Raw genomic sequence first — 56,720 nt, 5'->3', positions numbered from 1 at the left:
GAGCGTCAGCAGGATGGAAAATGCAGAATCAAAAGCCGTGAAGCTGGCGCTTCACATCGTGATGCCGTCAGGGGTTGACGGGGGAGTCCATACACATTGTTAGGCCGATACGCCAGTGAAGGGCTCGGCCACCCACACTACCGGCTCTCGGTGCGAAAGAACACTCACGCAATACTCCTCCCCGACGACAAGAAACTCCTTCGGAGCCGGCCAGTTAGGGCCATTTGATCTTGAAGTGGAAAATCCGTCCCTCTTCATTTCCTGTTCTAGCCAACCGCCTGCTTCGATTCGCCAGAGCCATCCGCTGGGTCTTGCACCCAAGTCCCAAAACTCCAGAAGATCACCCTCATCAAGCACACGAAATCCCACGCATGCGGAGAATAGACAGTACGCAGACACTCGGTACTCCGGTTCTGTAGCGTGAGTGAAGAAGCCCTGCACCTCAAGCCGCCGCGTATCAAACGTGACGTGAGCGATATCCGGCAAACCGACTAGCTGGGCTGAAGTTTGAATAGCGGATGCAATGATCATCGGCCTAACGCCTGAGTTAAGCGGCGCGCGGCTTTTCGCGCGTCCGCTTGGACGATTAGTTAGCCAAAAATTATTCGCTCGCGCTAACGCCTAAAATCGGATCAGTAATTTGCGCTCTTGCAGGACAGTCAAAACCATCTTGAAATATCTCACAAGAGGTCGCGGGCCGAAAACTCAGAACAAACTGATATGGATTACTAAAGACTATGTCGCATCGAGAACCACCTGCACAGCTTGTGACACGTATGTACAGAGTGGAAGGGCTTGTTACCCCAACCACGGCACGCCCTTGACCATTTGGCGCAAACACATCATCACCCGTAAGTAGATTGCCATTCGCATCTAGAATCTCAATCCTCGACAGAGTATATACATAATTATCGACTGGGCGCGTAAGGTGAACTAGCACGTCGCCAGGGCCTGGCACATCAAAGCGGAAGTAGTCAGCATCCGTTTTTGAGCTATGTTGAGCAAAAATCCACGCATTAGATCCGATTGGATCAGCTTGTGCGATTGAATTATTAGGTTCTGATTCAAATGTCGGAGTGGGCAATCCGATTACGATTAATTCATATTGTTCTGAGCGATGTTCTGGGCAGTCTTGATACTGCCCGACCTCTTGGCAGCCCGTTACCTCTATAAAATACGTTCCTTCGGGGTTAACGCCAACATCAAAACTCGTGAAGACGTCCGCCGCATATGCGTCGACGCTCGCAAGCTCTTGTGTTCCATCCGTAACCCGGATTCGCGCAAGATTGTATTGAAAGCTTCTTGGTGCGCGCATATACAACACACGAACGGACGAAGTAGACCCGACATCAAAGGTGAACATGTCAACATCCGAAAGAGTTGCTATGTTGCCGTAAACTGGAGCGCCGAAACGGATTGCTGTGGCAGTCGAGGTTGAATTGTTTGGCTCAACCTCGTAGCCCGCCTGAGCCGGTAGGACCCACAATGAGAGGAGCACAAGTAGCAACATTCTGAAACTCTTCATAACCCGCCCTCTTGCATCGATTGTCGGTGAAAGGCTAACTACTATTAGACCCCGAAGTGGGGCGTAGCGCATGTTGTAGCTTGCCTCGTCAGGTCGCGTCAATCCGAAATTATCCAATGGGATCAATGGCGCATGCGACCGAGGCTGGCGTCGACGTGGCCCCCGCTTTAGGAGTTATCCGGCATGGGTGCAGTGTTATGCGTTATCACGGTGAAGTCACCGTCATGACTGACGTCGCTGCCGTGCTGATGTGCAGCTGGTACGGCTTTCGTCGTTGGATGAAGTCCCCGACGTTTGTGCCTGAATTACCTGCATGAACGGGACACCCTGTATTGATCGAGAGGGCCCCGGGCACGGTCGAACAGGTACACCCACTGAGAAGGCCAGAATGCGGACATGGGAGCTGCCGAGGTTACTGGTGGTGCGTCCATCTCATGGCCGGGCGCACACCGGCTCCCAATCCGCATCGCGGCCCGCGCGCCTGGCTGCGATCTCAGTCCTTGCCAGCCATTCCTTCGACGGCGCCGCGCAGGTGCAGAATGAACTCCACGCCATTGCCGGCCGGCAGGTCGGCGGCCTCAACCCGCCCCCGGTGCAGGTCGGTGACGAGCTTGACGACGTAGAGGCCAAAACCAAGATGTACGCCGCCGTCGCGGCTCTTCTCGCGCAGGCTGACCAGCGAGTCGAACAGCTTGTCGCGCATGGCGGCCGGCAGCAGCGGGCCGCGGTTGGCGACGGAGAGGCGGGCGCCGTCGCCTTCGGCGGCGAGGCCGATGCGGATCCAGCCGTCGTCGGGGCAGAAGCCGATGGCGTTGTCGATCAGCTTGTCGAGCGCCTGGGCGACGAGTTCGGGCGCGCCATGCAGGCGCAGCGGCGTGGCCGGCAGTTCCAGGCGCAGGTCGCGCGGGGACAGCAGCGGCCGGTAGCCTTCGGCGCAGTCGGCGACCAGCGCGCGCAGGTCGAAGGTTTCCAGCTCGGCGCCGGCGATGGCGTGTTCGATGCGCGTCGCCTCGCTCATGGCGCGCACCAGTGCGCCGAGGCGTTCGATGCCGCCGCGCGCACGTTCCAGATAGGTGGCTGCGGACGGGCCCTGCGGGTCGGCCTCGAGGTTTTCCAGCGAGGTGCGAACGATGGCAATGGGCGTGTTGAGTTCGTGGCTGAGCTTGCCGGCCAGGCTGCGCAGGTAGCCGGTATAGACGCCGACTTCGCCGAGCAGCGCGGCGAAGCTGCGTGACAGGTCGCCGATCTCGTCGCGCGCGCTGGACACGGGGAACGCGCGTACGCGGCCGTCGCGGTCCAGCGCGGTGCCGGCGGCGTCGCGCAGGTGGCGGATGCGCGCGCTGAGCCGGCCTGCGAACAGCACCAGGCCGACGACCACCGCGGCCAGCGCCAGCAGCGTCAGCATCAGCAGGCCGGAGAAGGCCTGGTCGGTGAGGCGCATCAGCGCATCGCTGCGCCGCTGCACCTGCAGTTGCGCGCGCGTCTCGCCGGCCACGGTGACCGGCACGGTGACGGCGAGCACCGCGTGGTCGGCGCCGTCGCTGCGGTACCACGCCAGGGGATCGGCATCGTCGATATCGCTGTCGTGGTCATCCGACGCGGCGTAGTCATCTGCTTGCACCGGCGCTTCGGCATCGCCGAGCACGGGCTTGAACAGCACGCGCTGGTACAGCCAGCGCCGCCACGCCGGCACGGTGGGCGCCTGGCTGCGGTCGGCCAGTGAGCCGGCGCGGGCGATGCGCCATCCGCCGCGCTCGCGCAGCTGCGCCTGGGTGCCCGGTGGCAGCAGTTGCGACAGTGAACCGGCCAGTGCCGGTGACTCGGTCAGCACTGGCCAGCTCACCGGCGCATCGGCGCTGCCGGCGTTTACCAGCACCTGCGGCGGACGTTCTTCGGCAGCGTCGACGACGCGCACCGACAACGCGCGCAAGGCGTAGCCCTGCGGCAGCGCCAGTTCGATGGCGTAACCGTCCGGGGTGTCGAGCCAGGTGCCGCGCAGCTGCACCGGCAACGTCGCGCCGTCGCTGCCGGTGGCGATCAGCACGCCGCTGGCGGAATTGGCCAGGCGCAGTTCGACCACGCCCTGCCGGCCGTGCAGGTCGAGGCGGACATGGTCGAGGCGGTCGACGATCCGCCAGTGCGCGTCGCCGCGCTGGCGGCTGGCATCGGCGACGCGGATGAACAGGTAGAGCGTGTCGTCGACGCTGCCGAAACGGATCGAGGCCGAGGCGTCGCCGTCGCCCTGCAAGGCGTAGCTGGCATCGGCGCCAGACCAGTCATCGACGCGGCCGTCCAGTCGCGGCGCGCGCAACAGCGCCGGTGCGAATACGCCCTCGCCCGCCGCCGGCAACTGCGCCGGACGCAGCGACAATCCACGTGCCACCGCTTCGGCGGTCGCACGCAAGGCCTGTTCCTCGCCTTCACGCAGCACGTCGCCGAGCAGGTGCAGCAGCTGCCAGCCCGCCCATGGCAGGACGAGGACGCTGAGCGCCACCAGCAGCAGCTTGCCGCGCAGTTTCATGAAGGGCGTCGCGCCGTCACGGCCGCCAGCGGTAGCCGGCGCCGTGCATGGTCTCGATCTCGTCGAAACCGGCGTCCAGCGCTTCGAACTTGCGGCGGATGCGCTTCACGTGCGAGGTCACCGTGGCGTCATCGACGACGATCTGCGCCTCGCGCATCAGCTGTTCGCGACTCTTGACGTGGCCGGGGTAGCGCACCAGTGCGTGCACCATCCAGAACTCGGTCACCGTCAGCGGCACGTCCTGGTCGTTCCAGCTGACGCGCATGCGCTCGACTTCGACGCGCAGCGCGCGCAGGCGCAGCACCGACTCCTTGGCGACCGGCGCGCGCAGTGCCTCCAGGCGGCGGAACAGCGCCTGCACGCGGGCGGTGAGCTGCGGCAGGCTGATCGCCTTGCTGAGGTAGTCGTCGGCGCCGAGCCGCAGACCAGAGATCACGTCGAGATCGGAATCGCGCGCGGTCAGGAAAAGGATCGGCAGGTGCGGCACGCGGGCGCGCAGGTCGCGGCAGAGGTCGAAGCCGCCTTCGGCCTCGTCGCCCAGCCCGACATCGATCAGCACCAGGTCGGGCAGCGCCTGCGCGAAGGCCTGCAGCGCGCTGGCGCGGTCGGGGAAATCGCTGACCTGGTAGCCGTAGCGGCGCAGGGCCTCGGCGTAATTGGCGCGGATGGCCGGTTCGTCCTCGACGATGGCGATGCGGTAACTCATGGGCGGCAAGCATAACCGCCACCCGGCGGCGCGCGGCCGGCTGCCCGCAAATCGCCACAACTCGCCAGCGCCCTGCCCGCGACCGCCACGGTTGGGGCAGATGGCGGCGCTGCAATGGTCACGCCCCAACCGGAGACGCCGACCATGATGCAGACCCCGACCATCCCGATCGACACCGCGGCCCGCGCCAGGGCGGTCCATGTCGTTCCCAGGTGCATGCGCAGCCGGACGCCGGAACGGCGCGGCCTGCGCATCGCCGCCTGGCTGGCGCTGCTGGCGTCGGTCGCCGCGCAGGCGCGTGCCGCCGACGGCCCGGAAGGCCTGCTGGTGCGTCCGCAGGGCGGCGACTGGCGCGAAACCGTGGCGCTGGAAACCGAAGTCGACTACCGCATCCGCGGCCTGCTCGCGGAGGTGACGGTGACGCAGCGCTTCCACAACGACAGCGGCGAGTGGCTGGAAGGCCGCTACCTGCTGCCGCTGCCCGGCGATGCCGCCGTTGGCGCGCTGCGCCTGCTGGTCGGCGACCGCATCATCGAAGGCGAGATCCGCGAGAAGGCGCAGGCGCAGGCCGAATACGCGGCCGCCGCAGCGTCCGGCCGCAGCGCCAGCCTGGTCGAGCAGAACCGCCCGAACCTGTTCAACACCGCGGTCGCCAACATCGGCCCGGGCGAATCGGTCGAGATCCACATCGGCTACTGGCAGTCGGTGGACTTCAGCGACGGCGCGTTCTCGGTGGCGCTGCCGCTGACGCTGGTGCCGCGCTACCAGAGCAAGGGCCTGGACACGCTCGAGGCGCTGGACGTGCCGGCGGTGGTGCGCAACGCCGAGGACAGCGCCATCGACCTGGGCATGACCTACGAGCCGAACGTCAGCATCAGCGTCGATCTCGACGCCGGCCTGCCACTGGCCAGCGTCACCAGCCCCAGCCATGCCATCGAAGTGGAACCGGCCGGACGCGGCTACCGCGTGCGCCTGGCGAACCTGGTCGAGGCCAGCGACCGCGACTTCGAGCTGCGCTGGACGCCGCGCGCCAGCGCGGTGCCGCAGCAGTCGCTGTTCGTCGAGGAAGTCGAGGGCGAGTTCTACGCGCAGCTGATGCTGGTGCCGCCGACGGTGCCGGTGGAGCCGGTGCCGCGCGAGCTGATCCTGGTGATCGACAACTCCGGCTCCATGTACGGCGAGCCGATGGTCCAGGCCATCGCCGCGCTCGACCGCGCGCTGTCGCGCCTGCGTCCGGACGACCGCTTCAACGTGATCCGTTTCGACCACACCACCGAAGCGGTGTTCGAGCACGCCGTGCCCGCCAGTGCCGACAATGTCGCCCATGCGCGCCGCTTCGTGCAGCGGCTGAAGGCGGAAGGCGGTACCGAGCTGCTGCCGGCGCTGGAACTGGCGTTGGCCGATGCCGCGACGCCGGGCTACCTGCGCCAGATCGTGCTGATGACCGACGCCGGCATCGACAACGAGCAGCAGCTCCTGGCCTACATCGAATCGCGCCGCGACGAGGCGCGCCTGTTCGCGGTCGGCATCGGCAGTGCGCCGAACGAACACTTCCTGCGGCGTGCCGTCGAACTGGGCCGCGGTGCGCAGGTGATGGTGCGCGACACCGGCGAAGTCCGCGCGCGCACCGACGCGCTGCTGGCCCGGCTCGACCAGCCGGCGCTGCGAGACCTCGACATCCGCTGGCCGGGCGTCGCCGAGATGTATCCCTCGCGCCTGCCCGACCTCTATGTCGGCGAGCCGCTGCGCGTGGTCGCAAAGCTGTCGTCACCCGCCGGCCGCATCGAGGCGCGAGGCCAGGGCCGCCACCAGGGCTGGCGCGACGCGGTGGACCTGCTCACCGCGACGCGCGCCGACGGTCGCGGCATCGCCCGGCTCTGGGCACGCGCCCGGATCACCGAGCTGGACGACCAGCTGCGCGACGGCGCCAGCGAGGAGGACATCCGCGCCCGGATCCTCGAAGTCGCGCTGCGCCATGGCCTGGTGAGCCGCTACACCAGCCTGGTTGCGGTCGACCGCACGCCGGTGCGTCCGGTCGATGCCGACCTCGCTTCCGCCGCCTTCGCCAACGCGGCGCCGAACGGCCTGGCCTACGCGAACGGTTCCACCGGCGCGCGCCTGAGCCTGGGCCTCGGCCTGCTGCTGGCGGTGCTGGCGCTGGCCTTGATGGGTCGGCGTCGCGAGGAGACGCCCGCGCCCGGACGCCTGCGCAAGGACATTGACTGACCGCGCTGCGCGCGTCGCATCGACATGGATGGACGGAACAAGGAGAACACCATGGACCTCACCTTCGACACCCGCGGCATCGAAACCCTGAAGGGCGATACCGCCGAGACCCCGCGGCCGCATTCGCTGCAGCTGGCGCTGCGCCGCATGGGCTTCCGGCCGATGCCGGATCGCCAGCCGCAGCCGGGCTGGCCGCGGATCTGGCGCGCGCGTCGCGCCGAAGACGCGATGGCCGACTGGCAGCCGCTCTGAGCTTCACCCCTTCAACCGTCACAACGAACACCGGACCGGAAGGACACGCATGGGCCTCCTCACTGCGACGCGCCGCTGCCACCCCATGCCCGACGCGGCGATGCGCACCGGTCGCGGTCGGCACGCGGACAGGGACGTCCGTGCACGCAAGCCCGCCGGGAACAGGGACGTTTCCCGGCGGCGCCTCGCCGTCGTGCTGCTGTCGGCCGCCGCGCTGTCCTGCCTCGCCCATGCCGGCTGGATCCACGCCAAGGCGATGCTCGCGCAGGTGCTGCTGGAACGCGCCTGGAATGAAACGCTGGCCGAAGGCGGCACGCACCGGCCCTGGCCCTGGGCCGACACCTGGCCGGTGGCGAAGATCCATGCACCGCGCCTGCGGCAGGCGCAGATCGTGCTAGCCGGCGATGACGGCCGTGCGCTGGCCTTTGGTCCCGGCTGGGCGCAGGCCAGCGGCGTGCCCGGTCGCGGCGGCATCACCGTTATCAGCGGTCATCGCGACACGCACTTCGCCTGGCTGGCGCAACTGCAGGCCGGCGACCGCCTGCAACTCGACGGCGTCCACGGTACGCGCAGCTATGCGGTGACGGGCACGCGCGTCGCCGACTCGCGCCACGAACGCATCGACGTCCACAGCGGCGACGACCGCCTGCTGCTGGTCACCTGCTGGCCCTTCGACGCCGTCGTGCCCGGCGGCCCGCTGCGCTATGTCGTCAGCGCGCAGCCAGTCGACGATGCCGCGGCGCAGGCGCTGGAGCCGGAATGATGCGGCGACCGTGGCTGATGCAGCGCGGCGCTGGCACGCGTCCCGCTTCATCGCTGGCTGTCACGGGGCGAGGTTGCCGTGGCGCCTGTGACGGTTCCGGACCGCAGCGGCGCTGGCGTTTTCCGGATCGTGTCGATGGCGGGCATGTCTCCGTGTCGCCGCCTCACGCATTGATAGCGCGATGCCGGATGGCGATCTGGACGTATGACGACGTATCGCGGGTCGCGCGCGGCGGCGAACTGGCGCGCGGCCGCAGCAGTCAGGGCTTCTCCGATGCGAGGATCTGTTCGGTGCAGGGATCGCGCGGGGCGCCACTGGCGGCCGCCGGCATGGTCTCGGCGAGGAAGTCGATGAAGGCGCGCACGGCCGGCAGCATGCCGCGTCGATGCGGGAACACGACGTGGAATACACCCTGCGGCAGGTGCCATTCGGGCAGCACGCGCACCAGCACGCCGGCGCCGAGCGCATCGCGAACTGTGCTTTCCGGCAGCAGCGCGATGCCGTGGCCGGCATAGGCGGACATCTGCAGCACCGCGAAATTGTGGCAGCGCAGGCGCGGCGTGTGTTCGACGCGCACGGTGTCGCCGCCGGAATTCGTCAGGCTCCAGGCCTGGCGGTCGTGGTCGGTCTGGAAGCTCAGCGTCGCATGGCCCGCCAGTTCGTCCGGGTGCGCCGGTACGCCGTGCCGCTGCAGGTAGGCGGGACTGGCGACCAGCACTTCCTCCAACTGCGCGAAGCTGCGCATGACGAGTCCATCCTCGCCGCTGGGAACGGTGCGCACGCGCAGCGCCGCATCGAAGCCTTCGGCGAGCACATCGACGCGACGGTTGTCGACGTCGAGGAGCACGTTCACCTTCGGATAGCGGGCGAGGAAGTCCGGCAGGCAGGGCGCCAGCATGGTGCCGGCCACGGCGACGGGACAGGCCACGCGCAAGGTGCCGCAGGGTTCGGCGCGCGCCGTCGCCGCCGCTTCGAAGGCGGCCTCGGCCTGCGCCAGCATGGCCAGTGCATGGCGATGGACCTCGCGGCCGACATCGGTGACCTGGAAACGCCGCGTCGAGCGCTGCAGCAGGCGCATGCCGAGCTGCGTCTCCAGGGCATCGACATGGCGCGACAGGCGCGACTTGGGGATGCCCAGGGCGCGGCCGGCGGCGGCGAAACCGCCGTGATCGACCACTTTGGCGAAGTAGTAGAGGTCGTCGAGCGAGGCGGCAGGTGTCATGGCGCGGCTCCGGGCGGTCGTTGATTGCGATCATATCCGGAACGAGGCGTTGCGTTTTAACCGGATTATCAGCAACCAGATGCACCCATAGACTCATTCCATGTCATCCAGACCGGGAGAGAGTCCATGAAACTGCTTCATATCGACGCCAGCGCGCTCGGCGACCACAGCGTCAGCCGCACCCTCAGCGCCGCCATCGTGGCGCGTTTCCAGGCTGCCGGGCCTGATATGGACGTCGAACATCTGGACCTCGACGCCAGCCCGCTGCCGCACCTCACCGCCGCCAGCCTGGCCGGCGCCGATCCGGTCGAGGCCGATCGCGCCCGGGCTGTCCTTGATGGTTTCCTCGCCGCCGACGTGATCGTGATCGGCGTGCCGATGTACAACTTCGGCATTCCCTCGACGCTGAAGGCCTGGATCGACCGCATTGCCGTCGCCGGCAGGACGTTCCGGTACACCGCCAACGGCGCCGAAGGCCTGGCCGGCGGCAAGCGCGTCATCCTCGCCATCGCACAGGGCGGCGTCCATGCGCCGGGCAGCGCGAGCGATTTCCAGGAAAGCTACCTGCGTTTCCTGTTCGGATTCCTGGGCATCCAGGACATCGAGGTCGTGCGCGCGCAGGGTGTCAACCTGTCGCCGGAGACGCGCGAGAAGGCGATGAACGATGCGCTCGCGGCCCTGCCGGAACCGCGGCGGCTCGCGCACGCGGCCTGAGTACCCTCACAGGTGGCCAGGCAGGAAAGACCTTGCCAGCGTTACGATCGCACAACGCGCACCCGGCGGCGGGCAAAGCGCGCACAATGCGGCCATGGACAGCGCAGCGCAGTGGAGCTTCCCGACCGTCATGCCGCGACTTGAAGCGCAGCGCGTGTACCTGCGCGCGCTGACGCCAGCGGACAGCGACGATCTCTACGCTGTGTTTTCCGATCCGCGCGCCATGCGCTACTGGAGCAGCCCGCCGATGACCGACCCGGCGCAGGCGTCGGGTTACATCGAACAGATCCTGGCCTGGTTCGCCGGCCGCGGCGGCATGCAGTGGGGGATCGCGTCGCCCGGGGACGACCGCGTGATCGGCACCGTCACGCTGTTCCTGTTCTCGCCCGAACATCGCCGCTGCGAAGTCGGCTTCATCCTGTCGCCGGATCGCTGGGGACGTGGCCTGGCCAGCGAAGCGGTGTCGCGCGCCCTCGCATGGACCTTCGACACGCTGGGCATGGAGCGCGTCGAGGCGGACGTCGATCCGCGCAACGAACCTTCGCAACGGCTGCTGGAACGCCTGGGCTTCCAGCACGAAGGCCTGATGCGCGAGCGCTGGCGCGTCGCCGGCGAAACGCAGGACGGCCTGGTCATGGGCCTGTTGCGGCGCGAATTCACGCCGTTCGCCGCAGCCTGAGTTGCACGGCCGCGACCGCGGCACAGGAACGCCGCCCTCGCGGTCACAGTTCCCGGGATGACGTGTCTTTCCAAGGATGACCGCCACTGTTCCTGCGTCCGGTTGCCCGGGTTCCACTGCGCCTTGTCCTGTCCGCCGGCACCGTTCGCGCCGCCGACTACTGCGTCGGCACGGTGCAGCAGCGGGTCTCGGTGCGGGCTTCCGCGGCCACCGACGGCGAGGACAGCGTCGTCAAGCTGCGCGCCGGCTCTGTGGCCGTGACCGGCGACCTTGTCTACACCCACCGCCGTGGAACCGGTCGTGTCGGGTGGCAGACTGACGCTGCGTGGTCTTGATGCCGTCTGTCCCGACGTTCCGCTGACGGCGGGCGGCACTGCGACCGTCGCCGCAAACGCAAGGCCCGCCTTCCGGCGGGCCCTGCGGTCTGGTCAGAAGTTGTAGACCAGGTTGACCGTGGTCAGGCGGTCGGTCTTCTTCACGCCATCCGGCACGTCGGTATTGTGGCGGTGCTGCAGGCCGGCCTTGATCGCCAGGCGCGAGCTCATCGCCACCTGCACGCCGAAATCGTTCTGCATGTAGGTGTTGTCGCTGCCGGCTTCGACCAGGAAGGTATCGACCAGGCTGGTGTTCTCCGTCAGCTTGTGGCTGTAGTCCATCTTGCCGCGGCCGATGAAGTAGCCGTCGGAGTCGCCGGTGACGCGGTCCTTGACGTGCTTGTAACCCGGACCGACCTCGAAATACAGGTTGGTGTCGTCGCTCTTGATCGCCTGGTGGCCCCAACCGACGGACACCGTCGCCTGGTAGTCGAAGGCGGCGAAGTCGTCGTTCTCGTAACGCAGCGAGGCATAAAGCGCGTTGCGGTCGTCGAGCTTGCGGGCGGTGGTGCCACCCAGCTCGTAGCGGTTGGCGCTGACTTCCATGACGCGCGTGGCGCTGTCCGGATCGGCCGGATCGGCCAGCACGGTCTGCTCGGCGCGCTGGCGGAAGCCGGCGGCGAACAGGTCATGCTTCCACTGCGCGTCCTCGAACTTGAAGTTGAGCTTGGCATTGATGCTGTCGGAACGGCTGTTGCCGCTGGACGACACGAAGCCCAGCTCGCCGGTGCCCTTCCACCCCCGGTCGTCGGCGTTGCCGTCCTGTGCGAAGGCGACGGGTGCAGCAAGAACAAGCGCGATGGTGGCCGAAAGGGCTTTCATGGTGGACTCCGGAAACAGGTGTGAAAGACGTTGCGCGTGGCGGATGCCGCGGCAAGGGGCCGCAGCATAGGCGGCGCGTCTGAAGCGCGGATTAATTCCGCAGTGCCGGGTCAGCGGCGCGACAGCTTCGGCTGCCCGCTGCGCCTATCAGCTGGGTCGTGCGTCGTAGTAGGTCATCACGACATGGCGCGCCTGGGCGAAGAACAGCCAACGCTCGACCAGCACGGCGAGCATCGCCAGCAGCACGCCGATGGCGCCTGCCAGCACACCGCCGGCCTGCAGGAACGCGGCCGCGAGGACAGGCAGCGGCGCCAGGCAGAGCAGCATGACGACGATGCGGCGCAGGCGCCGGCCATGCTTGCGCGCCAGCGCGAAACCCATCTCCTTGAGCAGGAAGTTGGCTTCGGTGTGCGGCGCCTCGAACGGCATCACCCGGCTGCCGGCCGGCAGGGCCAGCGCGCTGGCCGCATCGACACCGGCGCCGTGGCGATCGACGTGCCGCCAGTAGGCCACTTTAACGACCACGGACAGCACGAACAGCGCCAGCGATGCCAGCGCGACCATGCGCAGCGCTTCCGCCTGCGCCACCAATGCAGCCAGCAGCGACAGCCAGGCGGCGCCGGTGGCGGCTGCGAGCACGGCGTAGCCGGGCAGCACCCAGGCATTGTGCCAGGCCGGTATCGGACGCAGGCTGGAGTAGATGCGCGCGGTGCAATAGATCGTGAGTGCGGCGGCGACGCACAATGCCAGCGCCAGCACATCCACCCGTCCGCGCGCTGCGCCCGCAACGAGTGCGAAGGCGAGCGCGACCAGGATGGCAAGGCTGATCACCGCGATCATGCCTTCGCGCGACAGCCACGAGCTGCGCCACTGGCTGAAGGCGCGCCACGCGCGCAGCGGACGGCCCAGGTGCGCCACCGAGGCGAGCAGGCCCACCGACACCAGCACGAAGCCGACGGCCAGCGCCGGCAGCGCGAGATCCGGGAGCGTCTCACGCCCTGCAAGCAGCCAGAGGCCGAGCCAGAACAGCAGCCCGTAGCCGGCGCCGCTCAGCGTGGTGAAGAGGATGACCGAAGCGGCCGGATGCATGCGTCGTGCGCTCCCCGCTCAGCGCGACAGCAGGCGGTCGGCCCAGCGCAGCAGTGGCGATGCCTTCTGCGCGTCGAAACCGTGGTCGTCGAGCCGCGCCGGTGCGCCGGTATCACCGGCCCGCTGGCGGCGCTTGCGCGGCGGCAGGTAGCGGTTGGTCGGCTTGTAGCCCAGTTCCGGCGCCAGTGCCTGGCCGCCGCGTTCGGCGACCAGCTTCGACACCGCCGACTGCGGATCACCGAGGTCGCCGAAGTGGCGCGCGCGCGTCGGGCAGGCCTGCACGCAGGCCGGCTGGCGGTCGTGCGCGGGCAGCGCCGGGTTGTCGATGCGGTCGACGCACAGCGTGCACTTCTTCATGGTCTTCTCGACCGGGTCGATCTCGCGCGCGCCGTAGGGACAGGCCCAGGCGCACAGCTTGCAGCCGATGCAGGTGTCCGGGTTGACCAGCACGATGCCGTCCTCGGCGCGCTTGAAGCTGGCGCCGGTGGGGCAGACGGTGACGCAGGCGGCGTTCTCGCAGTGCAGGCAGGAACGCGGAAAGTGCAGCGTCGTGGCGTCGCCTTCCGGCGTGACCACGTCATAGCTGTGCACCCGGTTGAGCCAGGCGCCATCCGGCTCGGCGCCGTAGCCGTCCTGGTCGTTGAGCGGGCCGTAGGCGCCGGCATCGTTCCACTGCTTGCAGGCCACGGCACAGGCATGGCAACCGACACAGGTGTCGAGGTCGATCACCAGGCCAAGTCGTTTGTTCCCGGGCGGCGGCAGGGCGGTCATGGTGCCGGCATGCTACCGGAATTCGCCGCCCTGGCCCGCCACCGCGCCGATCTCGCCATGGCGGCGCTGACGCCCGCCTTGCCGCAGCATTCATGCAGGCGACAGACTCCGGCACGATTTCTCCACGAAGCGGCACGACAATAGCGCCCGTGAACCACGGCGCCGGACTGCTGTCCAATCGCCGCCTCCCTTATTGCCCGCAGGATTGATCGATACATGGCCGACACCTCTTCGCCCAAGCCCACCGGTATCCGCCCGGCCCCTCGCGCCGGCGCCGCGCCGTCCGCCCGGCGCCGCCCGCGCTGGCCGCTGTTCCTCGGCGTCGCCGCCATCGTCGCGGTGCTGGCGTGGTGGCTGTGGCCGGCTGCCGGCGAAGTGCGCTACCGCACCGCCAAGGTGGACACCGGCACGATCCGTGTCGCCATCGCCGCGACCGGCAAGCTGAGCGCGCTGTCCACGGTCGATGTCGGCTCGCAGGTCTCGGGCCTGGTGCTGTCGGTCGAAGTCGACTACAACGACCGCGTCGAGGCCGGCCAGGCCATCGCCCATCTGGACCCGGCGAATTTCCGTTCGCGCCTGGAACAGTCGGAAGCCGACCTCACCAGCGCGCTGGCCAACCTCGATGCCGCCCGCGCCAATGCCGGCGAGGCGCAGGCGACGCTGCGCAATGCCGAGGCCAACTACGAGCGCGTCACCGCGATCTGGGAACGCCGCCTGATTTCTCGCGCCGACTATGACGCCGCCGTCGCCGCCCGTGACCAGGCGCAGGCCCGCGTCGCCTCGACGCAGGCCGCGGTGAAGGTGGCGCAGTCGCAGGTCGCGCAGCGTCGCGCCGCGGTGGCGAACGCGCAGCTCGACCTCGACTACACGATCATCCGCTCGCCGGTCGATGGCGTGGTCCTGCTGCGTGCCATCGAGCCGGGCATGACCGTCGCCGCCAGCTTCCAGACGCCGGTGCTCTTCAGCATCGCCGAAGACCTGTCGAAGATGCAGATCGAACTGACCGTCGATGAATCCGACGTTGGCCAGATCCGCGCCGGCCAGGCCGTGCGCTTCACGGTCGATGCCTTCCCGGGTCGCGAATTCAGCGGCCGCGTCCGCCAGATCCGACTGGCCGCGACGGAAACCTCCACGGTCATCACCTATCCGGTCATCGTCGATGTCGACAACGCCGACGGCTCGCTGCTGCCGGGCATGACCGCCAGCGCCGAGGTGCTGGTCAGCGAACGCGAGAATGCCATCCGCCTGCCGAACGCGGCGCTGCGTTACCGTCCGCCCGGTGAAGCCGCCGCGGCCGCGCCCGATGGCCCGCCCAGCCCGGAAGCGATCGCCCGCATGCGCGCGCAGGCGCAACAGCAGGTCGATGAACTGGCGGCGCGCCTCAGGCTCGACGCCACGCAGCGCGCCGCCCTCGACGAGGCGATGGCGCAGATGCGCCAGCGCATGATGGCGCGCATGCAGCAGGGTGGCGCCCAGGCCGCCGCCGCGCAGAGCGAGGACACCCGTCGCCGCCGCAGCGCCGAAGCCATGGCCGAAGCGCTGCAGCCGCTGCGCGCCCAACTGGACGCCGAACAGCAGGCCCTGCTCGACGAGGAACTTTCGCTGATGGCGAACAGCCGTCGCGCCACCGTCCACGTCCTGCGCAACGGCAAGCCGGAGCAGGTGCCGGTGCGCATCGGCCTGGCCGACAACAGCTTCAGCGAAGTGCTCAGCGGCCTTGAGCCGGGCGCCGAGCTGGTCACCGGCATCGAGCGCACGCCGTGAGCGAGGCCGCGATGACCGCCTCCAAGCCGGTCCCGATCATCCAGGTCGAGCACCTGAGCAAGATCTACAACGCCGGCACGCCCGGCGAGGTGCGCGCGCTCGACGATGTCACCTTCGACATCCATGGTGGCGAGTTCATGGCGATCATGGGGCCGTCGGGCTCCGGCAAGTCGACGCTGATGAACATGATCGGCTGCCTCGACACGCCGACCGCCGGCCGCTACCTCTGCGACGGCGTCGATGTCGCGACGCTGGACGCCGAGCAGCGCGCGCAGCTGCGCCTTTCGAAGATCGGCTTCGTGTTCCAGGGCTTCCACCTGCTGCCGCGCATGAGCGCGCTGGAAAACGTGATGCTGCCGCTGGTCTATGCCGGCGTGCCGCGCGGCGAACGCGCGGCGCTGGCCGAACAGGCCCTCGCCGCCGTCGGCCTCGGCGAGCGTGGGCGCCATCGGCCCAGCGAACTGTCGGGCGGCCAGCAGCAGCGCGTCGCGATCGCGCGCGCGCTGATCAACTCGCCGCCGATCCTGCTCGCCGACGAACCGACCGGCGCCCTGGATTCGCGCACGGGCGAGGAGATCCTGGCACTGTTCAAGCGCCTGCGCGACGACGGCCACACGGTGATCCTGATCACCCACGACGCGCATGTCGCCGAACATGCCGACCGCACCATCCACATCCGCGACGGCCGCCTGTTCGATCCGGCCAGCGAGGTGACCCGATGAAAACCACCGACACCCTGGGCATGGCCCTGTTCGCGCTGCGCGGCAACTGGCTGCGCAGCATCCTGACGGCGCTGGGCGTGATCATCGGTATCGCCGCGGTGATCGTCATGGTCTCGGTCGGCCAGGGCACGCAGGCCGAACTCGACCGCATCATGAGCACCCTCGGCTCCAACCGCCTGGAAGTGTTTCCCGGTGGCGGCCGCGGCGGCGGCGTGCGCATGGCCGCCGGCAGCCTGCCGTCGCTGACCACCGGCGACATGGAAGCGCTGCGCCAGGAAATCCCGGAGATCCAGTACATCACCGCGAACGTGCGCGGTGGTGGCCAGGTCGTCTATGCCGAAAAGAACTGGTCGTCGAGCTGGCAGGGCGTCACCGAGGATTTCTTCGTCATCAACGACTGGCAGCTGTCGCAGGGCGAGTTCTTCCAGCCGCGTGACTACAGCACCGCGGCCAAGGTCGTCATCATCGGCGAGACCGTGCGCCGCGAACTGTTCGGCGATGGCGAAGCCGTCGGTGCCACCGTGCGCATCGCGCAGGTGCCGCTGACGGTGGTCGGCGTGCTGGCCAGCAAGGGCCAGACCGGCTGGGGCGGCGATGCCGACGATGTCGTCATGCTGCCGCTGGATACGGCGCGTCGACGGCTGATGGGCGCCGGCTCGGCCGCACCAGCCTCCGGCACCGGCCGCCCCGCCGTGATGATGCCGACCGACCGCGTCAACGGCATCACCATCGCCGTGGCGCGCGCCGAGGACCTGGGCTACGTCGAGGAGGAAGCGACGCGCCTGTTGCGCCAGCGCCATCGCATCCAGCCCGGCGCCGAAGACGACTTCGCGGTACGCAACATCTCGCAGATGGTCGCCACGCGCACGCAGACGACGCGGCTGATGTCGCTGCTGCTCGGCGCCGTCGCGACGATCTCGCTGGTCGTCGGTGGCATCGGCATCATGAACATCATGCTGGTGTCGGTCACCGAACGCATCAAGGAGATCGGCCTGCGCATGGCCATCGGTGGCGGGCCCTCGACGGTGCGCGCGCAATTCCTGGCCGAAGCGATGATCATTTCGCTGGGAGGCGGCCTGATCGGCATCCTCATCGGGGTCGCCGGCGCGCTCGCGGTCGGCGGTTTCACCGACCTGCCGATCGCGCTGAACCAGAACGTGATCCTGCTGGCGACCGCCTTCGCCGTCGCCACCGGCCTGTTCTTCGGCTATTACCCGGCCAGCAAGGCGGCGCGCCTGGATCCCATCGAAGCGCTGCGGCAGTAGACGCTGCAGGGGCAGCGCCTGCCGCTGCCCCTGAAATATTTTCGCGCGCGGATGGCGCCGCCTTGTCCGGACAAGGTCTATGCTGCGGACCCAGGTCCCTGCAGCACCCGACATGGTTGGAAACACGCACGCCACCGCGACAAGTCCGGCGGCGCCGGCGGACTGGCTGGCGCAGCGGTTCGCCGCGGTGCGCGCAGAGACCCTGCGCCTGGCGGCGCCACTGTCGGCCGAAGACGCGATGCTGCAGAGCATGCCCGACGCCAGTCCGGCGAAATGGCACCTGGCCCATACGACCTGGTTCTTCGACCGCTTCGTGCTGCAGGCCGCGGGCCTACCGCCGCTGCGGCCGCAGTGGAACGCGCTGTTCAACAGCTACTACGAAAGCGCCGGGCCGCGGCACCCGCGCCCGCAGCGGGGACTGCTGTCGCGGCCGACGCTGCAGGACGTGCTGGACTGGCGGCGCGAGCTCGATGCAACGCTGCCGGCGCTGATGGCGAGTGGCCGCTTCGACAGCGCGGCCCTGCATCGTGTCGAGCTGGGCCTGCATCACGAGCAGCAGCACCAGGAGCTGCTGCTGACAGACATCAAGCACGCGTTCTCCTGCAATGCGCTGATGCCGGCCTACGCGAACCACCTTCCGGTCATCACCGGCGAGGCGGTTCCGCTGCGCTGGATCGCCCGTGACGAAGGCGTTGCCGAGATCGGCCACGATCGCTGGCCCATGGACAGTGGCGACTTCGCCTTCGACAACGAATCGCCGCGCCATCGCGTGCTGCTGGCTGCGCATGCGCTCGCCAACCGGCCGGTGAGCAATGGCGAGTACCGCCAGTTCATCGAAGAGGGCGGCTACCGGCGTCCCGAACTCTGGCTCAGCGAGGGCTGGGCCACGGTGCAGGCTCAGGACTGGCAGCGGCCGCTGTACTGGCAACCGGACCTTGAGCACGCCTTCACCCTCGCGGGCCCGCGCGGCCTCGATCCACATGCACCGGTGTGCCACCTGTCGTATTTCGAGGCCGACGCCTTCGCCCGCTGGGCTGGCGGGCGCCTGCCGACCGAGGCCGAGTGGGAACGCGCTGCGTCCCTGCGCGCGGTGCTTGGCCGCTTTGCCGACAGCGGCTTCCTGGAACCGCAGCCGGCGGCGGCCGCCGAGGGCCTGCTGCAGCTCTTCGGCGATGTCTGGGAATGGACCGCCAGTCCCTACACCGCGTATCCCGGTTATCGCCCCTGGCCGGGCGAAGTCGGCGAGTACAACGGCAAGTTCATGTGTGGGCAGTGGGTGCTGCGCGGCGGCAGCGCGGTCACGCCGTCCCGCCACGCGCGCGCCAGCTACCGCAATTTCTTTCCACCTGCGTCACGCTGGCAGTTCGCCGGCCTGCGCCTGGCAAAGGACCGGCCATGAATTCCATCCCCGCAGACGGCCAGGCCGATCCGTCGGCGACGCTGCGCCGCGACGTCATCGCCGGACTCAGCCGGCGGCCGAAGCGACTGCCTTCGAAGTATTTCTACGACGCCCGGGGCTCGGCGCTGTTCGAGGCGATCACGCGACAGCCGGAGTATTACCTCACGCGGGTCGAGCAGGGTCTGCTGGCGCAGAGCATGCCGGCCATCGCCGCGCGCGTCGGCCGGCAATGCCATGTCGTCGAGTACGGCAGTGGCAGCGGGTTGAAGACACGCACCCTGCTGGCCGGGCTGGACGCGCCGCGCGCCTACACGCCGGTGGAGATCTCGCCGAAGGCGCTGAACGCCAGCGTCGCGCGACTGGGCGCGCGCTTTCCCGGCCTGGCGATGCATCCGCTGCTCGCCGACTTCACGCAACCGCTGGACCTGCCCCTTGCCGGCGAAGGTGGCCGGGTGCTGGTGTTTTTCCCCGGCTCGACGCTGGGCAACTTCCGCGACGACGAAGCGGTGGCGCTGCTGCGTTCCATGGCAGCCACCATCGCCGACGACGGCATGGCCCTGATCGGCATCGACCTGGTGAAGAACCCCAGGCGCATCGAGGCGGCCTACAACGATGCCGCCGGCATCACCGCCGCCTTCACGCTCAACCTGCTGGCGCGCATCAACCGCGAGCTGGGCGCCGATTTCGACCTCGGCGCCTTCGCGCACCGCGCTCGCTACGCACAGGAACGCGAGCGCATCGAGACCGATATCGTCAGCCTGCGCGAACAGACCGTGCAGGTCGCCGGACGGACCGTGGACTTCGCCGCCGACGAGGCGATGCGCGTCGAATACAGCCACAAGTACCGCGACGAGAGCTTCGCGGCACTGGCTTCACAGGCCGGGTTGCGGGTCATCGACGGCTGGGGCGACCAGGGCACCGGCTTCGGCCTGCGCCTGCTGTCACGCTCGTCCTGACCGCGCCGGACTCGCCACCCGCGGCCGACCCTGTCCGGGACCGCGGGAACCGGAGAAAAAAAGCGGTGACCGGTGCGCCGGTCACCGCAATCCCGGCGCCGTGGGCGCGGCTCAATCGAAATCGAAACCGTTGGCGAAGATCAGGTCGTCCGAGGGTGGCTCGGCCGGTGTCAACCTGATGCCATCGAATTCCGCGGTGACGCTCTGGCTGCCGCCGGTCACCGCGTTGTCCTTGGCGATCAGGACCAGCCTCAGGCTGGCACGGCCGGACCAGTTCCGCGCATCCAGCTCCACGGCCTGCGGCTCCAGCTGCCGCCAGGTGCCACCCAGTCCAGCCAGGACCTGGTCGTATCCGGCCTGCGTGCCTGTGCAGTCGTGGGCCGGATCGTCGGGAATCACGCTCCATCCGATCAGCGCGGAATCGGCACCCAGGATCGGCGCGCCGGTCGTCCGCGCCCACGCCTGCAGCCAGTACGTGCCCGGACCCGGCAGTGGCACGCATTGCATGGCGGCGATCGATTCCCCCTGTGCCACCGGGCCGGAGAGTCGCAACACGCCCGAGGCACCGTCGCCGCTGACATTGCCGTTGCTGCTATAGCTCATCGCCGGCGGGCCGACCCAGTAGCGCAGGTCGCCATTGAAATCGCCATTGCGCACCAGCGAGAGCTGGTCGCGCAGCTCGTAGGCGCCGATGTCCGCCGGGCCGTGGTAGTTGGGGACGATGGGCAGATCGACGCTGCGCCAGTGGCCCTCAACGTCGGTGGGGAACTGCGGTACATCGATGACATCCACGGCTGGCGAGGCCGGGTGGGGCCGGTAGTCGCCCCTGACCGGATCGGCGAACAGCGGCGTGCTCACCCAGACCTGGTTGCCGATGCCGTACAGCGAGGTCGATTCGTTGGCAATCACGGCACTGGCCGAGACCACCGGTCCGCCGTTGACGACCTGGCGGGCGGGTTGCCAGACGATGGAGTTCCACAGCCTGCCGCTTCCCGTGCGGCTGATCACGCTGCTGCCGCCGGGAATGGCATTGCCGGTCACCGTGCAGCCCTCGAAGATGAAGTCGCGGTCGCCCTCGAAGCGGAACAGGGGGCCAGTCACCACGTTGTCGGCCGCCAGGCAGGCACGGAAACTGTGGCTGGTGTCGCCGTCCGTGAAGGCGTGATAGAGGCTGCCACCTTCGTTCTCGATCAGGCGCAGCGCCATTGCCGAGAAGCGCGAGCGGTTCTGCATGAGGATGATGGCGCCATCGACGTGCTGGTCGTCGGCTGTGCGGGTGCGGTTGCCGGAGACGAGGCCACAGCCAGCCCCGGCCCCACACGGCTGGCTGAACTGTGGTCGCAGCCCGCAATACTGGGTGTCGGCATTGATGCTCACCGATGGCCGGCTGTTGCCGGGCGAATCGGCATAGAGCGCGGCGCCGTTCTGCGCCACGTTGTCGATCAGCGACACGTCCCACAGGCAGGCACGGGCGAAATCGGCGACGCTGCTGCCGGACAGGTGGATGCCACCGCCGGTACGGCTGGCACGATTGCTGCCGATACGCAGGGGCTTGCCGGCCTGGCGGCTGAACATGCGCAGTGTGCTCGCGCCGTTGGTGTCCGCATTCACCGCGATGCCACCGCCATAGCGGGCGCTGTTGTCGAAGATCAGCGGTGCTTCCAGGAACTGGCCGGCGGTGATGGTCGCCTCCGAACCGTTGGCGACCAGGATGCCGCCGCCGTAGCCACCACTTTCGCCGGCGCCCGGAATGGTGCCCAGGGCGGAGTTCCAGGCCACCATCACACCGGTTCCCTCCATCCTCAGCTCGGCGCCGCCGGTAATGCGCACGCCGCCACCGGAGTACTGGGCGGTGTTGTGGATGATCTGCGTGTTGGCGTCGATGTAGAGGGTCGAACCGGCAGGTGCGTTGAAGTTGATGCCCCCTCCATAGCCGGCGTAATTGCCGCTGATCGTGGTGTCCTTGACCAGCAGGGTTCCGACGCCGTCAAAGTCGATGCCGCCACCGTGCGACGAGGGGGTTTCATCGCCGTTCTCGATCACCAGCCCGGCCAGGACGATGTCGCTGGAACCGGTGATGGTGATCACGCTGTCGAGGTTGCCGCCGGTTCCATCCAGTCGACTGAGGCCATTGGCGGCCGTCGCGCCGCACGAGGCATAGCCCCCGCTCAGGGTCAGCGCCCGGCTTTCGATCTTGATCGCCTGCGCGGTGTAAGTGCCACTCTTGATGCGGATTTCATGGCTGCCGCCCGCAGGGAGGGCGTCGATTGCCGCCTGCACCTGCTGATAATGGCAGTCATTGTCATTGCCGACGGTGAAGACCGCCGCGCGGGCGAACGGGCCGCCCGAAATCAGGATGAGGACGCAGGCACAACCGATGCCGCGCCACAAGATCGATATCAACACTCCCCGGGTCCTCCTTGGTGTACGGCCTGCTGCCGCGACTGCGCGTAACGCGGTCCGGAGCCCGGTTGCGACATTCCTGGAGGACGATCAGGGGCGAGCCGGCCGGTCGCGGGCCGGGAGCGCTTCGGCAAGCCGGCATCTGCATCCCGACGGTGACGTGGCGGAGCATTCGTGCGCGGGCACCGGCGCCGACCGCTCCGCGGCCCGCGACGGCAACGGCATCACGCTGGATCGCGGTCCTCAGCCACCAGACGCCCGGCCAGCCCGGAACAGCGGCTGGCGTGGCGCGCCAGCGCTTCGCGCAGCACGGCTTCGCCTGCGGCCAGGTGCAGCTCGCTGCGCGCACGGGTGATGCCGGTATAGACCAGTTCGCGACTGAGCACGCGGTTGCCGCGCTGGGGCAGCAGCAGCCAGACGCTGTCGAACTCGCTGCCCTGCGACTTGTGCACGGTCATGGCGAAGGCGCTGTCGTGCGCGGGCAATGCGGCGGGATGGAACACGCGCGGGCTGGAAGGATCGACGCCGGGGAACCAGGCCATCACGCGGCCTTGGCCGTCGTCGAAACAGATGCCGATGTCGCCGTTGAACAGGCCATGCCGGTAGCTGTTCTCGGTGACCAGCAGCAGGCGGCCATGGAAGTGCGCATCGAGGCGACGCTGGCCGCCACCCAGCAGTTCCTCGATGCGGGCATTGAGGCTGCGCGCGCCCTGCGGGCCTTCGCGCACGGCCGTGAGCACGCGAAGACGCGCGGCCATCGCCAGCGCCGCGGCCGGACTTGCCGCCTCGGCCAGCGCGCGCCAGTGCGCCAGCAGCTGCGCGCCATGCGTCTGCAGCGGATCGCCCTCGCCTTCGTGGAAGTGGACGTTGGCGAGTCCACCGCTGCGCAGCAGCGCCAGCGCCGTGTCGGCATCGCCGCTGCGCGTCGCCTCCGCCAGCGGCGCCAACTGCAGTGATTCGCTCTGGCGCCAGCCGCGCAGCAGGTGGACGCGTCGGCCCCGGAAGGCCTGCTCCGCTTGCTCACGGGTCGACGCCGCGGGCAGCCGGCCCAGCAGCGGTGCCAGCGCATCGGCATCCGGAGGATCGACGCGGTCACCGGCACCGGCCGCGCGCAGGATGCCGCTCAGCACGTCGCCGGCCTCCACCGACGGCAACTGGTCGGGATCGCCGATCAGGATCAGGCGTGTGTGCGCCGCGATCGCATCGACCAGCTTCGCCATCAGCGGCAGGTCGATCATAGACGCCTCGTCGATGACGACGACGTCGAACGGCAGCGGGTTGCCGGCGTGATGGCGGAACTGCGGCGAATCGGGAATCGTGCCGAGCAGGCGATGCAGCGTACTGCCGCTGTCCGGCAACGCCGCCAGCCTGTCCGCATCGACACCGGCGACGGCCAGCGACTGCATCGCCAGGCGCAGGCTTTCGGCCATGCGTTCGGCGGCACGGCCGGTCGGTGCCGCCAGCGCGATCCGTGGCGCCGGCTTGCCGGACTGCGCCGCCTGTTCGGCGAGCAGCACCAGCAGTCGCGTGATGGTGGTCGTCTTGCCGGTGCCGGGTCCTCCGGTGACCAGCAGCAGCGGATGAAGAAGCGCCAGCGCGGCAGCGCGTGCCTGGCGGTCATCGCCACGGTCTTTACCGGGAAAGAGGACCGCGAACAGCGCTGCCAGCTTCGCTGGATCGCCCGCGTCGACCGTGTTGCCTGCGATGCGCTTAAGTCCCGCCGCCAGCTGGCGCTCGTATTCGCGATAGCGGCGCAGGTAGACCAGGCCGCTTTCCAGCACCAGCGGCGCATCCGGCGCCGCCACCTCGTTGCCGGCCGCAGGCAGCGCGCACCAGCGCGACCGGCGCAGGGCATCGGCCCAGTCAGCCGCCGCAGGCCAGGGAGGGTCGAGCGCCAGCAGTTCCCCGGGATTTTCGATGGCGAAACCGGCGTGGCCGTTGGCGATGGCGAACGATGCCAGCGCGGCCGCAGCGAGCACGCGGTCGTCAGTGTCCGGCTCAAGGCGTCGCAGCGCCTGCGCGAACGCCAGGTCGAGCGTGCGCAGTTGCGCGGAGGACCGTAGAGCGTCGAACAGCGGCGTCGCGCTCATGACTCGTCCTCCGCCGCCTCTCCGTCGCCGTCCGCCGCGTCCGCGCGCGCGGCGAACAGGGCGTCAAGACCGGCGACCAGTTCCGGCGCGAAACGATGGGCATGGATGCCGCGTTCGCCGCTGCCGTCGAGGCCACGACAGAACAGGTAGCGCACGCCGCCGAAATCACGTCCGTAGTCGTAGGCATCGCCGAGCCGGAAGCGCAGCCATCGGTGCAGCGCCAGGGTGTAGATCAAGGCCTGCAGGTCGTACTCGCCCTGCGCCATGGCCTCGGCAATGCCGGCTGCGTCGTACCGCGGCAGCCGGTTCGACTTGTAGTCGAGCACGTACCAGCGGCCGTCGCGTACATAGGTGAGGTCGATCTTGCCGGTCATCAGGCCTTCCAGGCGCTGGCGCAGTCCGAAACCGCGTCGCGCCGTGACCACGCCATGGCGGTGCAGCAGTTCGACCAGGGCGGGCACCGGCGTGCGCTGCATCGCGAAGTGGAACTCGATCTCGGCGCGGCGCGAAGGCGCGGGCAGGCCGCACAGCGCGCCACCTTCCGGGAGCGGCGTGGTCAGCGTGCGACCGACCAGCGAAACCAGCACTTCGACGCCGGCATCCAGGTGCTCGCGGGTATAACCCTCGCCACGCAGCGCTTCGACCAGGAGCGGCGTTTGTCCCGGCGGCGCGCCGTCGCCCGGACGCCAGTCCGACCAGGCGGCGAAATCGACGCGTTCCAGCGCCGCATGCAGGGCGTTGCCGAATCGCGAGCCGCCCAGCAACGCATCGATCGTGCCCACCGTGCCGGCGTCGATGTCGGCGACGTCCAGTGCCGGCTCGTCGGCGGCGGCCGCTGGCGTTTCGGTCGCCGCGGCCGTTGCCGCGTGTCCGGCGTCGGCGTGCCGTAACTGCGTGAAGCTGTAGATCCACCAGTCGGAAGCCAGCGATCGCCGCGGCCGTCGTGCCGGCGGCAGCATGCCGTCGCCGTCCGGCGGCAGCCAGGCCAGCGATTGCGGGGGCGTGCCGTCATCCAGCCGGATCGTTTTCTTCCCCGCGCGCGCAAGCGCGCCGAGGTCGGCCAGCATCCGGCCCAGCGGGGTCGCCGCCTGGCCATTGAACGGTCCAGTCGCCAGCCAGAGCGCGTGGCTGGCGCGGGTCAGGCCGACATAGAGCAGGCGCGCGTCCTCGGCGCGCTGCGCCTCTTCCCAGGCGACGGCCGCCTGCGTCCATCCCGGGTTGGCCAGCGGCAACCTCCAGTGCAGCACGCGGCGGCCCGACTCGCGCACGGTGACGTGGCGGCCGGGCGAGCGCGTCTTGCCGCCAATGGTGGCGAAGGGCAGGAACACCAGCGGATATTCCAGGCCCTTGCTCTTGTGCAGCGTCAACACCTGCACGCGGCGGGCATCGGATTCCAGACGCAGCATCTGTGTCTCGTCGCTGCTGTCGGCCTCCGCGATCGCGCGCGCAAGCCAGTCGACCAGGCCGGCCAGTCCCAGCGTCCGCGCCTGCACATCCTGCAACTGTTCGGCCAGCTGCAGGTAATTGCTGACCCGACGTTCGCCGTCGAGCAGGCCGAACAGCCGTCCGGCGTTCGCGGCGCACAACTCGTTGACCAGCGCGAGCACGCCGCCGCGCTGCAGGCGCTCGCGCCAGTGCAGCGCGCGCAGGCGTGCGTCGCGCAGGGCCGGTCCGTCGCGATCGAGCCCGGCGATCGCGCGGGCGTCCATGCCGACCAGCACCGTTGCCAGTGCCGCGCGCAGGCGGCCGTCATCGGCCGAGTGCAGCAGCGCCAGCAGCAGTGCGTGCAGTTCCAGCGCTTCGGCGGTGTCGAAGAGGCTGCGCCGTCCGGCTGCCACCGCCGGGATGCCGGCTTCCGCCAATGCATCGCGGATACGCGTGGCCTCGTGATGGGCACGGACCAGCACGGCGATATGGCCGGGGCGCAGCGCTTCGCCGTCGATCGTCGCGCCGCCCGTACGCGCCGCCGAGAGCAGGCGATGGATCTGCGCGACGCAGGCGCGCGTCGCAAGGGCACGGGCCGTCTCGGCGGTGTAGGACCTGATCCTGCCTTTCCCGTCCGCCTCCGGCTGCGGCGCCTGCCAGATGGTCAGCGCCGGTGCCTTCGACCTGTCGAGCCGGAAATCCTCATCCGCGCGTACACCGCCGGGCGACACCGGATGGAAGCGGATGCCTTCGACGAGGAAGGCGTCGTCGCCGGCCGCGTCGTAGAGCGTTTCCACCGCCTTCAGCACGCTGGGACGCGAGCGGAAATTGCGGTCAAGCGGCGGCGCGGCATCGGCAGTCCGCACCGCGGCCAGGTAGGTGTCGACATCACCGCCGCGGAATCCGTAGATCGCCTGCTTGGGATCGCCGATCAGAAACAGCGCCGGCGCGTCGCTGTCGGCGCCGAAAACGCGGTTGAAGATCAGCCACTGCCGTGGATCGGTGTCCTGGAATTCGTCGACGAGGGCGACGCGATACTGCTGGCGCAGCCGCATCGCCAGCGACCCGGCGAAGGGACCGGTCAGTGCATCGGCAACGCGGTCGATGAGGTCGTCATAGGTCAGCACGCGCAACTGCGCCTTGCGCCGCGACAGGCGATGGCGCGCTTCGGCACGCAAGGTGTGCAGCAGCTGCGCGCAGCGCAGTTCGAGGAAGCCGGCCATTGCCTGCTGCGCTTCGCCGTAGCGCCTGACAGCCGCGCACATGGACGAGTCGGGACAGAGCGCCTCCTTGCCCTTGTTGGTCTTGCCCAGAAGGAAGTCGCGGTCGAGCCTGGCCAGCAGGTCCGTGGGGAACCGGACCGCGTTGTCGCCGGCCTCGGTCCACGCGCGCAGGTCGTCGAACAGCGCGTGCACCCAGCCCGCCTTGAAACTGTTGCCGTTGAGGACCTTCGCCGTCATGGCCTCGAGGAGGGCCTTGCGGAAGCGCTCGCCGTCGTCGCGCACCGCCGCCATCAGGGCGTCGGCGGCATCCCGCAGTTCCTGCGTCGGGTCTGCCGGCCTGGACGGCCGCGACGGTCGCAGTTCGATGTCCGCTGCCAGCACCGGCAGGTCATCGGCCAGCGCCTCCGGGCCCTCCGGCCACAATGCGAGCAAGCCGTCGGCATCGACGGGATCCACGGCATGCGCACGCCACAGGTCGGCGGCGACCTCCCGTCGCAGATGGCGATCGTTGGCCAGCAGTTCCGGCGCATCGAAGCCCTGCCCGCTTTCCAAAGCATGCTCGCGCAGCACGCGGGCGCAGAAACCATGGATGGTGAAGATCGAGGCCAGGTCGATGCCATCTGCCGCTTCGCGCAGGCGCAGCCGCAGCGCGGCCTGCGACTCGCCACTCTTCCGCAGCCACGACTTCAGCACCGCGGCGGTTACCTTCGCATCCGGCGGATCCAGTGCCGCCCTGTCGCTGTCAAGCAGCTTCAGCGCCAGCAGCAGGCGCGCGCGGATGCGTGCCCGCAGTTCCTGTGTGGCCGCATCGGTAAAGGTGACGGCGAGGACTTCGCCGATGCGCAGGCGGCACTCGACCAGCAGGCGCAGCACCAGCGTCGCCAGCGTGAACGTCTTGCCGGTCCCGGCCGATGCCTCGATGGCATGCACGCCTTCCAGGGACAGCTTCAGGTAGCGGTCTTCGGATGCGCCGCTCATCCGGTCACCCTGAATGACTTGATGGGCGTCGAGTCCGGCGCGGCCGCCTTTCGTTTGCGCGATGGCGCCTTGGCGGGCGGGCTGCCACCGGCATCGGGGCCGCTGTCGGGTCCGGCACCGCCGCCGTCACCCTTGGCCTTGTCGCCATCGTTGCCGGCGGCCGGCGTGAGCGCCGAGAAGATCGTCCTGGACAGTTCGGCGAAGGCGGTGCTGCTGTCATCGTCGGCGAAGGGATCATGGCCGCGGAACGCGAGCTGGATCGCCGGATGCCCGCTTTCACCGAACTGGTATTCGCCGCCATGCCAGCATTGCGCGGCGGCGCGCAGGGCAGCCTCCCCGTCGTCGCCGGCGTTGAAGAAGGCCCAGCCGCTGTAGGGCGCGAACGGCAGGGGCGCGCACAGGCCGCGAAGGCGCAGCGCCAAGAGTGTCCGTAGGGCGTCCTTCGCTTCCCCCGGCTGCAGCAACGCGCGCGGATGGGGTCCGGGGCCGTCGTCGGCTTCATGGAACTCGACCAGCGGCAACCCGAGGCCGGCAGCGCTGGCGAGCAGCCAGTCCAGGCCATGCCGGATCACCGACGGACCGCTGCGCTTGCCCAAGCGCAGGCGCATGATGCCGTGCTCATAGACATCGTCGAGGCGTCCATGGATGACGGTCCCGCCGACTTCGACTTCCAGCCAGCCCGATGATCCGGGCATCTTCCCATCGCGCCAGCGGGCGAATGCGCGCGCATACGGTTCCAACTGGTCACGCAGGTCCTGCAGGGCGCGAAGTCCGATGCGGTTCGCCGGCAACAGCGCGCGGGCACGCAGGCGCGCATGCAATAGCGCATCGTCCTCGCCGCGCAGGACGCCTTCGAACACCGCCCGCTGCAGTGCATGGCGTTCTAGACCCTGCGACGGCGGCAGCAGCGGCTCGCGGTCTTCCACGCCTTCGTCGATCTCCGGCAGGCGCAGGCCGAGGCGCTGTTCGATGAAGGCCTGGGCCGGCGACATCAGGAAGCGACGCAGCTGATCCAGCGACACGCGCGCCGGCGTGTCCTCAATCGGCAGCGGCGCCCCGCTGAACCAGGGCGGCAGCGGCGAACGGGCGTGGCCGGCCAGGGCGGCTGCCGCCGCATGCCAGTGGCCGCGATAGCTGAAGCGTCGCGGCTCGCCCTCGGCACCGAAGGCGGCCGGTGCGAAAGGCTGCAGCGGGTGTCTGACTACCAGCGCCTTCGCGGCGGCCGGCGCATCCGCATGCTGACGTGCGGCTTCGTCGAGCAGTTCGCTGACCAGTGCCGAAGGCTCGCGGGTACTCGCATCGTGCGGGTCGGCGCCCAGGTAGCTGACGTAGAACACATCCTGGGCGGCAGCGAACAGCTGCAGGAACAGGAAGCGGTCGTCGTCGCGCAGCGAACGGTCGCCAGGCCGCCACGCCGGCGAGCCGCGCACCGCGGTCAGGCGGTTGAGCCCGAAGGCCGGATCGCGGCGCGGGTAGTCGCCGTCGTTGAGGCCGAGCACGCAGATGACCCGGAACGGCAGCAGGCGCATCGGCACCATGCGCGCGAAGCTGACGCCACCGGTCAGCAGCGGCGCGCGCGTGTCGGCATCCGACAGCCGTGATGCGAAGTGGTGGCTGACGATGTCGCAGGACACCGCCTCGTCGAAGCCGGCGCGTTCGGCATCGCGGGCGAAATCATCGACCAGCGTGCGCAGGCGCTTGAGGGCGCGCTGGCCGGCGTCGTCGCCCGGCGGCACCGGCAGCAGGTCGTCGAGCATGCCAAGCAGAAGCTCGCGCCATTGCGCCGGTGTCTGCGCCTGCCCCATCCGGTTCTGGAAACGCACCAGGCGGCGCAGCAGTGAGACCAGGGTGTCGAGTCCATCGAGCGCGCTGCCTTCCAGCAGCGGCAGCGGCGCGACCAGGCCGTCGCCGGCCTTGATGTCGGCGTCGATACCGGTGGCATGTCCCAGTATCAGGCGGTCGAGCGCGAACTGCCAGGTGCAGGAGGAATCGGCGGGCGCTTCGTGTGCTTCGCGATGACGCGCGTCCAGTCCCCAGCGGGCACCGGCTTCCTGCAGCCAGCCGCGCAGCCGTTCGATCGCCGGCAGGTCGAGCCCGGCCGCGTCGGCGATCGGGGCACTGGCCACCAGGTCGAGGATCTCGCCGAGGCCGAAGCGCGACACCGGCAGGCCGAGCAGCTGCACGAAGACATCGGCCAGCGTCTCGCCGGCCAGCGGGCTGGTGTCGGCGACGGCATAGGGAATGCGCGCGGATTCGGCACCGGCGCCGAACACGGCGTCCAGGTACGGCACGTACAGGTCGATGTCGGGCGCCAGCACCGCGACCTCGCGCGGCTGCAGCGGCGGATCGAAGCGCTTGTCCTCGAACAGCGCGCGCAACTGGTCGTGCAGCACCTGCAGTTCGCGCAGGCGGGTATGGCAGGCGTGGAACTGCAGGCTGGGATCGTTCCAGCGCACGCCCGGCAGCGGCGTACGCGGGTCGTCCGCACCGGCAACCGCCGGTGGCGGTGGACGGCGATGGAACAGGTCGCCCTGCAGGCGGTGCAGCAGGCTGTCCGACAGGCCGTCTCCGGCCAGCGTCCTGCCGCTTCGACGGTCCGGATCGACGAAGGCGCTGACCTCGCCGCGCGGATGGACGACTTCATAGCTGCCCAGCAGCGCGACGAAATCGCGACCGGCCGCGCCCCATGCGCGAAGCAGGCGGTTGTCACCGGCGCTGTCGGCGAGCGGATCGGCTTCGCCCTCGCGCAACCGTTGTCGCAGCACCTCCATGTCACCCCAGTCGTTCCGCGACGGCGTCGGCATGAAAAAGTGTGTCGTGCCGACGCGCGCCTGGCTGGCGATGATGCGCAGCACGTCGGGCGAGACATTGAGCGTCGCGAACGCGAACAGCCGCGCCGGCAGGCCCTGCGGCAACGGACGGTCGTCCGCGCCGAAGCGGTCGAGGTAGTGCTGGATGCGACGGGCGCGATAGCTGTGGCTGGCCGCGATCACGCGCCAGAGGATCGCCTGCGGGTCATCGGGATCGGCGCCATCCTCCCAGCGCAGCAGCCAGTCGCGGCGCCAGGCCTGGTATTTCTCGAACACCGATGCCAGCTCGCCGGCCAGCGTCCAGCCCTTGAGCGCATCGCCTGCGTCCGTCGCCGATGCCGACAGGTAGGCCGCGATCTGCGCCATCGCCGGCCGCGCCAGCAGCGCCCGGTCGCGCAGCGCCGCGTACAGGCGCCAGTGCAGCGCCGGCGTGTCGAGGTCGTCATCGCCGCCGGGGACGTTGGCGTCGAGGACGCGGCCGACGAATTCACCGGGCGTCAGGAACTCGATGTTGGCGACGATGCCGTGCTGCTGTGCCAGCGTCGCCTGCAGCCAGCGGCGCATCGCCACCTGCGGGATCAGCACCGTTTCCGGTTGCAGCGGCGACACGTCCGGCAGCGGCTGGCGCAGCACCTCGGCGAGGATGCCGGCGAGCACGTCCAGCGCGTTGGAATGATAGAGCCGGAAATCCGGTTGTCCGTCGACGGGCATGATGGTGGCCATTGTGCCGCAGCCGTCGCCGACATGGCAGGACGACAATGTGAAACTTGCAGCTGGCGTCGCGGAAGCCGCGTACCCACGCGGCACCGCGCATCGCCCTTGACCGGCGGCGGGCGCCGCCGGTCACGACGGCATCAGTCGAGCAGGTCGTCGCCGGCCTCGCCGTAGGGCACGTCGAGGCCGTCGCGGAACAGCACCAGCGTATTGGTGTCACTGACGTCCGCTGCACCGTCGGCGTGGATCACCAGCGTGGCCTCGGCGGCCTGGCTGTCGAAGCGCACCGGCACCGCCAGGATCCAGACCGCGGTGGCACCCGCCGGCAGCGTTGCCCTGTCGCTGAAGCCCGCGGTACCGGAAGCGCCACAGCTGGCGCCCGGGGCGCCGGTGACACAGGCCCACTGCACGCCATCGACATTGAAGGCCGGATCGAAGGTGGCGCTGACGGCGATGTCGGTGGCGGTGGCCGGACCGGCGTTGCTCAGCGTGACCTGGTAGCTGCGTGCACGGCCGTAGGCGGCGTAGTCGCCGTTGTCGCTGAGCGTCAGCTGCAACTGCGTTCCGCCCACGACGCAACTGATGTCCAGGTCGGTGACCGGGGCATTCCCGACCACGCCGCTGTCACGGTCGAAGGCGCAGTACTGGCCATCGGGCTGCTGGACCACGTCGACGCTGTAGCCTTCGCCGCTGCCGAAGATCTGCGGGAACACGTAGGCGCCGTTGGCGGCCAGCGTCAGCGCCGGGCCGCCGTTGAGGGACACGCCCACACTCCCGCCCATGGCCAGGCCGGACAGCGTGCCGCCCACGGTGTAGGTGTTCACCGGGCCGCAATGCACGACGACATTGTCGACGTCATGGCCGTCGATCACGCCACTGCCGTTGAACACCACGCAGGTCTGGCTCGGCTGCGCGGGCTGGGTGACGATGGCAATCGAGTACGCCGCGCCCGATGGCAGGAGATCCTTGAATGCGAAGGGTCCGTTGTTGCCGATGGACAGTGGCTCGCCGCCGCCGAGCGACAGCGACAGGCCGCTGCCCAGCAATCCGGTGACGGTGCCCGCGACCGAATGGGTCGGCTCGGCGAAGTCCACCGTCACGGTGCAGTCGCCATCCAGTGCGTCGATCACCCAGACCTGGCCGGCGAGGTGGCCGCCACAACCGGCAACCGACGCCAGGCGCTGGCCGGCATCGGGAACGAGCAGCAGGCGCAGCTCCGGCGACGACGTTTCCAGATCGTAGTGCGCCTGGCAGTCGCCTGAATCCTGGCGGCACTGCAGGATCGCGCCGGACATCGGGGCGGGGACGATCACGGCCGTCACCGCGCCGCCGCCGGTCGCCTCGACACCGACCCTGGCCTGGCGCAGCTCGAAGGCGCCGACGTCGCAACGCGAACCCTGGGGCCGCGCCACGCCACGCTGGTCCGTCGCGGGCGATCCGGAACAGTCCATGGCGTCGACCACGGCGCTGTGCGCCGCCACCGGGACATGGGGCGTCGCACCCGTTTCATGCAGCGGGAGCAGGCCCGGGTCGCCCCACACCATCGAACCGCAATTGACGTAAAGCGGGCAGCCGTACTGCAGCAGGCTGCGACTCACGATCGCGCCCGTGTCGAAAGCGAACATGAAGGCGTCCTCGCCGTTGTCCCACGCGAACAGGCCATCGATGCCGACGGAAGCGGCGCCGAAAAGCATCAGCGCGGCAGCGGCCTCCGGCGTCCGGCTCCCGACGATCGTGGATTGCCGCAGGTCGAGGTGTTCGGTGCCGGTGCCAGACGGCGCAAACACGATCGCGCCGCCGAGCTGGGCGCGGTTGCCTGCCCACGTCGATGTACGCACATCCAGGGAAGCGGAAGAGAATTCGGTGTTGGCCACCACCACCAGCGCGCCGCCCCAGCTGTGGGCCGCGTTGCCGACAAAACTGCTCGCTTCGATATCGACCTGGCAGTGGCCGCCGTCGCTTGCGTAGCAGACCATGGCGCCGGACTGATTGGCGACGTTGCCACGCAGCACGGCCCTGTCCAGCTGAATGGCGCAAACCTCGCCCGGCGGCCAGGCCGTGCAGTGGATGCCACCGCCGCCCAGCATCGATTCCTCGCCCTGGGGCCGCAGCAGATCGCCCGCACAATCGGCAAAGGCGCTTGCACTGCAACGAACGTCCGCCGGGGCCCCTACCGGCTCGGTGACGTTGGCCATGCCGGCGGTGATGGTCAGGCTGTCGAACCGCACCGGCAGGTCGCCCGCCGTCTCGATCCACACCACGTTGTGGCTGTTGAGGCCGACGATGTCGGAGGCATCCCGGGTGATGCCATGTTCGTCGACGATGTCGTCGCCACCGATGTCGCCGGACAGCACGGTGCGGTGGATTGCCGGATCGCGCTGCCCGCGATCCGTCTCCGTGCCGTCGAAGCCGCCGTAGAGCGCGGTACCGCCGCGCACATTGAACCTTGCGTTCCGATCGCTGCCGGTGGTCGGCGTATAGACGCCGGCCTTGATCCACAGCTCGCCACAGGTGGGCGTCGCCAGTGCGTCGTGCAGGGTTTTCGCCTGCGCCCAGCTGGCGCCATCATGGCCGGCGGCGCCATCCGTGGCGACGCGACAGACGTCGTTGCCGGCATGCAGGACGGGGCTGGCGAAGCCCATGAGCAGGGCGGACAGCGCAAGGAACCGCCGCGGCCTCGATGGCATGGACAGGGCCATGGTTGCGTTCGTTCCGGTTGCAGTGTTCATCGGCCGGTGTCCTCGACGTTGTCGGCAAGGGACAGGGAGAGCGGCTGCGTGGCCCCTTCCAGCAGCCACTCGATCCCTGTGTCATGGGCGTCGCCGACACGCGCCAGGCCAAGGCTGGCACCGCTGTCCACGACGACAAACGGCGTGCTGCGTTCCTGGCCGGCCGCATCGGTGGCCAGCAGGCGCACCAGCCAGGTGCCCCGCCAGTGCAGGCGCTGCACTTCGACGGTGGCCCCTTCGGCGGCAAAGCGGCCCAGTGTGGCGAGCTCGCCAGGCTGGTTCCCGCTCCAGTCCAGCAGCACGATCTCGTCCGCTGCCAGCGGTTGCGCTTCGCCGGCGCCGCTGGCGCCATCACCGTAGGGCTCGTTGAAACCGTCGCGCAGGATCACCAGCGTGTTGGTGTCGGCGTCTGCCAGCCCGTCGGCGGTGACAGTGAACGTGGCCTCGGATTCCGTGCTGCGGAACAGGATCGGCGCACTGACGATCCAGGTCACGCTGCCGCCCACCGGCACGTCGGCCTGGCCATGGGCGCCGCCGCTGCATGGGCTGCCGCTGCCGGGCAGGCAGGACCAGGTGACGTGGGCGACATCGAAGGCGGGGCTGAAGGTGCCAATGACCTGCACGCCGCTTGCGACGGCGTTGCCGCTGTTCGACACCGTCACGAGATAGTCGCGGACCTGCCCGTAGCGGGTGTACGCGTGGCCGTCGTCGATCTGCAGCTGCAGCTGCGCCTGGGCGGTCGTGCAGGCGACATCGACGTTGTCCACGTCGCTGCCGGCCACAGTGCCGGTGGCATTCGACAATAGGCACCACTGGCCGGTCGGCTGTTCCGAGATGCTGACGACGTAGCTGGCACCGTCGGCCAGGCGCGGGCCGAACGCGTAAGGGCCGTTCGCGGCCACGAGCTGCGTCGGACCCCCGTTCAATTGCAGGGTCAGGCCGGTGCCGGTGAGGCCGGAGACACTGCCACCGATCGAATGGGTCACGGCGGAGCCGCAGTTCACCACCACGTTGCCGACCGGGACACCGCCCATGGTGCCGCTGCCATTGATGACGACGCAGGACTGGGCCGGCTGCGACGGCTGCGCTTGCACCGCCACAACGTAGTCGTCGCCCGTCGACAGCGGCGTCGCGAAGACGAAGCTGCCATCGGCAGCGATCGGCAGCAGTTCGTCGCCGTCGTTCAGGTCGAGGACCAGACCACTGCCGGCCAGGCCGATCACGGTCCCGCCCAGGGCCAGCGAGGGCGCGACCGCGTCGGTGTCGATGTTGGTGACCGTGACGCTCGCCAGCGTGAGGCCGTCATAGCCGGGATCGGCGCTCGCCGCCGGCTCGAATTCGACCTGGAAGGTCTGGTCACCATCGACGACGCCGTCAGGCACGCCCATCACCGTGACCACGTGAGGCCGGTTCCAGTCCGCCTGCGTGAACACCAGCGTTGCCGGTGCCACGACCCCTTCGCTGGTGTCGCTGCTGGACAGCGCGATGGTCACCGGCGCCGACGGGTAGCGGTCGAGGACGATGCTGAACGTCGCGGTGCCGCCGTTCTCGCTGGTCTGCAGGCCGTCGGCGCCGGCCACGGTGATGCCGCGGGGTCCGGAATCGGCCTGCCGCTCATACGCGCCCAGGTCGATGTGCGGCGCGGGACCTTCGCCAGTGTCCGCGACGTTGGCGTCGTCGACGAGGCGGGGGTTGACGTCGAGATCGGGCAGGTACTCATCAAGCACGCCGTTGTCGTCGAGATCCAGTATGTCGAACCAGCTGTAGCCACGGTCGCCGGCATCGATGGCCGGGCTGCCAGCGGCCAGCCGGTAGTCGTGCGGCGGATCCACGAAGCCTGGCGGCAGTCCGCTGACATGCTCGATGCCCGGGGGCGCGCCCTGCACGATCGCGAACTGCACGCCGATGTGGCCGAGTCCGGCGAACTCGTTGTCCCAGATGATGATGTTGTGGCCGATGGCGCCGGCGTCAGGCGAGTGCACCATCATTCCGGTCATCCGGTTGTCGGCGATGGTGACGCCGCGCAGCTCCGGCCGGAAGGTGTAGTCGAACAGGCTGCTGTCCGTCGCCGCCAGGTTGTTGCCGGCGACCAGCGTGTTGATCAGGGCGAGAATCTGGCTGCCATGGAACAGAGACCGGCTGATGACGTCGTCATGCTCCTGGACACGCAGGTTCATCGCGAGCACGAAGTTGTCATGCGAAATCACGGCGCCGTCCGGTGCGCGGTTGTCGCTGAAGCGGGCGCCGCCGATGACCAGCATCGACGCCTCGCTGTAGATCGCACCGCCGTGGATGGACGACCGGTTGCCGTCGAACACCACGTTGCGCAACGTGGACGTGGCGCCGGCCACACGCAGCCCGCCACCTTCCCTGATCGAATTGCCACCGCGCAGGGTGAGGTCTTCCAGTCGCGTCTCCTCGGAGGCGTCGATTTCCAGCAGGCGAAAACTGGTCGGGGCAGCGCGACGCAGGGTGCCGTTACGCAGCACCAGCGCCGAGGTGACGACCGGAAGGGCATTGGCGCCGTTGGCGGACAGGTACGGTCCGTCGCTGAAGGTCAGTGTGTGACCGCCCAGATCGATCTCGTCGGCCATGCCGTTGCCGTTGGCGCATTCGATGGCCTGGCGCAGTTCCGCAACCCGCTCGGCGTTGTCACTGGCGCTCAGCGTGTAGGGGAAGGCGAAGGCGCCGCAAACCCCGGTGAGGTTGGTGAGCTGGAAGTTGATGGCCGGGACATCGCCCAGTGTTGCCGTGGCGTGGTAGGGCCCGCCGACGACACCGTTGGCGGTTGCGGTGGTCTGGGCCCGACCGTCGCTGTCGATGACCGCGACACTATTCCCGAAAGTGGCTGATGCGCCAGCGGTGGGCGCGCTGAATGCCACCTTCCCTCCCTCCACAGGCTCCGTGGCATGAGTGGCGGTGACGCCCACGACCAGAGGATTCGGGAAGGTGCTGGATACCGGTGCTGCCTGTCCTCCCCCGCTGACGGCGGCAAGCGAGAAACCACGGGATTCGAAGGCGCCAATGTCCGGCGCGCCGACGCGCGTCACGCCACGCTGATCGGTGGATCCAGCGCCAGAGCTTGGGCCTGCGTCGATCGCGGGGCTGCCGGGCAGCAGCGGGAGGGTCCGCGTTTTCCCGCCGTACATGCCCAATGGCCCTACGAGAGCGTCGATCTCCCGGATGATGTTTCCGTTGCTGCCATCGACCAGTCCACCGGCTCCAGGCCAGGTGATGAGGTTGTTCCTGGAGGCCGGCTGGGAAATCGATGAGCCCGCTTCAACCAGCAGCATTACGGGCCGGACTTCGTCCTCTGCGTCAATCAGCGAATTGATCAGCGCAAGCTGGGCGTCATTGCGGACGTGCACTGTGACCGAACTCGTCTGGTTGCGGGCAATGGTCACGTTGGTGAATGTGTATGCGTATGGGCCGCTCAGGCGCACGACGGAAACCTGCGCATGGTTCCCGGCAATCGTGACATCGCGCAGCGAGGTGTCATCGGCTTCTAGATACATCGCGGCGCCGTGTGTATAGGATCGATTGCCAGTGAAGGTGACCCGGGTGAGCTGGATCGGCACCTGAGCGTGGATCGCGCCGCCGCCGTAGGTGGCCTGGTTGTCGACAAATTCCACGTCCTGCACGAAAATTTTGCTGTTGGTAGCGCCGATGAAATAGCCCGCGCCGCCTTCCAGCTGGTCGGCAAAGCCATTTCGCACGGTCAGGTCACGCAAATGGAGTTGCAGGTTGTTGGCCCACTCCGCTTTAAAAGGCCTGTATTGCTGGTTGCCATCGATAATGGTGTCCTGGACGCCATTGCCGTGGATTCGAAGCGTGACGTTGGAAGCCATCGGCGGCAATGGCGAGTCCAGCACTATCGGCTGACCATTCACGGACGCGCTGAACGTGATGGTGTGGTCGCCCGGTTGGGCCAGCGCGGACGTCATCGCCGCGCGAAGGCTGCCGGTCCCCGAGTCGTTGGCGTTGACCACTTCGAACGTGGCGGCCTGGGCGGCTGGACAGATAACAGTCAGGAGGAGTGCGAACCCCAGCAAGGGAAAAGCGCGGTGCGGGGTTACGGGCGATACCGTGCTGATGGAAGGGCGAGCGACCATGGTGATCCTTGGAGTTCTGGCAGACGGCAGTTGATTGGGTCCGCGGATGCGCGACAGAGTGGCCGGTTGGGACTTGGCGGGAAATGCAGGGATCGGACATCGGCATGCACGGAGCGGACATCCCGACCATGTGTCGGATCCTGCACTTGTAAATCAGGCACTTGCACCGTGCAGCCGCAGTGCCGGTGGCCGCCCGCAACAACATCGACGGAGGTATCCAAGGTGTGACAGGCACCCACGCTTCCGGCGCGGCACCCGCAGATTGGGCACCGATGTATCGGCCCGGCGGCTCGCCAGACAAGGTGTGCACGACCGTTCACATGGCGTGACGGGAACCCGATCGCCCGGCCGGCCGATGCCCGGAGGGCAGCGGCGTCGGCGGGACGCCCGACCGGCTCAGCGCCGGTCGAGCCAGTTCAGCAGTTCGCGACCCGAGGGATTCTCCGGGTCGATCGACACCAGCCGCCGCGCCAGGGCCCGGGCCTCGTCCCGGTGCCCAGCCTCCAGCTCGTAGGTCGCCAGTGCGTGCAACAGCTCGACGTTGTCCGGGTGGCGCCGCAGCGCCTCGCGCAGCCCGTCGCGGGCGGCAGCGGCATCACCCAGATCGTGGCGGGCCACGGCCAGTACATAGGCATAGCGTGCCTGCCCCGGTGCCAGTTCGGCGGCCCGCTGCAGCCGCTGCAGGGCTTCCTCACCGCGCCGCTGGCGGACCAGCGACAGGCCCAGCGCGTGGTTCAGCTCGGCCGAACCCGGACGGATGCGCAGCGCCCGACGCAGGACGTCATCGGCTTCGGCCTCGCGGCCCTGCTCGCGGGCGAGGTCGGCCAGCTGCAGCGTGGCCGCCAGGCTGTCGCCGTCCTTCTGCAGCGCGCGGCGGTAGGCCCGCTCCGCTTCGCCCGGGTCACCCTGGCGGCGCCGCAGGTCGCCCAGGCTGACCAGCGTGTCGGCACGATCGGCATTGAAGGCCAGCGACGCTTCCAGTTCGGCCACGGCCAGCTCTAGCAGGCGTCGCGCCGCCGGCGACAGCCAGGCTTCGGCGACGCCCGCCAGCGCATCCGCGGCCTCCAGGCGCACGGCGAGGACCGGGTCATCCAGCATCGGCGCCAGATGCGCCGCCCGCTGCGGGGGCGGCAGCTGCGACAGCAGTTCGGTCGCCGCCAGCCGCAGCAGCGGATCGGATTCCGCCAGCAGCGGCGTCGCCACCACCAGTGAATCGCCATCCAGCCAGGGACCGAAGGCACGCAGCGCACTGGCGCGGACAATGGCCGGCTGGCTGGGGTCGGCGACCAGCTGCGCCAGGCGCGTGCCGGTGCCCGGCTCGCCGCGGTGCGCCGCCTGCAGGACCTCGCCGGAGTGCGCGCCGCGATGGCGGCTGTCGGGAAACCATTCGCGCAGCGCCTGCGCGGCCCAGTCCGGCGAGCGGTCCTGGTGGCAGCCGGTGCAGGCATCGGGCGCACCGCCCAGCGCCGCCGACAGATCGGGACGCGGAATGCGGAAGGCATGGTCATGGCGGTCGTCGACGCCCATGAAAGAGGTGGTCGGCATGTGGCAGGCCACGCAGCGGCTGCCCTCGCCGTCGCCGGCATGGTGCGTGTGCGCCGGCTGGTCGAATCGTTGCCCGTCATGGCACTGCGCACACAGCGCGTTGCCTTCGGCGCGCAAGGCCAGCGAATGCGGCTGGTGGCAGTCCGAACAGGTGACGCCCGCCTGTTGCATGCGGCTCTGCAGGAACGGGCCCCAGTTGAAGACTTCGCCGAGCATCTGGCCATCCGGCCAGTACTGGTCGGGATCAAGCAGCGCCGGACGGTGGCTGGCGAGCAGGCCGGCGCCATGCACCTCGTCGCCGAGCAGGCGGCTGGCGCGACCGTGGCAGCGGCCGCAGGCATCGATCTCGATGCGGGTGGTGCGTGGCTGGCTGCGCACGGCGAAGGCGCTGCCTTCGAGCCGCGTCCATTCGACGCCGGCGCGTTCGTGGAACGTCACCGCCAGGGCCTTGTCGGGAGTGTCGGCTGGCTGGCCGCCCACCGCCCACTGCGCATGCGCGAGGCCAGGGCCGTGGCAGGCCTCGCAGGCGACATCGATCTCGGTCCATTGCGTGTCGTAGCCGTCGCTGTCGGCGTCGTAGTTCTTCTTCAGGCCGGTGCTGTGGCACTCGGCGCACATGAAATTCCAGTTCTGGTCGGGTCCGGTCCAGTGCAGTCGATGGCCGGCTGTCAGGCGCTGGTCGGGATAGAGGTGGAACCAGCGCTGGCCACCGGCTTCGGCGTCGCGGCTGTCCCAGGCGATGCCGAACGCCTGCAGGCGGCCGCCCGGCAGCTCGATCAGGTACTGCTGCAGCGGCCGGTGCCCGAAGGTGTAGAGGATCTCGAATTCCGCCGGCTCGCCATCGGGGCCGTCGGTGAATACGAAGAAGCGCCGTCCGCGGCGGCGGAATTCGGTGGTGGTGCCGGCATAGTCGAAGGTCGCGCCCTCGAAATCGCCCAGCACCGACTGCGGCGTCGCCGGCTGCATGGCGAGGTCGTGGTGCGAACCCTGCCAGTCCTCCAGCGCCTGGCGGTGGCACTGGCCACAGACCTTGGCGCCGACGTGGCCGTCGCTGCCCGAAAGTGGCAGGAATGCCTGCGACACCCCGCCCCCGCCGACCGCCTGCACCTGCGCCGTTTCCGGCGCAGAGCAGGCGGCCACCAGCAGCGCGAACGCTGCCGGCAGCACGGTCCGGAGTGTGCCCCGGATCAGGGCGACATCGTGAAACATACCGTTCCCAGGTTGTCCTGGATGATCTGCAGGTCACTGTCGTCGGTGATGCCGTCGAGATTGAAGTCGTAGACACTCGACCCGCTCCAGTCGGCGACGATGGCGTGGTAGTTGTCGATGTCGGCCTGGTCGACGCGGCCGTCGATGTTGCCGTCGCCGGGACACGGGACCACCGAGTCCTGCAGCGCTTCGAGGGCCTGCACCAGCTGCGCGTAGTTGATCGCCTGGTGCGGCGTCAGCTTCCCGTCGGCCAGCAGGTCGTGCTGTTCGCGATCCAGCAACGGCACCGGCACGGCCTGGTTGACCAGGTACAGCTCCTCGCTGACCACGTCGACGCCGGCATCGGTCGCCGGGTCGTAGTCCGTGGTCGCGTTGCGCACCAGCTTGAAGTGTTCGTTGCGGATCGCGCGGTAGTCGGTCGGGCCCATCGTCACCTTGTTGGTGGCATAGGCCGTTGGATCCTGGTGGAAGATCACCTGGTTGACCTGCCAGCACTGCTCGAGGTCGCCCTTGATCACCGAACCCGGGTCCGCACCGACGCCCCACCAGGTGCCGTTGTTGTCCTCGCAGATCGCCTTCGTCATCGGCGTGTGCGAGCACTGCGTACCGATGACGCAGGGACCGTTGCGGCCGCCGTTGGCCTGCAGGTTCAATCCGCCGCGGGTGAAGTTGAAGGCGCGGATGGACGGATGCGCCGGATCGACGAGATACGGGTACATGGACGCGCCATCGACCACGCGCGGCACCAGTGCCGGCACGTCGAGCCCGGCGACTTCGCCGAACAGGTGGTAGATGTCGACCATGTTGACCATGTGTTCCACGGTCCGACCCGGTTCGTTGACCATCGGCCCGGAGACGATCAGCGGCACCCAGACGCCGGTCTGGTAGGCGGTGCCCTTGGACCGCGACGGATCGAACGGCACCTTCACGGTCGAATAGAACGAGCCGTTGTCGCCGACCAGCACGATCACCGTGTTGCTGGCCGCGGGGTCATAGACGATGCCGCCGTTGCCATCCGGGGTCGCCAGGCCGGTCTCCAGCATCAGCCGGCCGATCTCGGTGTCGGTCGCCTCGATCATGGCGTCGTAGAGGCGACGCATGTTCAGCGGACGCGCCGAGGTGCAGTCGGCCAGCAGCTGTGCCGAGGCCCCGGAAGGAAGCAGGGCCGCCGGCGGATGCTGCATCGGCGTGTGCGCGTTGCTGAAGCTGACGGTCGCCATCCAGGGATGGCCGGCCTTCTGCTGTTCGCGGATCCAGGCCGAGGCGGCATCGACTTCCAGCGTCGCACGGTAGCCGCGACTGCGCGGATCGAGGGTGCCGGCTTCGGTGACGTCCGTGCCTTCGTTGATCACCAGCGAGGACACGTAGTGCGCGTTCTGTTTTTCCCAGGCCAGGTTCGCCGGCGCCGGGTTCTGGCAGGTCGCATCCGGGACCAGGATGCCGCCGCGGGTCAGGCACTGCAGGCCGGGCGGATCGCCTTCCGGACTGTTGCCGCTGATCAGGCTGCAGGTGACGCCCGCCGCATCGCGCGTGTAGCAGGCGCCACTGTCGGCGCCGTTTTCGGGATCGCGCGCAGTATCAGGCACGAAACCGCAGCTGTAGGTGCCGCTGGCGGCGACGCCGCCCGCCGTGGTGTCGATGGAGGCCGGAACGCCTTCGGTCCAGCCCTGGAAATAGTCCCAGCCGAGCTGGCCCAGCACGCCCTGCCCGGCCTGGTTGTTTTCCGGGCCACCGATGTGGGTCTTGCCGAATTTTCCGCTGACGTAGCCGGCATGGTCGAGCAGGCGCGGCACCGTCACTTCATAAGGATTGACCTGCGAGTTCGCCAGGTCGTTGGGCCCGAGGGCCTGGTTCACGTTGCTCCGGATCGGGAAGCGGCCGGTCAGCAGGGTGGAGCGGCCTGGCGAGCATTCCGGCATCGCCCAGGTGTTGCGGAAGCGCAGGCCGCCTTCGGCGATCGCATCGATGGTGGGCATGCTCGGCGGATTGGCGCCGCCGTAGCCGAAGGAGGGAATCTGGTCGACGCCGACGTCGTCGAGGATGACAAGCAGGATGTTGGGTCGCTGTTCGAAGCCGTTCGCGAAGATGGGGTCTCCCGCGGCCGCGGCGGATGGGGGTTCGGTGTCGGCACGGGCGGCAGCGGCGGCAAGCAGCAGGCACGCGGCCAGCCCGACGGGGTTGAGCGAGCGTTTCATGGTGGTCCTCCAGTTGGGTTCGACCCGACGAGCCGGGTCCGGTGTTGCCGGGATCCAGCGTGGAGGAGCCGCCCGGCAATGCCCATGCCCCGGCCGGACGCCGGCATGCACGGAGCGGACATCGTGACGGCGGCGGCGCGCGGATGCCCGCGCCACGGGCAGGCTGCGGGCGCCGGCTACTGGTCGCCGAAACGGGCGCGGTAGCTGCGGTAGAGGTAGGACGGATTGTCCAGGCCGGCACGGGCACCGGCTTCGGCCAGGGTCCGGCATTCGCCACGGGCCAGCAGGTGGCGGACCCGCAGCAGGCGCTGCTCGCGCAGCCAGGTCTGCGGCGACTGCCCGGTCAGCTCGTTGACGCGGCGCCGCAGCTGGCGCTCGCCGAGGAAGGCGCGCGCCGCCCATTCGGAGACCGCGAAGGCGGGGTCTTCCAGGCGCGAGAGGGCGATCGCCAGCAGCGGATCGGCCCCGGACGGATCGGTCGGCGCGCTTCCGAGGCGTCGGGCGACCGCCGGCCAGGCGGCGGCGATGTCCGCCAGCAAGGCATCGAAAGCGAACGGCTTGGCGAGATAGGCGCGGGCCCCGGCTTCCATGCCGGCCTGGCGCGCATCCCGGCCGGCCTTCGCCGAGATCAGGATGACCGGCACCGGCGACGGCCCGCTGGTGAGCTGGCGGCACAGTTCGATGCCGCTCTGCCCCGGCAACACGATGTCGCTGACGACCAGCCGGATGCCCGGGTCGGCTTCCAGCGCCGCCAGCGCCGCCTCGGCACTGCCCACGCTGGTCACCGGGAGGTGTTCACCGAGGCGGTCCGCCAGATAGGCGGCGAGATCCGGGTGGTCCTCGACCAGGAGCACGCGGCCGTCGCCGCGGTCGGGCATGCCGGGCCTTGGCGCGGCTGCCGGACTGGTGGCATCCAGCGCCAGCTCGTCGAGGGCGACGTGGGCGCTGCCCAGCGGCAACTCGACGCGGAAGGTCGCGCCCTCGCCCGGCGTGCTCTTCGCGCTGATGCGGCCACCGTGCAGCTCGATCAGTTCGCGCGCCAGCGCCAGGCCGATGCCGAGGCCTTCGCGTCCCTGCCGCGGCGGGCCGGCGACGCGGAAGAAGCGCTCGAACAGCCGTTGTGCCGCCTCGCCATCGAATCCGGGGCCGTAGTCGGCCACTTCGACGAAGACATGGTCGTCGTCCGATGACACATCGACGTCCACGCTGCTGCCATGCGGCGCGTGCTTGAGCGCGTTGTCCACCAGGTTGCCGAAGATCGTCGTCAGGTGCTGGCGGTCGGCCAGCACCTCGCAGGCGGTCGCGGTGGAGCGGACGACCACGGTCGCGCCAGCCTGCTCGGCGACCGGCCGATAGCCGCGCGCCAGTTCCTGCAGGAACGCCACGATATCGAAGCGGCTGGCGCGCAACGGCATCTGTCCGGACTCGACCTGCACCAGCCCGACCAGCTGCTCGACCAGCCCGCCGAGGCGGTCGAGCTGGCGCATCGACATGGCGAGCGCGTCACGCTGCCCGGCAGTGAGCCCGCGACCGTTGCGGGACAGCTCCTCCAGCGGCATCGACACCAGCATGACCGGCGTGCGCAGCTCATGGCTGACGTCGGCAAGCAGCCGTGTTCGGAACTGGTCGAGGGCCTCCAGCCTTTGCGCCTGCGCGGCCAGGCGCAGGTTGCTGTCCTCGATCTGTTCGTGCGTCTGCGCCAGCTGCGCATGCGCGCGTGACAGTTCCGCAAGGGCGCTTTCGACGCGACCTTTTTCGGTCAGCAGTTCGGCGGTGCGCTCATGGACCTGGCGATCCAGTTCGACGGCGCGCTGGCGCAGGCGATGGCCGCGCAGTCGCACCGCGCCGGCAGCGACGAGCAACAGCAACGCCAGGCCGGCGCCGCGCACCGTGGACATTTCGTACCAGCGCGGCGGCACCTCGAACTCGAGCACCGTCGGATCGCTGGCCCAGATGCCGTCACTGTTGCCGGCCAGCACTTCGAAGCGGTACTGGCCGGGGCCGAGCCCGGCAAACGTCGCAGTCCGGCTGCCCAGCGCGTCGGTCCAGCCCTGCTGCAGGGGCCAGAGGCGATAACGGAACCGCAGCGCGGCACCGGCATGCAGGTCGGCGGCGGCGTAGCGCACCGTCAGCGAGCGTACGCCGACCGGCAGCGACGGATCGCCCGCCGGCAACGACAACGGCTCGCCCTGGCTTTCCAGCGTGTCGATCACCGCCTTCGGTGTGCGCGTGCGGATCGACATCGCGCGCGGATCGAAGCGCACGACACCGCGCTGCGAGGGAAACCACAGGCGTCCCTGGGCATCGAAGGCCGCCGACGGCTGCACGCCGCCATTGCCTTCCAGTTCCGTCAGGCCATCGGACAGACCGAGGACCAGCGGCGACAGGTGGCGCGTGCGGCCATCAACGAGGTCGGCAAGGTTGCCGCGCGCGAGCCGGAAGATGCCCTGGTTGCTGTTGACCCAGAGGTGGCCTTCATGGTCTTCGCGCACGGCGTGCGGACTGTTCGACGGCAGCCCCTGTGCGCGGCCGAGGCGGATGGCGCGGTAACCCCGCGGATCGTCGGCGGCGACGCGGATCAGGCCGCGGCCGTCGGTACTGATCCACAGGGCGCCGTCGCGACCGACATACAGGTCGCGCACCGATGTATTGGCCAGCAGGGTCGGCGCGACGGCATGCGTCCCATCGCCGTGCCGGCGCCAGACACCACCGGCGCCACCGAACCAGACCGCGTCGCCCGACATCGCCAGCGCGTTGACGCGGCGGCGCTCGCCTTCCAGCGGCCATTGCCGCTGCCAGCCCTGGCGATCGCGTCGCCATGCACCGGCGGTGCTGCCCAGCCACATCGCGTCGAAGTCGTCGAAATGCAGCGCCAGAACCTGTTCGCCGAACAGTTCGTCAGGCAACGGCACCGGCTCGAAACGGATGGCGCCGGGCGGCCGTTGCCACAGTCCGGGCGCGTAAGTGCCAGCATAGAGCGTGCCATCCGGCGCCGCCGCGACCAGCCAGGGGTTGACGCCGGGCAGGCCTTCTTCGCTGCCCAGCCGCTGCACGTTGCCGCGGTCATCGACGCCCTTGATGCCGTCGCCCAGCGTGCCCATCCACATCGTGCCTGCGCTGTCGCGCGTCACGCCGTAGACATTGCCGCCGCCCAGCGGCGAACCGGCATCGAGCAGTTCGACGCGCGCGCGCACCAGGCGGTACAGCCCGCCGCGCAGCGTCATCACCCAGACCGCGCCATCATCGGCGAACAGCAGGTCCTGCGTCAGGCCCTGCACGTGCAGGACCGGTGGCAATCGCGGATCGAAGGGGCCGTCGCCGTCTTCGAAGCGCCACAGTCGCGGGCCGGCACGCACCCACAGCGCGCCGTCCGGCGCCTGCCAGCTCAGGTGGTAACCGTTTTCCCCCTCACCGCCGACGGCGAACACCTTCACCGGCCGGCCGCCTTCGCTGCGGAACAGCGCGCCCGGGTTGCCGATCCACACCCGGCCGGAGGCGTCCTCACGCAACTGCAGGACCTGGTGCGGCGCATCGACGTCGTCCCAGACCGTTGCCTCGCCAGCCATGGAGATGCGCAGCAGCGGGCCTTCGATGCTGGTCCAGAAGCTGCCGTCCGACGCCACCAGTGCCGGACGCGAATGCAGCGGCGCGACGCCCGACGGTCGCGACCATGCCGACTCCCAGCGGCCGTTCCTGTGCCGCCAGATCTCGCCGCCCACGGTCAGCAGCCAGGTATCGTCGGCGTGACCCGGCAACGCCTTGGTGGCAAGCACGCCATCGGGGAACTGCACGCGCACGGGGAAGGCGCCGCTGCCATCCGGGCAATGCACGGCCGCCGGTGTCGTCACGCACAGGCTGGGCGGGTCGACATGGATCACCGGCAGCGGCGCGCCGAGGTTGACGCGGTCGATCTGGCCGGAGCGCACCCGCAACCAGTCGCCATGCGCGGTCAGCGCATACAGTCTGCCATCGCCGTCATCGTGCAGCGTCAATACGCGGTTGCCGGACATCGCCGGAAAGCGCATCGAGTCGTGGACATCGAACAGCTCGCCGTCGAAGCGCGCCAGGCCGTCATGCGTGGCCACCCACAGGAAGCCGTCGGCATCGATGCGCGCGGCGCTGGCACTACTGACCGGAAGGCCGTCCGCCGGCCCGTATTGCCGCTCGACCCAGCGCGTGCCGGGGCCCGCATTGACCAGCGATGCAACCAGCAGCATGCCCGCCAGGCTGGCCCGGAGACAGGTCTTGGCGAAGGAGGAACGGGTCGAGCGGGGCATCACCACTGCGGGGTCGTGCGGAGCGGCAAGCATAACCCGGCACCTGCGTGGCTTCGCGGCGGCAAGGCCACCGGAATTGACGCACGGATTTGCGCACCGGCCGCCAGCGGATCTGCGCGCGGGTTTGCGCGCCGGCATCGCGGCGGGCGACGATGAGGCATGGAACGCCCCGACAAGCCGCATTCGCCGGCATGCGATCGCAACCGCGATCCCATCCTCCATGTGCTTCGCGAACATTTCGCCGGTGCCCGCCATGTGCTGGAGATCGGCAGCGGCACCGGGCAGCACGCGGTCCATTTCGCTGCCGACCTGCCGTGGCTGGTCTGGCAGGCCAGTGACCGCCCGGAACACCTGGCGGGCATCCAGGCCTGGCTCGACGACGCCGCACTGGCCAACACGCCGGCGGCGCTGGAACTGGATGTAACGGGCGAATGGCCGGACGTGGCGGCGGACGCGGTATTCACGGCCAACACACTCCACATCATGGACCGGGCGGCCGTGCAGGCATTCTTCGCCGGCTGCGGCCGACTGCTCGCCGACGTGCCGGGCGGCACCGTGGTCGCCTACGGGCCGTTCAATTACGGCGGCCGCCATACCAGCGCCAGCAACCGCGACTTCGATGCCTGGCTGAAGGCGCGCGACCCGCGATCGGGCATCCGCGACTTCGAATGGGTAAATGCCCTCGCAGGCGCTGCCGGATTACAGGGGGTCGCCGACGTGGCGATGCCGGCGAACAATCGCTGCCTGGTCTGGCGCCTACCGATCACGCCGGGGGACTGAGCTCCCGCCCATGCCGGCATCGAAGCGCTCCGACCGGGCCGGTTGGCGGTGACCGCGACGATTCCGGACGCGATGATGTCCGTGTCCGGACAACCCGGCCCGACATCGCCGGCAAGGCGCCGCGGATTGCCGGCCTGGCCGTTGGCACCCGGATTGCATGTTCCGAGGACTGCCCACGCCTAGCCGTTTTCGTTCCGGGAGCCGCCATGATCGCCACCGCGCTGCACGACCTGCGCACCGCCGCACGCAGCCTCTTGCGGGCGCCGCTGACCACCGTCGCAACCGTGCTGACCCTGGCCATCGCCTGCGCCGCCACGCTGGCGACCTGGGCCATGGTCGAAGCGGTGTTCCTGCGTGCACTGCCCTACGCGCAGGCCGATCGGCTGCTGGCGGTCTGGGTCGACGCATCCGGCATCGAAGGCGAGATCGGCATCCAGGATCCGCGCCGCGAGTGGACCAGCTTCGATCATTACCTCGACGTGCGCGACAACGCGCGCAGCCTGGAAGGCATCGCCGCGTGGCGCGGCTGGAATCCGGTGCTCGGCGACGGGCGCGGTGAAGCCGAACGCCTGGTCGGCGGCGCCGCGACCTGGAATGCCTTCCAGGTGCTGGGCGTGCAACCGGTGCTGGGTCGAGGCTTCGCGGCGGAGGATGGCGTGATCGACGCGCCCATGGTCGCGGTCATCGGCCACGGACTGTGGCAGCGGCGCTTCAACGGTGATCCGGACGTGATCGGTCGCGTGGTCGAATTCAACCGCATGCGCCACACCGTGGTCGGCGTCATGCCGGCTGGATTCCGTTTTCCCGACCTGCCCGAGGCGGAGGTCTTTGCCGTGCTGCAGGAACGGACCGGCGATCGCGGCCAGGCCGCCCTGCGCCAGTTCGCGCGACTGGCACCGGGCGTCGGCATCGAACAGGCGCAGCGGGAGCTGGACCTGCTCGCCGCACGGCTGCGCCGGCAGTATCCCGACACCCAGCGCGGCCTCGGCCTGTTCGTCGAACCCCTGCAGGCATCGCTGGGCCGCCATGTCCGCGCGCAGGTGCTGGTGCTGCAGGCCGCGGCGCTGATGGTGCTGCTCATCGCCACCGTCAACCTGGCCAGCCTGGCGGTCGCGCGCAGCGCCGGCCGACGCGGCGAATTCGCATTGCGCGGGATCCTTGGCGCCAGTCCCTGGCGGCAGTGGCGCTTGCTGCTGGCCGAGTCGCTGCAGCTGGCCGTCGCCGGCGGCCTTGCCGGCCTGCTTTTGGCGGGCGTCGGCCTGCGCCTGCTGACCACGCTGTTCCCGCCGGGCTTCGCGCAGGCCTGGGACGTGCAGCCAGGTGCGAGCGCCGTGCTCGCCGCCATCACGCTGTCGGGCGCCGTCGCACTGGTGATCGCAGGCGCGTCGGCGTCGGCGACCCGTCGTGCCACGCTGGCGGACGCCAATGCGCAGACCGGCGCGCGCAGCATCGGCGCACGCGCCGGCAACCGGCTGGCGAATGCGCTGGTCGCCGGCAATTTCGCACTGGCGCTGGCGGTGACGGTGGCGTCGATCCTGCTCCTGGACAGCCACCGGTGCCTGCAGCAGGTGGACCTGGGTTTCCGTCCGCAGGGTGTCGTCGCCGGTGGCCTGCTGCTGCCGTCGATGGCCTATCCGGACGATCCGGAACTCCGTGGCGCGCAGCAGCGCCTGCGCGAATCGCTGCAGGCGATTCCCGGCGTCGATGCCGTGGCGTTTTCGACCAGCGTTCCGCTGTCGCGCAGTTTCTCCGATGCACTGTTGCATATCGAAGGACAGGCGGGCGCGCGCGCCGACGGCCGCGCGCACGCCTGGATAAACTGGGTGTCGCACGACTTCCTCGACACCCTCGGCGTGCGCCTGCGCGAAGGCCGTGGGTTCAATCCCGGCGACGCCAGCGGCCACACCCGGCCCGCCATCGTCAACGCCGCCTTCGTGCGCCAGCACTTCGATGGCAGGAGCCCGCTCGGGCGGCGCCTCGGCGTCGACGGGGACGACGGCACGCAATGGTTCGACATCGTCGGCGTCGTCGATGACCTCCGCTTCTTCGGCGTCGACCAGGCACAGACGCCGACCGCCTATCTTTCGCTGGAGGCGATGCCGCGCCGCAACCTGTTCCTGACCGTGCGCAGCGATTCCGACCCGGTGGCGGTGATGGCCAGCATGCGCCAGGCGGTCCGCCAGCTTGATCCGGCACTGGCCATGGCCGACCTGCGCCCGCTGCAGGATCGTGTCGATGCCGCCATCGCCATGCCGCGTGCGATCAGCCGGATCACCGTGCTGTTCGCGCTGTCTGGCCTGCTTCTCGCCGGCATCGGCGTCTACAGCACGCTGGCGCACGCGGTGCTGCGGCGCACCCGCGAGCTGGGCCTGCGCCGCGCCATGGGCGCGGACAGCGGCAGTGTGCTGACGCTGGTACTGGGACAGGCCCTGCGTCCCGCGCTTCTGGGCCTGCTGCCCGGATTGCCCTTGGTCTGGCTGCTCGCACGCGAACTGCGCGTGGTGCTCTACGAGATCGGTCCGGCGCAGCCCTCGGCCTGGCTGCTCGCCGTCGCCGTGCTGGCGCTGGTCGCCCTGCTCGCCGCCGCGCTGCCGGCGCGCCTCGCCCTCCGCGTCGAGCCCCTCACCGCGCTGCGGCAGGACTGACCTTGCCGCGACGCCGCGTTCGGCCAGCGGCGTTTGCGCGCGTCCCCTTCGCGGACCAGGGCGTAAAAAGGAACGGGCGCCCTGGGGCGCCCGTCCGGTGTCGCTGCGAGCGCCGCGCACGCGGCGGCGGCGATCAGTAGCGGTAGTGCTCCGGCTTGAACGGACCGTCGACCGGCACGCCGAGGTAGTCGGCCTGTTCCTGGGTCAGCCTGGTCAGCTTCACGCCGATCTTCTCCAGGTGCAGGCGGGCCACTTCCTCGTCCAGCTTCTTCGGCAGGATGTACACCTTCGGCTGGTAGGTTTCGCGGTTCGCCCACAGGTCGATCTGCGCCAGCGTCTGGTTCGAGAACGAGTTGGACATGACGAAGCTCGGGTGGCCGGTGGCGCAGCCCAGGTTCACCAGGCGGCCTTCGGCCAGCAGGAACATCGCGTTGCCGTTCGGCATCACGTACTTGTCGACCTGCGGCTTGATGTTGACGACCTGCACGCCGGCCAGTGCCTTCAGCGCATCGACCTGGATCTCGTTGTCAAAGTGGCCGATGTTGCAGACGATGGCCTGGTCCTTCATCGCGGTCATGTGCTCGACGCGGATGATGTCCTTGTTGCCGGTGGTGGTGACGTAGATGTCGGCCTCGCCGAGGGTGTCCTCGACGGTCTTCACCTCGTAGCCTTCCATCGCCGCCTGCAGGGCGCAGATCGGATCGATCTCGGTGACGATGACGCGGGCGCCGTAGGCGCGCAGCGAATCGGCGCAACCCTTGCCGACGTCGCCATAGCCGCAGACCACGGCGACCTTGCCGGCGAGCATCACGTCCAGCGCGCGCTTGAGGCCGTCGGCCAGCGACTCGCGGCAGCCGTAGAGGTTGTCGAACTTGCTCTTGGTGACCGAGTCGTTGACGTTGATGGCCGGCACCAGCAGCTTGCCGGCTTCGGCGAGCTGGTAGAGGCGGTGCACGCCGGTGGTCGTCTCTTCGGAAACGCCCTTCCAGTCGGCGACGACGCGGGTCCAGTAGCCCGGGCGCTCCTGCGCGACGCGCTTGAGCAGGTTCTTGATGACCTGCTCCTCGTGCGAGCCCGACGGCGAGTTCACCCAGCTGTCGTCGCCCTGCTCCAGCTCGTAGCCCTTGTGGATCAGCAGGGTGACGTCACCACCGTCGTCCACCACCAGCTGCGGGCCGGTCAGCGTGCCGTCCGGCAGCGTGAAGGTCAGTGCGTCCAGCGTGCAGTCCCAGTATTCCTCCAGCGTTTCGCCCTTCCAGGCGAACACCGGCGTGCCGCTGGCGGCGATCGCGGCGGCGGCGTGATCCTGCGTCGAGAAGATGTTGCAGGAGGCCCAGCGGACGTCGGCGCCGATATCCTTCAGGGTCTCGATCAGCACCGCGGTCTGGATCGTCATGTGCAGCGAGCCGGTGACGCGCACGCCGGCCAGCGGCCTGGCGGCGGCATGCTTCTGGCGGATCGCCATCAGGCCCGGCATTTCGTGTTCGGCGATCTCGATTTCCTTGCGGCCCCAGTCGGCCAGCTTGATGTCGGCAACCTTGTAGTCGCCCTCGGTCGAGAAGGTCTTGAGTACAGCGTTCATGGATGTTGCTCCGGTTCGTGACCACGGCCGCGCTGGCCGGAGGGCCAGGGCAGGCTGGGATCGGGTTGGCCGGGCGCCGTTGTACGTGAATCGCCTGTCGAGCCTGGGTTCGCCACCTTATGGCGGACGACGTGCAGCGCCCCTCGACAGGGAGGCCGGTGATTATACCGGGCCGTCGCCGGGATTCCTGAAGGTGGCCGGCATGGCAGGCGGTTGGCCCGGGTCCCCGGGTCCTGCCTGTGCCCCCAGGCCATCCTGCAACGCCCCGTGGTCGTCCACGCTGCTGGCCGGCGCCGGCTGTGCCCGGACGACTTACTGCCCGTGCCCAGCAGCAGGGGCATGTAACACCAGCGGCGCCGACCGCAAGTCTGGCCCCCTACGCCGGGGACCGGGTGGCCGGCCGGCTCAGTCGCCGTAACCGTCGGCGAAGAGCAGGTCCAGTTCCAGGCCGAGCAGGGTCACGATGCGGGCGGCGTCCAGCCCGGTGTTGGCCGTACCGCCGACCAGGATGCGGCCCGGCTGCGGAATCACGAATTCCGCCCGGGCGTTGTGCCAGCCGCTGACCGAGATGGGGACCGGGAAGCGGACCTTTCCGTTGTCGCCGAACGTGCTGTCCACCTGCAGCCCGGGCCGCAGGCGCAGCAGGCTCATGCCGTTGTTGCCTTCGCTGTCGGCGCTGTATCCGGCCAGCAGGTAGTGGCCGTTGCTCTGTCTTGCAATCGTATAGGCGCGGTCTAGGTTGCTGGCGTCCAGCGGGTCGGGCAGGCCGAAGTCCAGGGGAAACCGGCGTACCCCGAACTGGCCCAGGGCAAGGTCCGGCAGGCCGTCCGGAAGCCAGCGGGCCAAGAAGAAGTCGCCGCTGTGGACGCCCACCTCGCGGAACATGCCGACCACCAGCACCGAACCGTCGCGTTCCATCAGTGCCGAGCCGACCGTCGTGGCTGCGGCAAAATTCGTCATCTCGGCCAGATTGCGACGGCTGAAGCCGGGCCCATCGGCGCCGAAACCCACGTCCGGCTGGCCGTTCGGTTGCAGGCGCAGCACCTGGTACTCCTCGGTATTGCCATTCCACAAGCGGCGGCCGGACAGGACGATCCTGCCGTCCTCCATTTCAAAGACGTCGGTGACGCTGGTGACACTGACGCCGGTCTCCACGACCACCTTGCCGGCCGCACCGAAACCGGGGCGTGGCTGGCCGCTGGCGGAGACCTGTGCCAGGGCATAGACACGCGGACCATTGGTGCTGGCATAACCGGCGATGATCAGGCCATCGTCGTCCGTCACCTTCAGGGCTGACGGGTAATCGCTGTCGTCACCGCCCAGGTCGAAGGCCACCTGGACAACCCCGGTGCCCTGCACGCCGGTGTCCACGTCCCCCGCCGGCGTGAAACGGTAGGCGATGAAATCGCCGCAACCCCCGATCGCCATCCAGATGCGACCCTGGCTGTCCAGGGCACCGGTGGTTGCCCTGCCGTCCGGGCACGGCGGTACATAGGTGCGCAGGCCACCCTCGGCAAAGTCGTAATCGGGGTAGCCGTCGCGGGTCAGCCGGCGCAGTGCCAGGCGCCAGCTCGAATCGCCGGTCTGCACGCTGCCCACCAGGTAGATGCGCCCGTCCGCCGCGGGCAGCACCGATTCCAGCAAGGCGCTCCGGTTGGCGCCCCACGGATTGGCGTAGAAACCGTGGCCGGGGTATTCCCCGTCGGTGCCGAATCCGTACAGGGGATCGCCGTCGGCGGCGGAAACCGGCGCGGTGGCCGCCAGGACCAGGACGGCGCTGGCCAGCAGGCTGATGAAAACGGTATTCATGGACGGGCTCCTCGAACCGGGTGGTATGCCGCGGCATACGGACGCACGATTGCCCAGGGATCATCGATCCGGCGGCGGAAGATGCCTTGCGGGCATTTCGTCAAGATCGCGTTTCCATCCAGTGTGGACATTCCTCAGCGGAGTGACACGGCGAAGGGCGGCCGGCATTCACCCGCCCGGTCATGGCGGCACCCGCGCGCCGCAGTCCTGTCGCCGCCACGCAGCCCGTGGAACCGGTCCGCGTCGCCACCGGCGGCGGCGAGGCCCATGGCCAGGGCGGCGGGTGCGACGGCGGCCGCCCCGTCGGCTTCGTGAGCGCTGCCACGAACCTGGCCGGCCGGGGGCCGGAAAATCGGCTGATGGGATTTCCGCGCGGAACGCGTAACACTCCTGCAGGTTGACATCCCGTCCGCGGAGCAGGCACATGGGCAGCAGACGTACCCCGTTCGCCCCCGCCGTCGCAGGAACATTCGCGATGCTTCTGGCTGCCGGCGTCCAGGCGCAGGGCGTGGAGCGGGTCAGCGTCGCCACCGGCGGCGGCCAGGGCAACTCGCAGAGCCGTTATCCGACGGTCTCCGACGGCGGCCGTTACATCGCCTTCGAAAGCGATGCCAGCAACCTGGTGGCGGACGACTCCAACGGCCAGACCGACGTCTTCGTGCACGACCGCCAGACCGGCACCACCGTGCGCGTCAGCGTCACGCCGGCCGGCGGGCAGGTCACCGGCCCGGCGACGCGGCCGGCCATCTCCGGCAACGGCCAGATGGTGACGTTCATGTCGTACGGCATGCTGCATCCGCAGACCGTGTGGTTCCACTGCTATGCCAAGAACCGGGTCACCGGTGCCATCGAGATCATCGACCGCGAAGCCAGCGGCACGCCGGCGCCAACGTCGAACTGCAGCGCGCCGTCGATCAGCCGCGATGGCCGGCGCGTCGCCTTCACCTCGTCGAACATCAACCTGCTGGGCCCCGGCGCCGATACCAACGGCTGGGTCGACGTCTTCGTGCGCGACCTGCAGACCAGTACCACCGTGCGCGTCAACCTGGGTCCCGCTGGCGTGCAGGCGAACCAGCACGCCGACACCCCGCGCATCAGCGGCAACGGCACGCATGTGATCTATTCGACGGCCGCCGACAACCTGGTGGCCAACGACACCAATGCAGTGCGCGACATCTTCGTGTCCAACCTCGCCGGCCAGACGCAGCGGGTCAGCCTCGGTTCCGGACAGCTGCAGCCGATCAACGCCAGCTCCGCCATCGCCGGACTGAGCGGCGACGGCAGCGTCGTCGCCTTCGCCACCAACAGCGAAAACCTGCCCGGCTGGGGCCCGAACGTCGAGTCCGTGCTGTACGTGCGCACGCCGGCGCTGGATCACACCGTCCCGGTTTCCGTACCGTCTTCCGGCGTGCACGAGGGCTGGGGCGAGGAGCCGGACTTCTCCGCCAATGGCCGCTGGCTGGCCTTCCAGTCCGACAACATGCTGTTGCCCGGCACCATGCTCGGCGGCGTGTACATCCTCGACCGCTGGACCGGGGACCTTGAACTGCTCAGCCGGAGGCCGGGCAACCAGCCGGCCGGTGGCAACATGTTCGGCGTGCGCATCAGCCCCGACGGCCGCGGCGTCGTCTGGTTCTCCAACTCCACCGACCTGGTGCCCGGCGACACCAACGGCACATGGGACGTGTTCTATGCCGACAACCCGTTCTGGGACGACACCCTGTTCGCGAACGGCTTCGAGTCGATCGTGCCGTAAAGGTCGGCCCGCACGCCTTTGCAACGCCGCCGGCGACGGAAGCCGCGGCGGCGACGTGCAGTGATCATCGGCACCGCGTTCCGCGCCGGCCGGATGCCTGCGTCCGGCAACCGCGGTCGCGGCAACGGCTTCAGGATTGCATCGACCTCGCCGTCTTCGGCGTGGCGACCGCGCGCGCCCACGCCCACCGGCCGGAGCTATCGAAGAACAGCCCGTCCCGCTCCTGATTCGGCATCGCCGGAACCGGTGTGTTGTTCTGCCCGGTGCGCGCGGAGCCGGGGCAGCTACCCGCTGGCCTGCGCCCGTGCGATCGACGTGCTGGAATCGAGCTGGACGTTGGCGGCCATCGCCACGGGCAGGCGCCCCTTGCCGGGTGCGCCAAAGCGGCTGTCGACACCCGGGTCGCGATGGCTGCCCAGATGACTGTCACCGTGTCGGCCATCGCGGTCGGCAGCTGGTGGGCCAGGACGCGGCGACCCTGGTTCTGCCGCGTGATGGCCAGTTCATAGTTGCAGGCAGGCAACGGATCGGCGAACCGGATCCGGCCGGATAGCCGCAGTTCCATTCCCACCGCTAGCAGCCTGTTGCTTTTCTCCCGCGCCAGCGCTTGCTTTGCCGCCTTCGATTTGCGATACCGCACTCAGGTATAGCGAGGTCGTGCGATGCGT

Annotated in this window: 32 protein-coding genes and 1 riboswitch; of the genes, 13 read left to right on the top strand and 19 right to left on the bottom strand. The window is 69.1% G+C overall.

Annotation, left to right across the window (positions count from 1 at the left end; genetic code table 11):
• Positions 1-601: 601 nt before the first annotated feature.
• The 3 genes from EDC25_RS11425 to pdsR all read right to left on the bottom strand — a co-directional run bounded on the left by EDC25_RS11425 (position 602) and on the right by pdsR (position 4,752).
• A complete protein-coding gene (locus EDC25_RS11425) occupies positions 602-1,363 on the bottom strand; it encodes a hypothetical protein (RefSeq protein WP_132577529.1) in 762 nt (253 codons plus the stop codon).
• Positions 1,364-2,018: 655 nt separating this feature from the next.
• A complete protein-coding gene (locus tag EDC25_RS11420) occupies positions 2,019-4,046 on the bottom strand; it encodes an ATP-binding protein (RefSeq protein WP_123521655.1) in 2,028 nt (675 codons plus the stop codon).
• A 16-nt stretch (positions 4,047-4,062) separates the two neighbouring features.
• A complete protein-coding gene (pdsR, locus tag EDC25_RS11415; protein WP_123521656.1) occupies positions 4,063-4,752 on the bottom strand; it encodes a proteobacterial dedicated sortase system response regulator in 690 nt (229 codons plus the stop codon).
• Between the two features lie 144 nt (positions 4,753-4,896).
• On the opposite strand from pdsR, the gene EDC25_RS11410 reads away from it, so the two are divergent.
• The 3 genes from EDC25_RS11410 to EDC25_RS11400 are packed head-to-tail and all read left to right on the top strand — an operon-like array spanning position 4,897 to position 7,993.
• Entirely contained in the window at positions 4,897-6,978 is a 2,082-nt protein-coding gene (locus EDC25_RS11410; RefSeq protein ID WP_164483992.1) for a marine proteobacterial sortase target protein, read from the top strand.
• A gap of 51 nt (positions 6,979-7,029) precedes the next feature.
• The gene (locus EDC25_RS11405; protein WP_136256118.1) at positions 7,030-7,230 is read left to right on the top strand and encodes a hypothetical protein; all 201 of its coding nucleotides are present in this window, start codon (positions 7,030-7,032) and stop codon (positions 7,228-7,230) included.
• A gap of 49 nt (positions 7,231-7,279) precedes the next feature.
• Positions 7,280-7,993 (top strand): class GN sortase, encoded by a 714-nt coding sequence (locus EDC25_RS11400; protein WP_205984926.1) that lies wholly within the window; start codon positions 7,280-7,282, stop codon positions 7,991-7,993.
• 259 nt (positions 7,994-8,252) lie between these two features.
• Here EDC25_RS11400 and EDC25_RS11395 read toward each other — a convergent pair whose 3' ends face one another.
• Positions 8,253-9,215 (bottom strand): LysR family transcriptional regulator, encoded by a 963-nt coding sequence (locus EDC25_RS11395; protein ID WP_123521659.1) that lies wholly within the window; start codon positions 9,213-9,215, stop codon positions 8,253-8,255.
• Between the two features lie 126 nt (positions 9,216-9,341).
• On the opposite strand from EDC25_RS11395, the gene EDC25_RS11390 reads away from it, so the two are divergent.
• On the top strand, positions 9,342-9,929 hold the full coding sequence (locus tag EDC25_RS11390; protein WP_123521660.1) for an FMN-dependent NADH-azoreductase: 588 nt from the start codon (positions 9,342-9,344) through the stop codon (positions 9,927-9,929).
• A 94-nt stretch (positions 9,930-10,023) separates the two neighbouring features.
• Positions 10,024-10,608, top strand: a complete 585-nt coding sequence (locus EDC25_RS11385) for a GNAT family N-acetyltransferase (protein ID WP_164483993.1) — start codon at positions 10,024-10,026, stop codon at positions 10,606-10,608.
• 428 nt (positions 10,609-11,036) lie between these two features.
• Here EDC25_RS11385 and EDC25_RS11380 read toward each other — a convergent pair whose 3' ends face one another.
• The 3 genes from EDC25_RS11380 to EDC25_RS11370 form a co-directional block, all read right to left on the bottom strand.
• Positions 11,037-11,804, bottom strand: a complete 768-nt coding sequence (locus tag EDC25_RS11380) for a DUF481 domain-containing protein (protein WP_132577528.1) — start codon at positions 11,802-11,804, stop codon at positions 11,037-11,039.
• Positions 11,805-11,951: 147 nt separating this feature from the next.
• Positions 11,952-12,893: a dimethyl sulfoxide reductase anchor subunit family protein gene (locus EDC25_RS11375; protein WP_123521662.1), complete on the bottom strand. Its 942-nt coding sequence runs from the start codon at positions 12,891-12,893 to the stop codon at positions 11,952-11,954.
• 18 nt (positions 12,894-12,911) lie between these two features.
• Complete coding sequence (locus tag EDC25_RS11370; RefSeq protein WP_123521663.1) at positions 12,912-13,664, bottom strand: 4Fe-4S dicluster domain-containing protein; 753 nt, start codon at positions 13,662-13,664, stop codon at positions 12,912-12,914.
• 216 nt (positions 13,665-13,880) lie between these two features.
• Here EDC25_RS11370 and EDC25_RS11365 point away from each other — a divergent pair, with 216 nt between their 5' ends.
• The 5 genes from EDC25_RS11365 (at position 13,881) to egtD (ending at position 19,770) form a co-directional block, all read left to right on the top strand.
• A complete protein-coding gene (locus tag EDC25_RS11365; protein ID WP_132577527.1) occupies positions 13,881-15,428 on the top strand; it encodes an efflux RND transporter periplasmic adaptor subunit in 1,548 nt (515 codons plus the stop codon).
• Entirely contained in the window at positions 15,425-16,150 is a 726-nt protein-coding gene (locus EDC25_RS11360) for an ABC transporter ATP-binding protein (protein ID WP_243695119.1), read from the top strand. Before EDC25_RS11365 ends, EDC25_RS11360 begins: the two co-directional genes overlap by 4 nt.
• Positions 16,147-17,415: an ABC transporter permease gene (locus EDC25_RS11355; RefSeq protein ID WP_123521665.1), complete on the top strand. Its 1,269-nt coding sequence runs from the start codon at positions 16,147-16,149 to the stop codon at positions 17,413-17,415. The genes EDC25_RS11360 and EDC25_RS11355 overlap by 4 nt, the downstream gene beginning before the upstream one ends.
• Before the next feature lie 112 nt (positions 17,416-17,527).
• Positions 17,528-18,814 carry an ergothioneine biosynthesis protein EgtB gene (gene egtB / locus EDC25_RS11350; RefSeq protein WP_123521666.1) on the top strand — a complete coding sequence of 429 codons (1,287 nt, stop codon included), beginning with the start codon at positions 17,528-17,530 and terminating at the stop codon, positions 18,812-18,814.
• Entirely contained in the window at positions 18,811-19,770 is a 960-nt protein-coding gene (gene egtD, locus EDC25_RS11345) for an L-histidine N(alpha)-methyltransferase (RefSeq protein WP_123521667.1), read from the top strand. The genes egtB and egtD overlap by 4 nt, the downstream gene beginning before the upstream one ends.
• 111 nt (positions 19,771-19,881) lie before the next feature.
• On the opposite strand, the gene EDC25_RS11340 is transcribed toward egtD, so the two are convergent.
• The 9 genes from EDC25_RS11340 to EDC25_RS11300 form a co-directional block, all read right to left on the bottom strand.
• Positions 19,882-22,176, bottom strand: coding sequence for a right-handed parallel beta-helix repeat-containing protein (locus EDC25_RS11340; RefSeq protein WP_132577526.1), 2,295 nt, complete (start codon positions 22,174-22,176; stop codon positions 19,882-19,884).
• Positions 22,177-22,397: 221 nt separating this feature from the next.
• The gene (recD, locus tag EDC25_RS11335; protein ID WP_123521669.1) at positions 22,398-24,263 is read right to left on the bottom strand and encodes an exodeoxyribonuclease V subunit alpha; all 1,866 of its coding nucleotides are present in this window, start codon (positions 24,261-24,263) and stop codon (positions 22,398-22,400) included.
• A complete protein-coding gene (locus tag EDC25_RS11330) occupies positions 24,260-27,889 on the bottom strand; it encodes a UvrD-helicase domain-containing protein (RefSeq protein ID WP_132577525.1) in 3,630 nt (1,209 codons plus the stop codon). The genes recD and EDC25_RS11330 overlap by 4 nt, the downstream gene beginning before the upstream one ends.
• Positions 27,886-31,410, bottom strand: coding sequence for an exodeoxyribonuclease V subunit gamma (gene recC / locus EDC25_RS11325; RefSeq protein ID WP_247646902.1), 3,525 nt, complete (start codon positions 31,408-31,410; stop codon positions 27,886-27,888). Before recC ends, EDC25_RS11330 begins: the two co-directional genes overlap by 4 nt.
• Before the next feature lie 143 nt (positions 31,411-31,553).
• Positions 31,554-34,112, bottom strand: coding sequence for a choice-of-anchor Q domain-containing protein (locus EDC25_RS11320; protein ID WP_132577523.1), 2,559 nt, complete (start codon positions 34,110-34,112; stop codon positions 31,554-31,556).
• A gap of 26 nt (positions 34,113-34,138) precedes the next feature.
• Complete coding sequence (locus EDC25_RS11315; RefSeq protein WP_132577522.1) at positions 34,139-37,990, bottom strand: choice-of-anchor Q domain-containing protein; 3,852 nt, start codon at positions 37,988-37,990, stop codon at positions 34,139-34,141.
• A gap of 660 nt (positions 37,991-38,650) precedes the next feature.
• A complete protein-coding gene (locus EDC25_RS11310; protein ID WP_123521276.1) occupies positions 38,651-41,008 on the bottom strand; it encodes a tetratricopeptide repeat protein in 2,358 nt (785 codons plus the stop codon).
• Positions 40,987-43,203 carry a sulfatase-like hydrolase/transferase gene (locus tag EDC25_RS11305; RefSeq protein ID WP_123521277.1) on the bottom strand — a complete coding sequence of 739 codons (2,217 nt, stop codon included), beginning with the start codon at positions 43,201-43,203 and terminating at the stop codon, positions 40,987-40,989. The genes EDC25_RS11310 and EDC25_RS11305 overlap by 22 nt, the downstream gene beginning before the upstream one ends.
• Before the next feature lie 176 nt (positions 43,204-43,379).
• Positions 43,380-47,480 (bottom strand): hybrid sensor histidine kinase/response regulator transcription factor, encoded by a 4,101-nt coding sequence (locus EDC25_RS11300; RefSeq protein ID WP_132577521.1) that lies wholly within the window; start codon positions 47,478-47,480, stop codon positions 43,380-43,382.
• A gap of 159 nt (positions 47,481-47,639) precedes the next feature.
• Between EDC25_RS11300 and EDC25_RS11295 the strand changes: the two genes are divergently transcribed.
• On the top strand, positions 47,640-48,260 hold the full coding sequence (locus EDC25_RS11295) for a DUF938 domain-containing protein (protein WP_123521279.1): 621 nt from the start codon (positions 47,640-47,642) through the stop codon (positions 48,258-48,260).
• A 206-nt stretch (positions 48,261-48,466) separates the two neighbouring features.
• The gene (locus EDC25_RS11290) at positions 48,467-50,905 is read left to right on the top strand and encodes an ADOP family duplicated permease (protein ID WP_164483947.1); all 2,439 of its coding nucleotides are present in this window, start codon (positions 48,467-48,469) and stop codon (positions 50,903-50,905) included.
• A gap of 133 nt (positions 50,906-51,038) precedes the next feature.
• Here EDC25_RS11290 and ahcY read toward each other — a convergent pair whose 3' ends face one another.
• Together ahcY and EDC25_RS11280 are read right to left on the bottom strand one after the other, a co-directional pair.
• Positions 51,039-52,487: an adenosylhomocysteinase gene (gene ahcY / locus EDC25_RS11285; RefSeq protein ID WP_123521281.1), complete on the bottom strand. Its 1,449-nt coding sequence runs from the start codon at positions 52,485-52,487 to the stop codon at positions 51,039-51,041.
• Positions 52,488-52,551: 64 nt separating this feature from the next.
• A riboswitch (S-adenosyl-L-homocysteine riboswitch) is annotated at positions 52,552-52,638 on the bottom strand.
• A 254-nt stretch (positions 52,639-52,892) separates the two neighbouring features.
• Entirely contained in the window at positions 52,893-54,296 is a 1,404-nt protein-coding gene (locus EDC25_RS11280) for an NHL repeat-containing protein (RefSeq protein WP_123521282.1), read from the bottom strand.
• A gap of 475 nt (positions 54,297-54,771) precedes the next feature.
• On the opposite strand from EDC25_RS11280, the gene EDC25_RS11270 reads away from it, so the two are divergent.
• Complete coding sequence (locus tag EDC25_RS11270; protein ID WP_164483948.1) at positions 54,772-56,052, top strand: TolB family protein; 1,281 nt, start codon at positions 54,772-54,774, stop codon at positions 56,050-56,052.
• Positions 56,053-56,182: 130 nt separating this feature from the next.
• On the opposite strand, the gene EDC25_RS14920 is transcribed toward EDC25_RS11270, so the two are convergent.
• Positions 56,183-56,692, bottom strand: coding sequence for a hypothetical protein (locus EDC25_RS14920; protein WP_132577519.1), 510 nt, complete (start codon positions 56,690-56,692; stop codon positions 56,183-56,185).
• Positions 56,693-56,720 lie beyond the last annotated feature (28 nt).

Source organism: Pseudofulvimonas gallinarii, assembly GCF_004343305.1.
GTDB classification, from domain to species: domain Bacteria; phylum Pseudomonadota; class Gammaproteobacteria; order Xanthomonadales; family UBA2363; genus Pseudofulvimonas; species Pseudofulvimonas gallinarii.
This window is presented reverse-complemented; position numbering and strand designations above follow the sequence as displayed.

Coding starts and splice junctions, on each gene's coding strand:
- EDC25_RS11395 (WP_123521659.1), bottom strand. CDS start 9,215: ATGACACCTGCCGCCTCGCTCGACGACCTCTACTACTTCGCCAAAGTG.
- EDC25_RS11365 (WP_132577527.1), top strand. CDS start 13,881: ATGGCCGACACCTCTTCGCCCAAGCCCACCGGTATCCGCCCGGCCCCT.
- egtD (WP_123521667.1), top strand. CDS start 18,811: ATGAATTCCATCCCCGCAGACGGCCAGGCCGATCCGTCGGCGACGCTG.
- EDC25_RS11390 (WP_123521660.1), top strand. CDS start 9,342: ATGAAACTGCTTCATATCGACGCCAGCGCGCTCGGCGACCACAGCGTC.
- EDC25_RS11290 (WP_164483947.1), top strand. CDS start 48,467: ATGATCGCCACCGCGCTGCACGACCTGCGCACCGCCGCACGCAGCCTC.
- EDC25_RS11320 (WP_132577523.1), bottom strand. CDS start 34,112: ATGGCCCTGTCCATGCCATCGAGGCCGCGGCGGTTCCTTGCGCTGTCC.
- egtB (WP_123521666.1), top strand. CDS start 17,528: ATGGTTGGAAACACGCACGCCACCGCGACAAGTCCGGCGGCGCCGGCG.
- EDC25_RS11420 (WP_123521655.1), bottom strand. CDS start 4,046: ATGAAACTGCGCGGCAAGCTGCTGCTGGTGGCGCTCAGCGTCCTCGTC.
- EDC25_RS11425 (WP_132577529.1), bottom strand. CDS start 1,363: ATGTTCACCTTTGATGTCGGGTCTACTTCGTCCGTTCGTGTGTTGTAT.
- EDC25_RS11400 (WP_205984926.1), top strand. CDS start 7,280: ATGGGCCTCCTCACTGCGACGCGCCGCTGCCACCCCATGCCCGACGCG.
- EDC25_RS11370 (WP_123521663.1), bottom strand. CDS start 13,664: ATGACCGCCCTGCCGCCGCCCGGGAACAAACGACTTGGCCTGGTGATC.
- EDC25_RS11385 (WP_164483993.1), top strand. CDS start 10,024: ATGGACAGCGCAGCGCAGTGGAGCTTCCCGACCGTCATGCCGCGACTT.
- EDC25_RS11310 (WP_123521276.1), bottom strand. CDS start 41,008: ATGTTTCACGATGTCGCCCTGATCCGGGGCACACTCCGGACCGTGCTG.
- recD (WP_123521669.1), bottom strand. CDS start 24,263: ATGAGCGCGACGCCGCTGTTCGACGCTCTACGGTCCTCCGCGCAACTG.
- EDC25_RS11300 (WP_132577521.1), bottom strand. CDS start 47,480: ATGCCCCGCTCGACCCGTTCCTCCTTCGCCAAGACCTGTCTCCGGGCC.
- EDC25_RS11380 (WP_132577528.1), bottom strand. CDS start 11,804: ATGAAAGCCCTTTCGGCCACCATCGCGCTTGTTCTTGCTGCACCCGTC.
- EDC25_RS11355 (WP_123521665.1), top strand. CDS start 16,147: ATGAAAACCACCGACACCCTGGGCATGGCCCTGTTCGCGCTGCGCGGC.
- EDC25_RS11405 (WP_136256118.1), top strand. CDS start 7,030: ATGGACCTCACCTTCGACACCCGCGGCATCGAAACCCTGAAGGGCGAT.
- EDC25_RS11315 (WP_132577522.1), bottom strand. CDS start 37,990: ATGGCTTCCAACGTCACGCTTCGAATCCACGGCAATGGCGTCCAGGAC.
- recC (WP_247646902.1), bottom strand. CDS start 31,410: ATGCCCGTCGACGGACAACCGGATTTCCGGCTCTATCATTCCAACGCG.
- EDC25_RS11330 (WP_132577525.1), bottom strand. CDS start 27,889: ATGAGCGGCGCATCCGAAGACCGCTACCTGAAGCTGTCCCTGGAAGGC.
- EDC25_RS11375 (WP_123521662.1), bottom strand. CDS start 12,893: ATGCATCCGGCCGCTTCGGTCATCCTCTTCACCACGCTGAGCGGCGCC.
- EDC25_RS11270 (WP_164483948.1), top strand. CDS start 54,772: ATGCTTCTGGCTGCCGGCGTCCAGGCGCAGGGCGTGGAGCGGGTCAGC.
- EDC25_RS11305 (WP_123521277.1), bottom strand. CDS start 43,203: ATGAAACGCTCGCTCAACCCCGTCGGGCTGGCCGCGTGCCTGCTGCTT.
- EDC25_RS11280 (WP_123521282.1), bottom strand. CDS start 54,296: ATGAATACCGTTTTCATCAGCCTGCTGGCCAGCGCCGTCCTGGTCCTG.
- EDC25_RS11295 (WP_123521279.1), top strand. CDS start 47,640: ATGGAACGCCCCGACAAGCCGCATTCGCCGGCATGCGATCGCAACCGC.
- ahcY (WP_123521281.1), bottom strand. CDS start 52,487: ATGAACGCTGTACTCAAGACCTTCTCGACCGAGGGCGACTACAAGGTT.
- pdsR (WP_123521656.1), bottom strand. CDS start 4,752: ATGAGTTACCGCATCGCCATCGTCGAGGACGAACCGGCCATCCGCGCC.
- EDC25_RS11410 (WP_164483992.1), top strand. CDS start 4,897: ATGATGCAGACCCCGACCATCCCGATCGACACCGCGGCCCGCGCCAGG.